Here is a 57,671-nt window from a genome sequence, read left to right on the forward strand (position 1 = left end):
CGTTCCCGCCGGGCCCGTTGCTCCGCGGTCAGACCACCACCATCGGAATACCGCATCCCACCGGCATACACCCACCGGCATACACCCACCGGCAAGAGCAACCGTCACCCCGAAACGAAAAGATCGGGTAGCGAGCCCTCGTTCGACTTTGCGGTCAGCACACCCACCCAGGCGAACAGTCGCTTGCCGGTCGCCGACCGGCCCACCGGTGCATGCGGCGTCCCCGCGGATCCTCCGCGCTGGACGGGTGGACCAGCCACCGTACGGGCTGATCGAGGACGAGGCGGCCTGATCACCGTGACGCATCGCGAAGATGTCCGCGGTGGTCCGTGGACGGGTCGGCATGTCCGTGCCCGCGGACCACCCACTCAACTGGACGAAGACAGCAGCCATCGCCGGGTCACCGCGTCCGAAGGTCGGCGCTCGGCGTGCCGACCGGCCGCGGGCAACGCTCGATTGTCGTTATCCGCTTCACCCGAGGAAGAGGGCGGCCACGAGTTCCCCGCGGCTGGCGACGCCGACCTTGGCGAAGATGTGGCGCAGGTGCTCCTGCGCCGTGTACGGCGAGATCTCGAGCCTGCGAGCTATCCGGTGGGTGGCATGCCCCCTCAGGACGAGTTCGGCGACCTGCTGCTCACGCGGAGTCAACCCGTGGATCGCCGCTGTCAACGGGGCCAGGTGCTCACGGCTGGCCGGACCGATGATGACGCTGGCGGTGCCGGTTGTCCCGAGCTCGGTCAGGGCGCCGTGCAAGGTCGCCCAGTGTCCGTTGATCAGTCGGATACGGAGCACCGCTGACGCACTCGCCTCGGCCAACGTCGCGAACGAAACAGCGTGGACGGGCAGCGGAAGCTCGCCGTCGGACCAGGGACCGCCGGGGAACAGTGCCAGCCACTCCCGTGTCGTGGCGCTCATGGCGACCGGAAGGCCCAGGCGGTCGACGACCACCAACCCCGGTGAGGCGGGGGTTGGCACGTCGGAGGTGGCGTCGGCGAGCAGTCCGCGCCTGATGCCTTCTGCCAGGCACGGGGCAACCGACCGCATGAACTGCCGGTCTGACTCGTCGAAGGCAGCCATCGCCCGTGGACGGTTGAGGCGCACGGTGGCCCAGACCTGCCCGTCGGTGCCACGCAACGCCACCAACATCTCCTGGGCAAGATCGTGGTCGTACATGTAGTCGCGGTAGATGGGACTGAGCCAGGGGTCCCCGTCCGTGACCTCGGCGAGGGTCTGGACTCCGGTCGGGTTCTGCGCGACGTCGATCGACTTGTTCACGTCGTCATCGATGTACTCCCAGCGCATTTGCGCGGCGGTGTCGAATTCGCAGTCGGGCCCGTGCACACCGATGATCAGCAGCGACCGCGGGTCGAGGGCGTACCAGGTCGGCGTTTCGGCCGCACCGGTCGACGAGGGCACCGCCCGGGTCACGAGCGGGCCGGCCGCGGCGCAGAACGCCGCGACGTCGAGACCGGCATCGACAAGTTTGCCCAGGTCGTGCCGTACCCGGTCCCCCGCTCGTGAGTCCATCACCACCGCCTCGCGGCCGTCCGGATCCGCAATAACAGAATCGTGGCATCGACGCCGCCTGGCAAGGGCTCGCAGGATGGCCGGCATGGACGAAGTCGTTGGTCGGGGTGAGCAACTCGCGCGGACGTTCGTCGCCGCTGTGGGAAGCGGTGACCCGGTTCGCTGGGCGGCGATGTTCACCGACGACGCGACCTACGCGGTGCCGGACCTTCCGGACCCGCTTCGGGGTCGGGACGCGCTCGTGGCGCTGGCGGCCACGTTCTTCAAGGCGTTCCCCGACATGGCGTTCGAGGTCCGGTCGGTGATCGAGCAAGGCGACGTCGTGGTCCTGGAAGGTGCGACCAAGGGCACCTTCACCGGCCCGATGATGACGGCCGACGGAGAGGTCCCGCCGACCGGCAAGTCGTACGAGGCACCTCTCGTCGCCGTGTGCGAGCTGTCCGGGACCGGGCTCATTTCGGCCTGCCGGGAGTACTACGACACCGCGGCCTTCGCAACTCAAATCGGCTTGACCGGCTGAGGTCCGGCGGTCCACGACGCCCGCGTTGCGGCACCAGGTCACGGTCCTGGAACGCCGGCCGGGTCGTGCTCGGCCGCACCACCGGGGACGGAAGCTTGGAACGCCCTTCCAACTGATCATCGTCGACAACGACCGCCCCGAGGTCCGCGGCGTGAAGGTGCACGCGCTGGACTACGGCGACGGGTTCATCAAGGGCCTGGACTCACCTCACGGCATCCCCGAAGGCGATGCGCCGTTGCCCTTCCATGACGGCGCTGACCAGTAACCGCACGTGGTGCGCCGAGGTACCGGCTGGGGACTCCCGGCTTGCGTGCGGCGGCGAACCCCGACGGGGGATCGTGTCGGGCATGGCGTCCGGTGGTCCTGGCGTACGAGGTGCCGTCAGGGAGGTCCGGTGCTCCTCGACGCGCCGGGCGGCAGGGTTTGTTACCTCTTCCCGCCGACTCCCGTCATACAGGCGACGACCGAGTGTGCCCAAAGGGCGTCGGACCGAATGGAGTGGAGAACAGGATGCTGACGAACATCATGTACGTGACGGTCTATGTCACCGATCAGGACCGCGCGCTGAAGTTCTACACGGAAGGGCTCGGCCTGGAGAAGCACGTCGACTATCCGGGGCCTGACGGGCGCTTCCTCACCGTGGGCGTTGCCGGCAGTCCAGTCAAGATCATCCTTTGGTCGCATGCGCCGGCCTCGGGACAACCGGTCCAGCCGGGCACCGCGCCCGGTCCGCTCATCCTCGAGTCGGACGACCTGAGGAAGGACTTCGAGGTGCTTCGCCGACGAGGCGTGACATTCGACGAGCCCGAACCGGAGGACTACCCGTTCGGCGTTCGCATCGAGGCAGTGGACCCGGACGGCAACCGGATCTCGCTGCGCCAGCAGCGCCGCGGAAACCGTGCCGACGGCTGACCGCCTGCAGACGCCACAATCCGGGTCTGTCACAGCCCATGGTCGGAGCGGATCCGAGGAAGGTGACAAGGTGACTGACACCAGCCGGACGAATCCGGTGGCCGAGGCGTTCGAGGCCCAGCGCGACCGGCTGCGCGCGGTCGCCTACCGCGTGCTCGGATCGCACGCCGACGCCGAGGACGTGGTCCAGGAGGCCTGGTTGCGGCTCGCCCGTCAGGACACGGCGACCATCGAGAACCTGGCAGGCTGGCTGACCACGGTGGTCGGCCGGATCAGCCTGGATGTCCTGCGAGCGCGCCAGACCCACCCTGAGGCGTCCTACGACAGCCGGCTGCCCGAGCTCGTGGTGACGGTCGACAACGGCCCCGCGCCAGAGGACGACGCGGCGCTCGCCGACTCGGTCGGGCTCGCGCTCCTCGTCGTCCTGGACTCGCTCAGGCCGGGCGAGCGGCTGGCGTTCGTGCTGCACGACCTGTTCGCGGTGCCGTTCGACGAGATCGGCCAGATCCTCGGCAAGTCCACCGACGCCACCAAGATGCTCGCCAGCCGCGCCCGCAGGAAGGTGCAGGCGACCGGGCGGCCGACGGTCGCCAGGCGGGAGCAGCGGGAGGTGGTCCAGGCCTTCCTGGCGGCGGCTCGCCACGGCGACTTCGAGGGGTTGCTGCGCGTACTCGACCCCGAGGTGAGGCTCACCGTCGACACCCCCGACGGTGTGGTCGTCATCCTCGGCGCCACCAAGGTCGCCACCGGCGCGCAGCTGTCCGCCGCCGCGGCCGAGCGGGGGCGAGCAGTGCTCGTCAACGGCCGTCCCGGCGTCGTGTCCTGGCGCGAGGACGGCGCCCCGCTCTCGGTCATCGCGTTCACCGTCGTCGACGGCCGGATCGCCGACATCGCGGTCGTGACCGACCCGGCCAAGCTCGCGTCGACGGACCTGCCGAATCCAGCGTGAGCCACCACCCTAGCGCCGACTTTTGACACCTCACAGGGTCCGACGCGGTCAGTCCGGGCAGTCCTCGAGCGCGGCGACGAATTGCTCGAACGTGGCGGCGACCCGACGGGGCACGCGGTCCTCGTCGACGTAGGCCACTGCGGGCTCGCCGGTCGGGCCGCACTCGGAGTAGTCGAGCATCACGGTGTCGTGGCCTGCCGACGGGGTGTCGCAGATGACCACCCCGATGTCCGGGTAGCCCCACTCCCCCACCAGGTACCGGCTGCCCAGGTCCTCCGAATCGATGCCCCAGGTGCCGCCGAGGCCCCGCAGGCCGCGGATCTCGAAGTGGTCCGGGGCCCATGACGTCGGGAACGGCGTGCGCAGGCAACGGCGGCGCGGGGTGCCGCCGTTGCGCTGCGCCAGCAACGCGAGGTAGGCCCGCGGGAGCCGGACGCCCAGGTGGGCCTCAGCCGCGCGGACCATCTCGTCGGTCAGAGGAGGACCCGTGTAGTACGGGTCCTCCTCGAAGAACCGCTCACTCATGCAGCTTCAACGCGTGCCCTCCGGTGTGGCCCGTGGCGGCGTGGACGTCACGGCGGATCAACTGCATCAGACCACTGTCCTGGTGGTGGTGCCACGTGTAGTCGGACGGCGTGTTCTTCAACCCGGCCGCCTCGTTGGCCAGCCGCTCGTCCACCTTCCGGTTGCCGGTCAGCTTGATCCGCACGTCCGGGACCTTCGGGTGGCGCCACTTGGAGAAGTCCGGGAACCCGTTCTTGTCGAACGGCACTCCGCTCTGGTGCGTCTTGCCGGCCAGGTGCTTGTTGCGGATGACCGGGCCACCGCAGTTGTGCACGAGGACGTCGACCGCACCCGCCGCTACGTGGTAGGTGTGCAGTCCGTCGACGGTCAGGTTGTGCACCCGCTGCTGCTGTGTCCACGCCCTGACCGCGACCACCTGGACGTAGGTGCCGCTGCCGGTGCGCAGCAACGTCCCGACCCGGATGTCCTTCGCGTCGACCCACGACCCGAGGTCGGCCGCCCAGAACGGGTGACCGTCGGTGGCGATGACGGTGCCCTTGCCGGAACCTGTGTCGACGGTGATCTCGACCAGGTCCTTCGAGCCGTCGCCGACGATGAGGTCGGTCACCGGCCGAGCCTCGACCACGCCCGTCTCCGGGTCGGTGGCCAGGACCAGGTCGCCGACCTGCACCTCGCTGATCGGCTTGCGCGTGCCGTCGGCCATCAGCACCGGTGTCTCCGGTGTGAAGCTGTTGGGCACCGCGCAGGGCACCGACGTGTTGCCCGCCGCCTTGGCCGCGTCACCGCCCTTGTCCGCGGCACGGGCCGTGGTCCGGGCGCCTTCGACGGCCCGTTCCGCGTCTCGTGCCCGGTCGGCGGCCCGGACCACCTCCACGCCCTTCTCGGCCGCGCGACCGGCCTTGATCAAGGCGCCCGCACCGCCCGGCACGACGGGCAGCACCAGCGCCGCGCCGTCCGCGACGATGCCGACGGCGTCCAGCGCCGCGCCCCACCCGTTGCCCTCGCGGACGTTCTGCACGAAGCTCGCCACGCCGATTCCCAGGCTGATGGCGTCCCACGCGCTCTCCACGTACCGACCGTCGGGGTCGGTGAACTTCACCGGGTTGTTGTGGGCGTAGGTGTAGGCCGCGAGGTTGACCGGCCGGTGCACGCCGCCGGCAGGCGCGCCGTCGAGGTAGGACTCGATGATCGGGTCCGGGCTCTGCCAGAGCTGCGTACGCGGGTTGTAGTAGCGGGCCCCGTAGTAGTAGAAGCCGGTCTCCTCGTCCAACTCCTTCGACCCGTACAGGAACGGGACCGGTGTCGGCTGCGCCGGGTGCTCCTGCACCCACGGCTCGCCGAACGCGAAGTACTCGGTGTGCTCGGTCAGGTTGCCGTGCTCGTCGGTGACGTACCCCGACGAGCCGAGGTGGTCGGCGTGGAAGTAGAAGTGGTGGTTCTCGTAGGTGGAGTCGGTCTTGACCGTCTTCGTGGCGATCCGGGTGTCACCGACGAACACGTGCTTGAACGACGTGCCGTTGCGTTCGCTGAACGCCCGGTTGGGGTAGATGTGCTGCGGTCCGGCGTTCTTGACGACCCGGTTGCCCTCGTCGTCGTACACGTACCGCACGGTCGCCGGCTGCTGCGGGCTGGTGCACGCGTCCGGGTGCTGGGCAACGGTCTTGTTGCGGCTGTGGTCCTGGTTGCAGGCGAGCCGGTTCTCCTCGTCCCACACGAGCTGCCGCCGCTTGCCCGGCGCGGGCGGCAGGGTGTTGACGGAGTCGACCAGGTTGCCGTTGGTGTCGTAGGACTCGTTGACCGGACCGACCGCGCTGGGCGCGTGCGGCTTCCCGCTGTTGTAGGCGTAGTCGTAGTCGTAGGTGGTCTTCTTCTGCTCCTGCGCGGTCGTCGCGGACTGCACCGAGTAGGCAACCGGCTCGTACGCGGGCTGCGTGGACGGGACGGGCTCGGTCTGCGAGACCTGCTCGTCCACGGGCTCGATCGCCCCGAGCGGCGGCAGGGCCTCACCGGTCGCCGGGTCGGTGACCGGCTCGTCCGCCGGCGTCGATGGCGCCGGCTGCGACTGGGTGGGCGTGGAGCCGGACAGCACCAGGATCTCGTGCCGCTGGCTCTTGGCCGTCAGGTTGTGGATGGAGTCGTAGCCCAGGGCCATCGAGTACCGGTCGAGCTTGTTGTCCTTGTTCTTGTACTCGCCGGTGGCCGTCGTGAGCCGGTACAGGTCGTCGTATTCGTAGGTTTGCCTGCTCGGCCCGCCGATCGGCTTGCCGTGCGGCAGCGGCACGGTGTTGGTCAGCGACAGGACGTTGCCCACGTTGTCGTACTCGTAGCTGATGTCCTGGAACTGGTGTCCGTCGGCCAGCCGCGACTTCAGGTTGCTCAGCTGCCGGTCGGCCGGGTCGTAGGCGAACGTGGTGCGCACGCCCGTCCCGGTCTCCTGCAACAGCCGCTGACCGAACTTGTCGTAGTCGAGCCGCGCCAGGTACGGGTAGTCGAACCCGGCCTTGCGTCCGGTGGCGCGGGTGACCTGGCCGCCGGAGTCGTACTCGTAGGTGAGCACCTCGCCGTCGGGGTAGGTCATGTCGAGCACCCGGTTGAACGAGTCGTACCGGTACCCGGTGGTGTAGGTCCGCGCGGGTGTGGTGAGCGCGGTGACCGTGCGGGTCTCGCTCGTCTTCTCGCCCAGGGCGCCGTACTTGCGGGTCACGGTGCCCGCCGCGTCGCGGACGGCCACCACGCGGTCCGCGCCGTTGTCCGGCGCGCCCGGCCCGCCGTAGGTGTAGGTGACGTTGTTGCCGGAGAACACCGGGTACCGGATGCCGGCGAGGCGGTTGTACTCGTAGTCGTACTCGACGGCCTTGCCCGCCGCCCGCAGCTTGGCCGTGACCTTCGCCGTCTTGTTGCCCGCCAGGTCGTACCGGGTCTCGGTACGGCCGGAATCGGGGCTGTCCACGACGGTGCGGCGGCCGAAGTTGTCGTACTCGGCCCTGGTCGTGTTGCCCTTGTCGTCCACGACGCTGGTGAGCTGACCCATCGGGTCGTAGCCGTAGCTGGTCCAGATCGCCGTGCCGGCGTTGAACTCCTGCACGGCGGTGGTCAGCACCCGCACGTCGGTGTAGGTGCGGCGCTGCTTGCCGTTGGCGTCGGTGGCGATCGTCCGGAACCGGGTTGCGCCGGAGCGGTCGACGCCGAAGCCGTAGGCCAGCTCGTTGGACGTGCCGTCCGGCAGCACGGACTTGACGCTGCGGTCCACCACGTCGTAGTTCAGCCTGGTGGGGGTCACCGCGTCGTAGGCCGCGTTGAACGCCGTGTTGCCCGCGTCCTTCGGCTCGGTCACCGGGTAGTACTGCTCGACGACCCGGCCCAGCGGGTCGAACGTGACCCGACCGGACACCACCATCACGTCCACGGGCGTCCTGCCCGCGATGTCGGCTACGGCGCCGTCCTGCTTGCTCTGCACCGGTCGGGCGAGGCCGTCGGCGAACTGGATGGTGTCGATCGTGTCGTCGCGCACGCCGGTGGCGGTGCGGTCGAGGTGCCGGGTGACCGCGTACGGGACGACCGCCTCCGGGTGGTACTCGAAGTCGATCGTGGCCCGCCCGGAGCCGATCTCGTACGGCCCGACCACCTCGTCCACGCGACCGACGCTGTCGTAGGACATGCGCAGCGACTGGTGGTTCTCGTCGATGGTGAGGTCGGGCAGGCCGAACCGCAGGTCGTGCGTCGCCGACGACTCGTAGCCGAAGCTGTCCCTGATGGACTCGACGTGCACGCCGACGACGGTGTCGTAGCCGTACTCCTGCTTGTAGCGCTGCCCGTTCTTGTTGACCGGTTCGGTGATGGTGCGCAGGTTGCCGTTGTCGTGGTAGGTCAGGTCGCTGACCGCGGCTGAGCCGTCGGGCAGGATCTCGCGCACCGACAGCACGTCACCGGTCGTGCAGTCCATTGTGGACTCACGGTGGCGCATCAGGGTGCGAGGGCTGGTGCCGTACTCCCGGACGAGGTTCGCGACGCCGACGATGTTGCGGTCGCGGCACGCCTGGATCGAGGACGTGTAGCCGAACTCGGCCTCCACGTCGTCACCCGGGCCGGTGTCGGCGGCGTCGAACGACCGCACGAGGTTGCCGTGCTCGTCGTACGACATCTCGGTGTAGGTGGACTTGCCGGGGTTCGCCTGGCCCTCGTGGTAGTGCTTGTCCACGCGGGCCAGCAGCGGGAAGACCCTCGCCGTCGTCGCCTTCGGGTTCGCGGTGCCGCCGGTGGCGACGTCGCGCAACTGGTAGGTGTTGACCGTCTCCTGGAACAGCCCGCCCGACGGGTCTGCGGTCGCGGACCGGGTCACCAGGCCGCGCAGGTAGTAGCTGTCCGTGCGGTACTCGCTGGTCAGCGCCCGCAGCAGGACGTCACCCGCGCCCGCGTCGCGCTGCTCGGCGACCACCTTGCCGTAGCCGAGGAACTCGCGCTCCAGCCGGTCGTACCTGCCCGCCTCGTAGCGGAACGTGGACAGTTGCACGTCCTGGCCGTCGCCGGGGTGCCCGTCGTGCACGGAAGACCGGGAGAGCACCCACTTCGAGTCGGGCTGGTCCTGCGTGTTGCCGGACCGGGTGTAGTCCAGGTCGATCCGCGCGCCCAGCGGCCGGGACACGGTGCGCAGCAGGTTCGTGCGCCCGGTCTTGTTGGCCGCCACCACGAGCTCGTCGTCGCGGGTGGAGCGGACGTGGTCGGCGTAGCCGTCGCCGTTGACGTCGCGCAGCGCCACCTCGGCGCGGCCGATGCCGGTGGAGACGTCGCCGCCGGGGTTGAAGACCAGGCAGCCGAAGAAGAAGCAGAACCCGAACGTGAAGTACACGCCGCCACCGAGGGTGGCGTTCTCGTCCTTGCCGATATCGCCCGCGCTGCCGCGGAACGGGGTCGGCGCGCCGAACCCGTTGCCGGTGTTGACGGCGACGCCGACGGGGTTGTCGCCGTTGGCGAACACGCGGTCGGCCAGGCCGTCGCCGTTGACGTCCAGCAGCGTGGCGCTGGTGACCGACGAGCCGACCGCCGCCGACACACCGCCCGCGAAGCCGTAGTAGTTGGTGTTGAAGCCCAGGTTCACCCCGGCGCTGGTGGTCTTGCCGTCGTTGACCGGGCCGCCCGGCCACGGCTCGCGCGCCGCGAACGAGTAGCCGAGGTTCAGCGCGGCGTCGCCGTTGTCGAACACCTTGTCCGGCAGGCCGTCGCCGTTGATGTCGATCAGGTCGTGGCCGGTGTCGGACTCGCCGCCGCCGATGTTGCCGCCCACGCCGAGCGCGGGCATCTCCGGGCCGGACTTGGCGCTGTTGGCGTTGCGGTTGCCCGAGGGCGCCGCCTCGCCACGACCGTTGCCGCTGGTGCGGGCCGGGCTGCCCGCGTTGGCGTTCACGCCGTAGGCCAGCGAGTCGGACTCGCGCACCGCGTCGCCGACGCTGCCCCTGGTGTCGCCCAGGCCGCCGGTCATGTCGGAGTACTGCACGCCCGCCGAGCCGACGACGTCGGGGAACCGGTCGCCGTTGAGGTCGAGGAAGTCGAGCTGCCCGGTGGTGCGGCCCTTCGCGACGCTCGCGCCCCCGCCGATCGGGACGCCGGGGATGCTCGCGCCGAACGTGGTCGAGATCTGTTGCGTGCGCCCGCGTCGGGACACGGCCGCGGCGCCCGCGACGTCGCCGTCGGTGACCACGTCGATGGTGTCCAGACCGAGGCGCGAACTGGCCGCGGCGTCACGCGAGACCCACGTGTTGTCGTCCGCGCCGGCCCAGCGGTCCTGCGCGGGAAGCGGCGCGAACACCACCACCCTTGGCTGCTTGACCTGCGGGTTCTCCGTGAAGCCCGGCACGTCGTCCTCGGTCGGCCCGTCGGGCAGCTCGTCGCGGTAGCTCTCGTCCAGGACGAGGTCGCCGCGGCTGATCGGCTTGGTCGCCCGGTCGCGGTTGCCCTGGTAACCCACGGCGCCCCAGCCGCGGTACGGCTGCGCGAACGCGCCCTGCTCGGCGGAGGCGTGCAGGGCGCTGGGCACGGCGGTGAAGTTCGTGCCGTCGTGGGAGAGGGACGCCGACTGGCCCGTCAACCGCGCGGGCAGGCCGGTGTCGAGCGTGGCGAAGTCGAAGAACAGCTCGTCGCCCTGGGTGACCTCCGCGGTGACGCGCAGCGAAGCCGGGTCGGGTACCTGGCCGTCCACGACGTCGATCACCCGCTTGGCCAGCAGCTCGCCGCGCTTCTTGACCGTGAAGACGACCCGGGTGTCCGGGGCCTGGCCCGCGAAGTCGAAGGTCAGCGCCGGCTCGACGGTGACGGTGCCGCTCTGCGCCGCCGTGTACGACGCCTGCGGCGCGGTCAGCGTGGACACCGGGTACATGTCCAGGTCGTACGGCGGGTGGATGACCAGCGTCGGGTTGCCGTCGCCGTCCACCACCGAGTCGACGCCCTGCGCCGCCGTGTAGTGGGCGCGCGGCACCCAGCGCAGCGTCCCGGCGTCGACCGGCGAGTCGACCTTCAGCCGCCAGGACAGGGTGTCCTCGGCGGTGACCGGGATGTCCAGGTCGATCGACGCGGTGCCGGCGCTGCCGCGCGCCAGCGTGTGGCTGTAGACGTCGGAACCGTTGCGGGTCACCACGACCGTCACGTCGTCGGTCGTGGGACCGGACTTGGTGACGTCACCGGACAGGTGCAGCGTGCCGGTCAGCGGCGCGACGACGACCGACGGCCGGCCGCCGAGCGTGAAGTCGCGGGACGCGAGGTAGGTGTCGTAGGCCAGGCCGTTGACGTCGGTGCTCGCCGGGACGCCGGTGTAGGTGACCTTCGGGTCCCACGCGACCGTGTCGTAGAGGCCGTCGAGCACGGACTGGACGCGGAAGAACAGCGCTTCGCCCTTGCGCACGGCGATGTCGTCGGTGCCCGTCGGCGCGAACTCGATGTAGTCGTCCGGGCCGATGCGCTGCGACCACAGCTCGGTGTCCTGGTGCTGGATGGCGACCCGGACACCGTCGGCCGAGCGGTACGCCTGCCGTTCGGGGCTCGTGTCCTGCACCAGCTTGACGCGGCCGTCCACGCGGACCGTGCCGTCGAACGGCGCCACCCAGCGGCGGACGCCGTCCAGCAGCGGGAACGTGTCGACCTGGCGCTCGAACTCGGCGGTCTGGTCGCCGACGATCGTGCCGGACGCGGTGCCGTCGCCGACGGGGACGCCGGTGTCGCCGCTGTCGGCGCTGTAGGCGGGCCGGCCGTCGGCGTCCAGGTGGCCGAACAGGACACCGCCGTTGTTCACCAGGTCGGTGATGCCGTCGCCGTTGACATCGGTGAAGTAGCGGTCGGACGTGGTGGTCGTGGAGACGTAGTCCAGTTGTGCCGCCACGCCGAAGTAGGACTCGATGCCGACGGTGCCGGACCGCGTCTTCTCGGTGGAGATGCCCGGCAGGTTCGTCAGGGGGATCGGGGTGTCGCCGAACTTGGCCTGCCCGTCCGGTCCCGACTCGTTGGGGCGGTAGAACACGCCGCCGCCGGAGCGGAACACCTTGTCCGGCAGGTTGTCGCCGTTGACGTCGGCGAGCGCGAGCAGGCCGTCGGAGGAGCCGGAGTTGTAGCCGACCTTGACGCCCGCGGAGTTCGACTTGCTCACCGAGGTCGGGTTGTAGCCGACGTACAGGTGCCCGCCCGCGCTCGTCGACGTGGTCGCCGAGAGCGCACTGGCCTCGCCGTCGCGGACGTTCACGCCGAGGTCGTCGTCGGCGACGGCCCAGTTGCCCGCCGCGTCGAACGCGTCGTACCCGCCGGAGGCGTCGCGGATGTCGTCGAAGTAGTCGAACGTGTGGGTGTTGAAGCGGGTGTTGTTCGCGTCGAACTGGCTGACCGAGCCGAGCAGCGTCTTCGCGAACGCGCCCTGGCGGTACTCCAGCTCGTAGGCGCGGATCAGGGTGTCGTCCACCTTCACCTCGACCCGCCGCAGCAGGTCCGCGGTGACCCGCTTGAACCCGGAGCGGGCCTCGATCTGGACGTCGCCGCGGCGCGGCTCGCCCCGGTCGCGATCGCGGGTGAAGGTGACCGAGTAGCGGCCCTCGGTGTCGCCGTGACCGGTGTAGGTGATCTTCGCGGGGTACAGGTTGGCGCCCGGCACCGATCCGCCCGCGACACCGGCGTCCTCGACGCGGACGCTGTGGTAGCGCACGAAGTTGTCGTTGGTGTCACGGGTTTCGCGCAGCGCCCAGGTGGCGATGTTGCCGGACGCGTCGGCCAGCGTGGAGGTCTGGTCGCCGCCGAAGACCGACCGCGTGCCCTCCCGGTCCACGACCTCCCACCAGTAGTTGGTGGGGTGGTCGCCGTGCCGGACGATCCTGTCGAACCGTCCCTCGACGCGGGTGTGGAACACCTTCTCGGCGGTGCGCGCCTGGAGCTCGCCGCGGTGCGCGACGGGGGTGAGCTGTTCGCCGTTGAGCAGGTAGGTCTCGGTTTCCAGACCGGCGTGGTAGCGGGGCACGCCCCAGCGGGTGTCCAGGGTGATCGCGGCCTGGGCGAGGTCCCAGCCGACACCGGTCCAGCCGTTGCCGCCGGCGGAGTTGTACTGGACGCCGAGCTGCGGCTGCATGCCCGCCCGGCCCGGCGGCACCTCCAGCGGGTACGACAGCCGGGCGTCGCCCATGTTGTTGGCGCTGGGGGCGGAGACGAGGTTGACCCCGCTGGTCGGGTCTGCGGCTTTGATGCCCTTGAGCTGGTTGGGGTTGAACGCGGCGCCCTCAGGGTGGTCCGGCGCGGTCACCGAGCCGTCGCCCGCCGAGGTCGGGTTGACCTGGCTGAACAGCTCGGGTGGCGTCAACCCGATGCCGATCAGGGCGAGGATGGCGAGGAGGGCTACTCCGGCACGTCTCTTGGGTCTCGGTCTGCGGCGTATCCCGGCGCGAGCGAACATGCGGCGTCCCCCTCATCAGGCGGCGATCTTTTCCCTAGCCTGTTCGGGCAACGGCATCCCCGTCGTTACGTGGGCACTCGTCTGTCACTCACCTGGCCTAGCGACATGTCGTGGAACTCGCGCGAATGTCACGCCACCTGAAGTCAGTGCTGGACCGATACGCGGCCCACTACAACCACCGCCGCCCACACCGAGCCCACCAGCTCCTGCCACCACGACCGGATCACCCGATCCCACACCCGGGCCACATCTCGGCACGACGCAGACCCGTCCTCGGCGGCCTGATCAACGAGTACGAACCCGCAGCGGCTCAACGCAGGTCAGAGCTACAGCGCCGACTTCTGGCGCCCCACAGCCGGCGCAGAGGTCCAGTTCTCGGAGAAGATGGCCTGCCCACACGGCCACGACCTCGACCTGGCGGAGCTGGAGCCCCGCCAGTTCTCGTTCAACGCACCGTGGGGTGCGTGTCCCGAGTGCACCGGTCTCGGCACCCGGATGGAGGTCGACCCGGACCTGGTCGTCCCGGACGAGGAGAAGCCCTTGGCTGAGGGCGCCATCGCGCCGTGGACCTCGACCAGTGGCGCCGAGTACTACACGCGGCTGCTCGAGGCGGTCGCCGAGAAAGCCGGCTTCAGCACCGACACCCCGTGGCGGCGCCTACCCCGCAGCCGCGAGGAACGCGGTGCTGCACGGGATTCCCGAGCAGGTTCACATCACGCACCGCAGCCGGTGGGGCCGCGAGCGTTCCTACTACACCGCGTTCGAAGGCGTGATCCCGCACGTCGAACGCCGCTTCGCCGAAGCGGACGGGGCCGAGAACCGGTTCGCCGGCTACCTGCGCGAGGTGCCCTGCTCGGCCTGCGGAGGAGCCCGGCTGCGGCCGAGCGTCCTCGCCGTCACCGTCGGCGGGCGGAACGTCGCCGAGCTGACCGCGCTGCCGATCGACGAAACCCTCGCGTTCCTGGAGAGCCTGGAGCCGGCGGGCTGGGAACGCCGGGTCGCCGAAGGCGTGCTCGCCGAGATCGGCGAGCGGCTGCGGTTCCTGCTCGACGTCGGCCTGGACTACCTGTCGCTGAACCGCCCGGCCGCGAGCCTGTCCGGCGGGGAGGCACAGCGGATCCGGCTGGCCACCCAGATCGGCTCAGGGCTCGTCGGCGTCCTCTACGTCCTGGACGAGCCGACCACCGGCCTGCACGTCGACGACGTCGCCAAGCTCGTGGTCGTGCTCAACCGGCTCGCCGACGCCGGCAACACCGTCGTCGTGATCGAACACAACCTCGACGTGATCAAGACCGCCGACTGGCTGATCGACCTCGGCCCGGAAGGCGGCCGACACGGCGGCACCGTCATCGCCCAAGGCACTCCGGAACACGTCGCGGCATGCCAGGACTCCCACACCGGACGGTTCCTGCGCCCGCTGCTTGCTCCGGCTCGACAAGGGGAGGAAGGGAGGACAGGTGTCGGCACGTGAGCCGTAGACCACGGGCCGCCGGCTTGCGAGTGACCCTCGGATTCGCGGGTTCCATTCCACTGATGGATGACATCTTCATGAACACAGGGATCTACCAGAATGGAGCAGGAATGAGCGCCAACGAGATCGACTACACGGAATTCAACAAGGACATCATCACGGAATTCCGGGCCAACAAAGGCGTCGTGAGTGGCGTGTTCACGGGTACAACAGCATGACCAGCCGAGAGATCCCGGTTTTCCTGATCGAACGCAAATCCGTGTGACCATCCCAGAAAGGCCACAGGAGGCGCGCGGCCGGCACGTGCGGTGCGACACCCGACGGCGGCGTGCCGAAACCGCACAGAAAAATAGAGCGTCCCGCAGAGGCCGGGAGTCTACGCCGCGTGGCGTTTCGTGAGCCCGGCGCGCAGGCGGGTGATGTCCTGGACCGGCGGCAGTCCGTAGAAGGCCCGGTATTCGCGGCTGAACTGGGTCGCGCTGGTGTATCCCACGGTGTGGGCGACCTGGGCGGCGGTGGCGTCGCCGGCCAGCAGTTGGCGCCTGGCCGATAGCAGCCGCAGATGTTTCTGATAGCGCAGCGGGCTCATACCGGTCGCAGCCTTGAGATGGCGGTGCAGGGTCGCCGGGCTCATACCGGCCTCGGCGGCGATCCGGTCGATGCTCACCGGTTCGGCAAAGCGGTCGCCGAGCCAGGTGATGACGGCGCGGATCCGGGTGCCCGCGGCTGCCGCGGCCTGGCGCAGCGCCGGACCGAGCGGGCCGGTCAGCAGCCGGTAGATGATCTCGCTTTCGACGCGCGGCGCCAGGGCCGGGATGTCGTCGGGGGCGTCCAGCAGGCGCACCAGGCGGGTCACGGCGTCGATCAATTCAGCGGGCATACCGGCCGTGGCCCGCCAGGCGGGCTCGGCAGCCGGGGGCGGCGCGGCGGGGCCGAGTTCCAGCAGCAGTTCGGTGAGGATCTGCTTGTCCAGGGCCAGGACCGCCGAGCGGTAGGGCACCTGCGAGCAACTGCTCGGGCGGGCGGTCAAGGACTTCCGCGACGAGGTGGTCCTGGCCACCAAGTCCGGCTACGACCTGACCGACATGAGCCGCTTCGGCCGCGCCTTCGACAGCCGACCTGAGCACATCCGCGCGGTCGTGGAGGCAAGCCTGCGACACCTGGGCACCGACCACATCGATGTCCTATACCAACACCGCGTCGACCCGGACGTGCCGATCGAGGGCGTCGCCGGCACCGTCGGCGAGCTCGTGGCCGAAGGCAAGGTGCGCTTCTTCGGCCTGTCCGAAGCCGGCCCGGACGCCATCCGCCGCGCCCACGCCGTCCACCCGGTCTCGGTCCTGCAGACCGAGTACTCGCTGTTCGAACGCTCCGTCGAGGCCGAGGTGCTGCCGACAGTCCGCGAACTGGGCATCGGCTTCGTCGCCTGCTCCCCGCTCGGCCGCGGCTTCCTGACCGGGACAGCCACGCCTGCCGCCGACTGCCCGCCGAACGACCTGCGCGCCCACGACGCGCGCTGGCAGCCCGGCAACTACGAGACCAACCAGGCACTCGTCCGTGACCTGGGTGCGATCGCCGAGTGGAAGGGCTGCACAGTGGCGCAGGTGGCGCTCGGCTGGCTGCTGGCCCAAGGCCGGGACATCGTGCCGATCCCCGGCACCCGCAGCGCACAGCGCGTGGCCGAGAACGTCGCCGCCGCGCACCTCACCTTCACCCCCGAAGGGCTGGATCTGATCGGCTCGCTCCTGCCGAACGGCGCGGTCGGCGACCGCTACCCCGCGCCGATGATGCCCGCCTGGTGACACCGGCCCCAACACGAGCCTCCTCTACGACCAGGTCAAGGGGTTCCTGACCTACTGCAAGGCCAACGGCTGCCTGCCGGACGTGATGACCTGGCATGAACTGTCGTCACCGGACAAGGTGCGCACCAGCGTCGCGAAGTACCGCTCCTGGGAACGCGAACTGGGCATCGGTCCGCTGCCGATCAACATCAACGAGTACGCCTTCCGCTACCACCTCTCGGTGCCCGGCCAGATGATCCAGTGGGTCTCCGCCATCGAGGAGTCCAAAGTGGATGCGGACCTGGCGTACTGGAACATCGACGGGAACCTCGACGACTCCGTCGCCGAGGCGAACAAGGGCAACGGCCAGTGGTGGCTGTTCAACGCCTACGGCCAGATGAGCGGGAACACGGTCCGCGTGACCCCGCCGTCACCCGGTCTGCAGTACACGTTGCAGGGCGTCGCGACGCTGGACCGCGACAAGCGGCAGGCGCGCACCATCTTCGGCGGCGCCGGCGGCGCGGCCGACGTGCGCTTCACCAACGTCGACCAGGCCCTGTTCGGCAGCACCGTGCACGTCACGGTCCAGGAGATCCCGTGGACCGGCCAGTTGGGCGACTCGGGTGAGCCCTTGCGCGAGCTGGAGACCGTGATGGCGGTCGGGAGCGACGGCAGCCTCGTCCTGCCGTTCACGGATCTGAACGAGATGTCCGCGTACCAGGTGATCGTCAACCCAGGCGGCAGCGGCACGAGCGCGGGCGCGTCGACGGTGTGGCGCAAGACCTACGAGGCCGAGGACGCCGCGCACACCGGGACCGGCTGGAGCCGCAACGGCCCGGAGGGGCGTCCCGAGAACGTCGGCAAGTTCGCCACCTCGAACCTCTACAACGTGGGCGGTCTGCGGACGGGTTCCGACGTGGTGCTGACCTTCACCGTGGACGTGCCGAAGACCGGCGCCTACGACCTGAGCGTGTTCTCCAACACCTACAACAAGTACGCCGGTGTCGTGCCCCAAGGACCGACCAACGTGTTCCTCCGCGTCGACGGTCAGCAGCCGCAGGAGCTGCGCCTGCCCACGTCGTACGCGTGGGTCGTGTGGGAGCACACCGACACGCGGGTGCAGCTGACGGCGGGCACGCACACGATCACGCTGGCGGCCCGTGACCCACAGCTCGGTGTGACGCGGGGCGACGCGATCATCGACAAGATCGACCTCACGCTGGTCGACGCGGGCACCGACGGCCGGTCCTCCTACGAGGCCGAGTACGCCGATCTGGCGAAGGTCGCGCCCCGCTACGACGTCTCGGGCTCGTCCGGTCCGGGCGTGACCACGATTCCGACCTCGGGCTCGGCGAGGTTCTGGGTCCACGCCGACCGTGACGGTTACGCATCGGTGTCCTTCGACCACTTCGGCGGCGGCCAGGCCGCCGTGAAGCTCAACGGACGCGCGGTGAACGGCCTCACCGTGGGTGCGACCGGCGGCACCGACACGGCCCAGCTGTTCCTCTCGGCCGGGATCAACCAGCTGACCGTGACCGGCACGTCCGGGAACCTGCTGCTCGACCGGGTCCGCACCACGCCGTCGTCCGCCACCGCACCCGTCAAGATCGAGGCCGAAAAGGGCGCGGTCACGGGCGCGGCGAAGTTCACCGCCGAGTACTCGTTCGCCTCCGGCCAGGTCGCGGCGAACGTGGGTGACGGCCCGGCGAACGCCTTGACGCTCACCGTGCCCGCCGCGCGAGCCGGCCAACACGTGCTGGTGGTCCGGTACTCCAACGCGCAGGAATCCATCCCGACCCACTACAACCCCGACCCGGTGACCCGGCACGCGGACATCTCGGTCAACGGGACCGTGCGCCGCGTCGAATTCCCGAACACGTTCCACGCCAACCAGTTCCGCGACCTCGCGGTGCCGGTCGACCTCCGGGCGGGCGCGAACACGATCGTGTTCACCTCGCAAGAGCTGCCGAACTGGGACGGGAAGACCTTCAACGAGTACGGCCAGCGCTCCAAGTACGCACCCGACATCGATTACGTGACCGTCGCACCGGCCATCGGCTGAGTGCCCCGCGGTGTGGGTCGAGCGCGGTGCTCGACCCACACCGGACGGCCATGCCGGACACCACGAGAACGGAGACCAGGACGAGCGCGCAGGCCGGGCGACGCCTGCGTGGCGGTACTGTCGATCCCCTCAAATCGTGGAGACGGACCGCCACTCGCCGGTTGGCTCATTCTTTTGTCGTCACCAGGGACACAGGCCGCTCCTTCGTGACGATGCTCGCGGTGATGCCGCTCGTCACCGCCACGATGCCCACCGAGCCGATCGCGACGACCATGATGAGTGTCCAGGGGACGGCCACCACGGTCGCGCCGATCGCCTTGTGGACGGCGCCGCCGATACCCAGCAGGCCCGCTCCGGCCACCACGCACCCGAGCACCAGGCCGATGACCGCCACGGCGGTGGCTTCGACCACGGCCGTGCGGACCACCTGGGGCCGGGTCAGCCCGGTCACCCTGGAGACGGCGAACTCGCGCCGGCGTTCGGTTCCGGCGATGACCACCGAGTTCACCACGGCCATCAGCGCGTACAGCCCGGCGAGGCCCATCAGCACGGTCAGGATCTCGACGTTGCCGTCCTGGGCGTTCTCCGCACGGGTGATCGCCCAGCCGGACACCGTCCGCACCTGGCCGAAGCCCGCCTGCTCGATCCGCTCGGCGACGTCGTCCGGGTCCTGTCCCGGCGCGACCTGGACGACGGTCTCGGTCGGCGCCCCGGCCCACACCTGCCTGGGCAGGGCCTGGCGCGGGACCAGGAAGCTGTCCCCCGTCTCCAGGGTCTCCGGCAGGCCGCCGACCACGGTGAGCTCCAGCGGCTGCCCACCGACGTCGGCCGCGAGCACCCGGCCGGGGTCGATCCGGTCGGCGTGCCGGGCCGGGCCGGTGAACACAGTGTTGCCGGTGAGCGCGTCCAGGCTGCCCGCCGACGGAGGCAGGGTGTGCGTACGCGCGTAGTCGGCCGCGTCCACCGCGATGATCCCGGTGTAGAAGTTCCTCGTGATCACCCGCTTGTTCTGCGTCTTCTCCACGGTGATCGCGATGTCCACGGTGTTCTGCCGGGAGGCGACGGCCACGCCCTCGATCCCCGGCAGCCGTTCCGCCTCCTCGCCCGTGGAGGTCACCACGAGGTGGGCGTTCACGGATCGCTTCGCCTCTTCACCACCGGCGGCGGCGAGCGAGCCGAAGGTGCCCGCCAGACCGAGCAGCAGCGAGACCAGCACGATCAGCGGGGAGGCGGTGGCGGCGCTGCGCCGCACCCCGTCCCGCAGGTTGGCCTGCGCCAGGTCCACCAGGGTGCTACCGGGCACGAGAATCCCGAACAGCCAGGCCATGAACGGCACGACCAGAGGGCTCAGCAAGCTCATGGCGACCGCGCCGAACACGGAGATGCCGAGTGCCGCCATCATCGCGCCGATCAGGTTGGCGCCCTGCGCCCACACCACCATGGCGATGGTGCAGGCCGCGAAGGACAAGCCGAACAGCCACCGCGAAGCGGTCATCGCCCTGGCGGCCTCACCCGTCTCCCGCAAGGCTTCCAGAGGCCGGATCTTCGCCGCCCGCAGTGAGGCGGTGAACACGCCGGCCAGTGCCACGCCGACGCCGGCGACTCCGGCGACGATCACGGCCCACAGCCGCCACGGAGCGGTGAAGCCGTCCGGCAGCAGGCCGATCTCGACGAGCAGCCAGGTCTGCGCGTACTTCGCGATCACCCCGAACGGCACGCCCAGCGCGGATCCCACCAGGCCGAGCAGCAGGGACTCGGACAGCAGCAGCGCCCGCAACTGGCCGCGGCTTCCGCCGGTGAGACGCAGCAGGGCGAGGTCGCGGCGGCGCTGGGCGACGGTGAAGCTGAACGTGGAACTCACGATGAAGACCGCGAGGAACACGGCGAGGAACGCGGTCATGCCCATGACGGTCGCGGCACCCACGAAACCCTCGCGGACCTTGTCCTCGGCCTGGCGGGACAGTCCAGGAGGGACCCGCGGGTCTCCCGTGGCCACCAGAACCAGCATCGAGGCCTGCACGAGGGCGACACCGACGGCCACGCTGAGGATGGCTCCGACGAACAGTTCCCACCGTTCGCGGAACGTGCTGAACGACATCTGGAACATGGCTCAGCTCTCCAACCGCGTAAGCCGCTCGGCGACGTCGCGGATGGTCGGCATGTCCACGCGGTCCACGATCCGGCCGTCGGCCAGGAAGACCACCGTGTCGGCGCCAGCCGCGACCGCGGGGTCGTGCGTCACCATGACGATGCTCTGGCCCACGGTCCGCACCATGTTGCGCAGCAGCTCAAGGACCATCTTCGCGGAGTTGGAGTCCAGCGCGCCGGTGGGTTCGTCCGCGAACAGCACGGCGGGGCGGGAGATCATCGCGCGGGCGATGGCGACTCGCTGCTGCTGGCCACCGGAGAGTTCGCGGGGCCGGTGACTCGCGCGGTCGGCGAGCCCGACGCCGGCCAGGACCTGGCGGACCTCGCTCTTGGACACCCGCACCCCGGCGAGTTTCGAGGGGAACGCGACGTTCTGCTCGGCGGTCAGCGAACTGATCAGGTTGAAGCTCTGGAACACGAAGCCGATCGTGCGGCGCCGCATCTCGGTGAGGACGCCGTCCGGCGCCGTGGTGATGTCGCGGCCGGCGAGCAGGACGCGTCCGCGGGTGACCTGGTCCAGGCCGGCGGCGCAGTGCAGCAGGGTCGACTTACCGGAACCCGAGGGGCCCATGATGGCGGTCCAGGTGCCTGCCGGGCAGCTCAGGCTGACGTTGTCGAGTGCGGCTACGCCGGTGTTCTTCGACCCGTAGAACCGTGTGACCTGCTGCAGTTCCACGGCTGGGTAGCCCGAGGGCGGCAGCCCTTGCCGGGAACCGGCGGTGAGGTGCTGATTCCATGACATGAAAACCCCCGTCGTTCGTGACAGACAACCGGTGGCACGGCTGTCGCGAGCCCCCTCCCGATCTGTCGCCTGCGTGCTGTGGCTGCCGGTAGATGTAGCCAACCGCGTGCCGTGGGCGGGTGTCACTGTCCTTGACTTCCGAATAGGAGGTAGAGATTTCTCTACCTCCTACGCCGAAACCGCCGGCTTCCTTCACACCGGTGTTGACTACGGTGTGTGTTGTGTCGGTACGCAACGCACGCACGATCTGGGAATCGGTGGCGCTTCGCCGGTTCCTCCTGACCAGCTGGCCGTGGCGCGGCTTGTCGTACGTGCTGAGCACACCGGTGGTGTCGGCGCTGGTCGGTGTCCCGGTCGCCGCGTTGTGCCTGCCCTGGCTGTACCTGGTCTTCCGGTTCCTCGGGACGGAGCCGATCGCGCTGGGCGAGGCGGTGCTGGTGGGGCCGGCCGGGCTGCTGCTGGTCGTGGCAGGGGGTCCGCTGGTGGCTCTGCCGGTGGCCCGGGTGGAGCGGCTGCGGTTGCGGCTGGTCCACGCCGACCCGGTGCCGTGGCCGCACTCCTCGACCAGGGGTGGCGGCTGGACCGGCTGGTTGCGCCGCCAGTACACCGAGCCGGCGACGTGGCGGAAGCTCGCCTATCTGGTCGTGGTGACGCTGGCGGCACTGCCGAGCGCAGCGCTCGTCCTGACCATGATGGTGGTCGTCTCGCTGGTCATCAGCCCGCTGCTGGTCACGCCGGACCGTCCCCTTGCGCTCGGTCTCGGGCGGGCGAGCACGGTGGCGGAGACGCTGCCGTACTCGCTCCTGGGGGTGGCGCTGTTCCCGGTGGCGTTGTACCTGTTCGCCGGGCTGGCCGGGCTGCACGCGACGGCGGCCAGGGCGCTGCTGTCCGGGGTGTCGGACGAACGGCTGAGGACCGAGTTGGTGGAGGTCTCGCAGTCACGGGAACGCCTGGTCAACGCGTTCGAGGTGGAACGGCGGCGGATCGAGCGGGACCTGCACGACGGGGCACAGCAGCGGGTGGTCAGCCTCATCCTGCAGCTGGGGCTGGCGAAGCTGGAGATGCCACCGGACTCCCCCGGCACCGAATCGGTGGCCAATGCCCATGAACAGGCCGAACAGTTGTTGGCGGAGCTGCGGGAGTTCATCCACGGGATCCATCCGCAGGCGTTGTCGGACCTGGGGTTGCCGGCCGCGTTGCAGGAGCTCGCGGACCGGTCGGCGACGCCGGTGACGGTGGACTGCGCCATCCCGGAGCGGCCGTCCGGCGCGGTGGAAGGCGCGGGGTACTTCGTGGTCGCCGAGGCGTTGAGCAATTCGAGCAAACACAGCGGTGCCACCGAGATCCAGGTCACGGCGAAAGTCCGGCGCAACGTGCTCACGGTGGAGATCACCGACAATGGGCGGGGTGGCGCGGACGCCGGGCGCGGTACCGGGCTGACCGGTCTCGCCGACCGGGCCGCGGCCATCGGCGGCACCTTGTCCTTGTCCAGCCCCATCGGTGGGCCCACCACGGTGCGAGCGGAGTTTCCATGCAGCCCCGGCAAGCAGTGATCCGTACCGTCCTCGCCGAGGACGGGGCGCTGCTGCGGGAGGGGCTCGCGGCCCTGCTCGACCGGTTCGGGTTCCAGGTGGTGGCAGCGGTGGGGGATGCGGAAGCGCTGATCGCGGCGGTCGCCGAACACAATCCCGACCTCGTTGTCACCGACATCCGAATGCCTCCGGGGTTCTCCGACGAGGGGCTGCGGGCGACGGTGCGGTTGCGGCAGGACCGGCCGGAGCTGCGGGTGGTGGTGCTGAGTCAGTTCGTGGAGACCAGCTACGCCTCTGATCTGCTGGACTCCGGCGGCGGAATCGGCGTCGGTTACCTGCTGAAAGACAGGGTCGGGGATGTGCGGGAGTTCATCTCCACCCTGCATCGGGTGGCGGCGGGCGAGACGGTCGTCGACCCGCAGGTGGTGCGCAAGCTGCTGAAACGCAGCAGCACTCCGCTGGCGACCCTGTCGAACCGCGAACGCGAGGTCCTCGGGCTGGTGGCCGAGGGGTACTCCAACGCCGCCATCGCCGAGAAACTCGTCGTCTCCGAGGCCGCGGTGAACAAGCACGTCGGCAACATCTTCACCAAGCTGGGGTTCACGCCTGGCGATGATCGCAACCGGCGGGTGCTCGCGACACTCACGTACCTGCGGGACGGAGCGCAGCTGAATCGTCCGTAACGGGTCGCCGACCTGCGACGATCGTGCATCACCGACCACAGGAGCATTCGTCAGCCATGACGTCACGACTGTTGTACCTGATCTCCACCCGGCTCGGCGGTTGGCTCGTTCTGCTCGGCCACAACGCCGACCCCTGACACCCTGCAGCGGCATCCCGGTCGAGCGAGCAGGGTAGTTGAGGAATCAATCAGTGTGGTGATGCGTTCCACAAGCGTGAAGAGAATCGGATTCCTGTCCTTCGGGCACTGGTCCGACGGCCCGCACTCGCGGACGAGGTCGGCGTCGGACGCGTTGTTGCAGGCCATCGATCTCGCCGTGGCCGCGGAGGAGCTCGGCGTGGACGGCGCCTACTTCCGGGTGCACCACTTCGCGAGGCAGCTGGCCTCGCCGTTCCCGTTGCTGGCCGCGATCGGCGCCAAGACAGAACGCATCGAGATCGGTACCGGCGTGATCGACATGCGCTACGAGAACCCGATGTACACGGCCGAGGACGCCGGTGCCGCGGACCTCATCGCCGGCGGCAGGCTCCAGCTCGGCCTCTCCCGGGGGTCGCCGGAGCAGGTGATCGACGGGTGGCGCTACTTCGGCTACCGGCCCAGCGAGGGCGACACGGACGCCGACATGGCCCGCAAGCACACCGAGGTGTTGCTGACCGTGTTGGAGGGCGAGGGCTTCGCCCAGCCCAACCCGCGTCCGATGTTCGCCAACCCGCCCGGCCTGCTGCGCGTCGAGCCGCACTCGCCGGGGCTGCGCGAGCGGATCTGGTGGGGGGCGGGCTCCAACGCCACCGCCGTCTGGGCGGCCGAGCAGGGCATGCACCTGATGAGCTCGACGCTGAAGAACGACGAGGGCGGGGCGCCGTTCCACGTGCAGCAGGCCGAGCAGATCCGGGCCTTCCGCAAGGCGTGGTCGGAAGCCGGGTGGCAACGCGAGCCACGCGTCTCCGTCTCGCGCAGCATCTTCGCCCTCACCTCCGACCTCGACCGCGCCTACTTCGGCCACGACGGCGACAGCACCGACAAGATCGGCTACATCGACGCCGACACCAAGGCGATCTTCGGCCGCACCTACGCCGCCGAACCCGACGTCCTGGTCGAGCAGCTGGCCGGGGACGAGGCGATCGCCGAGGCCGACACGCTGCTGCTGACCGTGCCCAACCAACTCGGCGTCGACTACAACGCGCACGTGCTCGACAACATCGTCACCCACGTCGCCCCCGCTCTCGGCTGGCGCTGACATAGCCGGGCAACTGGTGGTCAGGTAGTCCAGGTGGCGGCGCAGGTGCCTGCGGTCGTAACGGCTGTGCACCCGACCCGACCGGCCACCGCAGGACGGACAAGCCCTCGAATCCCCGCCCAGCGGACCAAAGTTCAGGTCTCGGGCACCCGTGCGGGTGTCGACCGCCGCATGCGTTGACGACGCAACGGGCTCTCCTGTGGGAGCACGAAACCGAGCGCCCCAGAGGTCCCCTTGTTCGCGGGTCAGATGGCCGGCCGCGATAGGTCAGTTGCTGATGGCCGGCGCGCCGTGGTGGTAGGTGGTGTCGGTGAGCTGATGTGTCAGGAAGGTGGCGATGTCGGTTCTGGTCATGGCGGAGCCGACCTTGTCCACTCCGAGGAATCCGGCTCGGGTGGTTCCGGTCGCGGGTTTGTTGGTGGGGTTGGTGATTCGCGCGATCGTCCAGTCGAGGCCGGAGTCGGTGACGGCCTGGGTCATGCCGCGGAGGTCGCGGAGGGCGTTGGAAAACATCAGGTTCGCGAGGACGGGCAGTACTCGTGCCTTGAGGGTGGGCTGGTCGCGGGGGTCGGGCACGCTGGGGGTGTGGCCAGTCCGACGAAACGGCGTACATCAGCGGCCTGCATGGCGACGATGATGTCGCGGGTGCCGTCGGTGACCGGGGTGCCGGTCGCGCCGCGCTTGAGTGAGGCGCCGAGGGCGCTGATGACGGCGTCGCTGATCAGGAACTGTCCGCATCACTGCCTGATCCACAGGTGGTCATTTCGTCACCGGTTCATCACAGGGTGAACGGAGGGCCTCGGATTCGACGCGGTCAGCTTCTGCGGGTCGCGGACGTAGTTGGGGCCGGGGATGTGGGCGTCCTCAACGCTCCCGCCGCGACGGTGGCGGCACGGCGCGCGCGCAGGCCGCCGGCCAGACACAGCCCTGCACCAAGCGCGAGCCAGGTGACCAGGACGATGACCGAGTGGGTGGCGCCGCGGCCGTCGAAGAACGCGGTGGACCGCAGCAACTGGCCACCCGCCCCGGGCGGCAGCAGCCGGCCAAGCGCGCCGGACCAGCCGGGCAGCATCTCGGGTGCGGTCGCGGTACCTGACAGGGGATTGCCGATGAGCATCATGGTGACGGCGCCGAGTCCGAAGCCGACGTACCCGAGCAGTGACTCCAGTCCGAGGATGCTCACGGAGGTGGCGGCGATGGTCAGGGCGATGGCGCCGCTGTTGGCCGGGTACGCGCCGCCCAGCGAGCCGAGCCAGAACTGCAGGATCGCTGCCACGGCCAGACCGCTGGTGATCGCGAAGGCGAGCGCTCCGGTGACCCGGCGGGCGGTGCCGCGCACGAGTCTGGTCAGCAGCAGTGCGGCGAGCAGGCCGCCCATGACCAGGGGCAGGGCTCCGGCGGCCAGGCCGGCGCCGCGCGGGTCGTCGGCCGGCAGGGCGGCGATGTCGCGGACGGCGACCGTCGTGCCGGCGCCCTGGGCCTGCGCCTGACTGAGCCCGGTCGCGATGCCCTGCAGGGTCTGGGCGACCGCTGCGCCGGCGGCGGAGGCGACGATGACCTGGGGGCTGCCGGAGCCGAGGTCGATTGCCCCGTACACCTGCCGGTCGCGGATCAACCGTTCGGCGGCTGCGGTGTCGGCGACCTCGGTGATCTCGAAGCCGCCCGGCAGGCGTTGGTCGAGCGCGGCGCTGATCTGCTCGACCGCGGCGGCCGGCCCGGCGACGGCGATCGGCACATCGTGCACCGACGACCGCACCGACGGCCAGGCGAAGGCGATGAGCAGCACGCTGATGGCCGCCGTGAGCAGGACGACTGCCCTGGCCACCGTCGGCCAGGGTGACGGCGATGTGTCGGCTGCCAGCGGAGCCTGCGTGATCATGTCTACTCCTCAAACAGAACGTTTGTTTGCTTACGCGGTGACCGGGGACAGGCCCGGTACGCACTTCCGTCGATGGGCGGATGCCTTCACTCGGGTGCTCTGCCCTGACGCGATCGCCTGATCGTGGCGCGGCAGCTGAAGGACTACCTTCAAAGCCCTCGACTCGGTAACACACCTGTTGACGGAGAGGCCCAGCCAGTCCGCGACCGGTGTCATCGCAGGGTGAGTGGGATTTCGGATTCGACGCGGGTCAGCTTCTCCGGGTTGCGGACGTAGTAGAGACCGGTGATGCGGGCGCCCTCGACGCGAACCGCGATGACGCCGTCGAGCTCGCCGTCGACGCGGAGAACGAGTGCCGGGCTGCCGTTGACGACGGTCGGGCCAACGGTGAGCGTGGCATCGGTCTTGGTGAGGCCGCCGACGATGAAGCGGCCCACCTTGTCTGCGCCGGTGATCGGCCGCGGTGAGGCCTGCTTGATGCCGCCGCCGTCGCTGATGGCGACGACCTCGGGGGCGAGCACGTCGAGCAGGCCCTGCAGGTCCCGGGTTTCCAGCGCCCGCTGGAACGCCGCCAGAGCGGCCCGGGTCTGGCTCTGGGTGACCACATGGCGCGGGTGGCGGGCTTCGACGTGGCGGCGGGCGCGGTGGGCGATCTGGTGGACGGCCGCAGGGGTTTTGTCGACGGCGACTGCGATCTCGTCGTAGCCGATGCCGAAGGCCTCACGCAGCACGAACACGGCGCGCTCGGTCGGCGACAGTGTCTCCAGGACGAGCATGAGCGCCATCGACACGCTCTCGGCGAGCTCGACGTCCTCGGCCACGTCCGGCGCGGTCAGCAGCGGCTCCGGCAGCCAGGAACCGACATAGGCCTCCCTGCGTCGCTTCAGCGTGCGCAGCCGGTTGAGCGACAGGCGGGTCGTGATCCGGACCAGGTACGCGCGCTGGTCGCGCACCCGCCCCGCGTCGGCCTCGACCCACCGCAGCCAGGTCTCCTGGAGGACGTCCTCGGCGTCGGCCGCCGAGCCGAGCATCTCGTAGGCGACGGTGAACAGCAGGTTGCGGTGGGCGACGAACACCTCAGTCGACCGGGCCGTGGCGTAGTCGCTCATAGCCGGACGCTCTCCTTCGCGGCCGGCCCCCGGTTGCCCACCGCCTTCACGCGTTACATCCACAACGTCCTCTTTCACTGATGGCCGTCCGATCCGATCCCGCCGGGTTTAGTGCGATCGAGAGTGAGACACCTCCCGCCGCACGGCACGCAGCCCAGATCCGCTCACAATCGACCGGACCGGGCCATCGACACGTGGCGCAGGCTGCCCGTTCAGCGGGGAGCCGGCGCCTCGCCGCACTTGGCCCGCAGCCGCTGCCGGCGCTTGGCATCCTTGAACTTCCATGTGTACGAACCGGGCTTGCGCGCCTCGTGGGCCAGATGCTCGATCAAGCCCGTGTAACTGCTCTCCTTGACCTTCCCGGCAAGGCGGCCACCGATGGAGAACCTGTTCGCGGTGTCGTCCTTGGAGGCGAGCTGCACGGTGGCGACGCGCCGCCCCAGGCTGACGCACAGGCCGAAGAACCCCACATCGACAAACGCGGGTTGCTCACCGGCGATCCGGGCCAGCACCGTGTCAGCGGCGTGCGCGCCCAGCGGGTTCGCGGCCTGGCAACTCATCCGCAGCGGCAGGTCCGACGGCGCCGCCGAATCCCCGGCCGCGACAATGCGCACGTCGTCCACGCTCGTCAAGGTCTCGTCCGTGAGCAGGCGACCGGCGGCGTCGACACTCAACCCGCTGCGCACCGCCAGGTCCGGCACACCGAACCCGGCGGTCCAGATGGTCACCGCGCTCGGCAACTCGCGGCCGCCACTGAGCTGCACGGCATCACGCGCCACAGCCGTCACTTTCGTGCCGGGACCGTCGAGCACCGTCACCCCGAGCTTGGCCAGCCGCTTGGCAACCGAGCGTCGAACCCGAGGATGCAGATACGGGCCGAGCACACCGCCACACACCAGCGTCACAGTGCGGCCCGCCTCCGCCAACTCAGCGGCGACCTCGATGCCGAGCATCCCGGCACCGACCACCGTCACCGCCGCCGCGGGCGCGGCGCCCAGGACCGGCCGCAGCCGCTGCACCTCCTCCAAAGTGGCGATCGGGTAGGCGAACTCTGCCCCTCCGGGCACTCCCGGTTCGGCGCTGCCACTGCCCACCGCATAAATCAGGTAGTCGTAGCCAACCGTGCCGCCCGACGCCAACGCCACGCCGCGCTCGGCCACCTCGATCCGCGTCGCGGTGTCGACGACCAGCCTGACGCGCTCGCCCAGGACTTCCTCGTAATCGACGACCGCGTCGCCGGACCCGCCCACCACCTGATGCAGGCGGATCCGATGGACGAAGGCCGGGCGCGGGTTGATCAGGGTCACGGTCACGTCGTCACGCTGGGTGAGGCGATTGGCCGCCATCACACCCGCGTATCCACCGCCGATCACGACCACCTCGGTGTTCTTGCTCATGGTGTCTCCCTCGTTTCCGGAAGGTCGACCACAAGACACCGCGTGAACGAACGTTCTGACAGCGTGTAAGACAGATCACTCCGCAGACGCGGGCTTGGTGACTGGCAGGGCTCTCAGCGCGTGACGGCAGCGAGCCGCTGCACGGTGTCCGCACGCGACTGGTGGCTCCGAAGCCCGGGAGCGGTTCATCGCAGCGCAGGTGCCGAGCCTGGCCGTGGTCGGCGTCGGGTCACCACTGGGTGATGAGCGGCGTGTCCGGTTCGTGCTGCCCCCAGGCTTCGGCGAGGCGGGGCGAGGCGGGTGGGGGCGGCGATGCCGCGCACGGTCGCGATCTTGCCGCCTGTGATGTCGAACATCACGGCGCCGACGACCTGGTCGCCAGCCGGTACGCCAGCGAGGCCGGCCGGTTCCGACTGGTGTCGAACCGACTGGTATCGAAGCGACCAGTAGCGGTGCTGTCCACGCGGACCCCCTAGGCGGCTACGCGACCGCCTTCTCGGCGGATGCATCCGGCGCGGTGGCCAGGCGGCGCTTGCGCTTGGGCAGGCCGAAGGTCGGGTGCGAGATGGCCCACAGCGCGATCTTGTTGATGCCCTCCTTGACCAGCGCGGCCTTCCGGCCGCCCACATACTTCGGCTTTGCTTGCGCTTCGTCGTCGACCATCTGCAGGATCCCGTCCCGCCGCCCGAGGGTGATGTGGTTGCCCGAGTAGACCAGCTTGGTGTTCGCAATCTTGCGGCCTGTCAGGCGTCCCACGACCGCGTCCACGGCCTGCCGGCCGGTGTAGCCGGCCGGTGTAGCCGGCCGAACCGCAGGACATCGGCAGCGGCCGGTCGTTGTCGCCGATGGCGTAGACGCTGTCGCCGGCGGCGTAGACGTTCGGGTGCGAGACCGACCGCATGGTGCGATCGACGACGATCTGACCGTTCTCGGTGACCTCCAGCCCGCTGGCGGCGGCGATGGGGTTGACCGCGAACCCGGCCGTCCACACGGTTGCGTCGGACGCCAGGGCGGTGCAGTCGGCGCACAGCACCCGCGTCGCTTCGACGGCTTCGACGCTGGTGTGCTCCAGGACGGTGATGCCCAGCCGGTCGTAGACCTGGCGCAGGTGGCTGCGGGCCCCGGGCGAGAGCCGGGCGCCCAGCTCGCCGCGGGCGACCAGCGCCACCGACAGGCCCGGCCGGGATTCGGCGATCTCGGTGGCGGTCTCGATGCCGGTCAACCCGTCGCCGACGACCAGCACCCTCCCGCCTTCGCCCCGCCTGCCCAGGCTGTCCAGGCGCTCGCGCAGGCGCAGCGCCGCCGGACGACTGGTGACGTGGAAGGCGTGCTCGGCCACGCCGGGGACGCCGTGGTCGGCGACGTGGCTGCCGAGCGCGTAGAGAAGCGTGTCGTAGCCGAGCTCGCCGCCGCCGTCGGCGTCGGCCACGGCGACGACCTGGCGCTCGGGGTCGACGGCGGTGACACGGGCCAGGCGCAGCCGTATCCCCGTGCCCGCGAAAACGTCGGCGAGCTTTCGAACCTCGATCTCCCGGCCGGCCGCGAGCTGGTGCAGCCGCATCCGCTCGACGAAGTCCGGCTCAGCGTTGACCACGGTGATCTCGGTGTCCGCCGAGGACAGCCTGCGGGCCATGATCCCGGCCACGTAGGCCCCGGCGTAGCCGGCGCCGAGGACGATGATGCGGTGCTTCATGTGTTGCTCCTGTCGGTTCGCTTGCTCTCGATGAGTTGAGCGAAACGGCGCCCCGATTGCTGACAGGAGCTGCTATGGCATGGGTCACAGAGCGGCAGGAGCGCCGCCCGACGATGCTCGCGACGCCGAGGCGGCGCAGATGCAGGCCGAGCTGAACGAGGTGATCTGATGCCGATCATCGTCGACATCGACGTCATGCTCGCCAAACCGGAAGATGTCCGTGGGCGAATTCGCCGAACGCGTCGGCATCACACCCGCCAACCTGGCCGTGCTGAAGGATGGCCGCGCCAAGGCCGTTCGCTTCACCATCCTCGCCGCACTCCGCGAAGCCCTCGACTGCCAGCCCGGCGACTTGCTGCGCTGGGAGACCGCGGACTCCGCGGGCGCGTGATGGCCACGGGCCACCGAGACTCGTGCCGGCGGTCGCCTTGCTCGCGGTGCTCTACCCACTGGACTCGGCCCTGACCGGTCAACGGTCAGCCCGCGACCCAACCACCACCTGAGGTCCAGCAGCACCCTGCCGCGGTACACGGCCTCGGCACCCGCAGACTGCTACGCACCCGGATGCTCGGCGGCCTCGTCAACGAGTACAGACATGCCGCTTGACCAGCAACGACGACTTTTCGAGCGGCACACGGTCGACAGGGATACCGGCCAACCGGTGATCACTCCTGCGCCAGCGACGTCCCAGGATCTCATGTCGCCCGCAGCACGACACTGTAAGTCTGACTCATCTGTGCGGCAAGCAGCCTCGAACGGGCAGTCGGCGGCTTCGGCACCACGTCGACCGGGCCATGCAGACCTGGAAATTTTCAAGTCCACCCTGCTCCTACCTTGACTTCAGCGGCACGTGACCGCTGTCATTGTGCACTGGAGGCGGTCGGGGGCATCGGCCTAATCCAGGCGCAAGTCGGACACAGGCTGCCCGATCGACCGCCGTGAAGAGTCAGACGCATTCTTGATCCAGATCCGCCCTCGGACGTCACCGGCGGGTGCACGACGCAGTGGAGCAGTCCATGACAGCCAAGACCCGAGGTCTCGCGCCCCGTCCCCGCGCCGCCACCGCCCGGCCGCCGTGCGGTGCGACCTATGTCGCGACCGGGCCTCCGCACGACAACGTCCTCAACGGCAACGTCCAGGTCAGCGGCGGCACCTGGCCGACGGCGGCACGACGGTCGGCGCGCTGCGCGCGGCGGGTGCGGGCAAGCGCCTGGAAGTCAACGGCGCGTCGACCACCGATGGCGCGAAGGTCATCCTGTGGACCTGCCACAGCGGTAGCAACCAGCAGTGGGCCTTGGTGTGGGCCGATCGTGAACACCAGGCCCGTCCCGCCGGCGATCACTCCGACCACCCTGTGAGGTGTATCCGACATGTGCCGATCGACGACCTCGTCCGCCCGGGAATCCGAAGCCCGAGGATCCACTCGCCATGACCACGTTTGAGCCGGCGGGATCGACCATGTCGCCCGTCGCGGAGGACGTGGACGCGGTGGACCTCGAACCCACGGCCGCGACACTACGACTGCTGCAGCTCATGCGCACGGGGGCGATCGACGAGACCATCGCACGGGAGTTGGGGGTCAGCCTCCGCACCGTGCACCGCCGGATCACGCGCCTCCAGAACCTGCTGGGCGTGTGTTCGCGCTTCCAGCTGGGCGTGATCGCCTGCGAACGCGGCTGGGTGTGACGTGGGACGGTTCGACGCCGGCGGCGGCCTCGTCATCCGGTGGCCGGCCGACTCCGGCACCAACCAGCAGTGGCGACTGGTCGCCTTGCGATCCCCGCCGTCGCGCGGCCGAGGGCGAAGTCGAAGCGCTTAGACACGTAACACGCCCGCACCGAGAAGAGGCTCGATGAAATCGCTGACCGCCGACCCTGCCGGTGTCGGACGGCGTGCCGCCCACGACGTGGCCGCGTTCACCACCGACCGTCCCCCTGCCGGTGGCGTGGGGCCTGTTCGTACGGCCTTCGCCGCGGGCGCCGGCCCGCTCGCACGCATCGCCGCGCGGCAGGTCGGCGCGTCGGCGGCGCGTCCCGGCGAGGTCGTCGGCAGCGGTCTCCTCAGGCGGCGACACGCGGCGGGGCGGGCGTGATGGCCGAGCCGTGGTTCGCCGAACGGGCGTCGCTGGGTCGCTCCGGTGTCACCGTGACCAGGCTGGGCCTGGGCACCTCACCGCTCGGCGGGCTGTCCTCGCCGGTCGACGCGGACGAGGCGCGAGCGGCGCTGGAGGCGGCGTGGGACGCGGGCATCCGCTTCTTCGACACCGCACCGCACTACGGGGCCGGCCAGGCGGAGCGGCGCCTCGGCGCGTTCCTCTCCGATCGGCCGCGCGCGGATTTCGCCGTGTGCACCAAGGTCGGTCGGCTGTTGGTGCCCGGCGACGCGCCGCCCGGCGACTGGGGTTTTTACGGCGATCCGGGCTTGGTCAGGGTGAACGACTACAGCGCCGAAGGCGTCTACCGCTCGCTGGCGGACAGCCTGGAGCGGTCGGGCCTCGACGCGTTCGAGGTCGTCCTGATCCACGACCCCGACCACCACTGGGAGGAAGCGGTGACCGGGGCGTACCCGGCGCTGGAACGGCTGCGCGCCGAAGGTGCGGTGCGTGCCATCGGGGCGGGCATGAACCAGGTGGAGATGCTCACCCGCTTTGTCGCCGAAACCGACATCGACTGCCTGCTCCTGGCCGGCCGGTATTCGCTGCTGGACCGGAGCGCGGCCGACGAACTGCTTCCGCTGTGCGCGTCGCGCGGTGTCGGTGTGCTGGTCGGGGGCGTGTTCAACAGCGGCATCCTCGTGAACCCGGCGGCCGGGGCCAACTACAACTACGCCCCGGCGTCCGACGACGTCCTGCGGCGTGCTCGCACCCTGGCCGCGCGGTGCGCGGCGCACGGCGTCCCCCTCTCCGCCGCGGCGATGAGGTTCCCGCTGCGCCACCCCGCCGTGGCTGGTGTCGTCATCGGCGCCCGGAGCACCCGGCAGATCACCGCGAACGTCGCGGACGCGCGGATGCCGATCCCCGAGGAACTGTGGGCCGAACTCGACCTGCCGATGGACGCGATGTGAGCCGTGCCCGATGTGGTCGAATCGTCAACGCTGCTGATGACGGTGCCCGCCGTCGTCCTGCTGGTGGCCTTCGACTACGTGCCGCTGCCGCTCCGATCGAACGCATCCCGCTGTTCCTGCGTGACGACGCACGCCTGCCGTTGCGCGAGGAGCGGGCATGACGGCTCGCGACCTGACTCACCGGCTCGGCGGGCTCGCCTTCGGCGGTGACTGCAACCCCGGGCAGTGGGACGAACCGGTGTGGGAGCAGGACGACGGGTTGATGCGCCGGGCGCGGGTCGACCAGGCCACGGTCGGCGTGTTCTCCTGAGCCCTGCCGGAACCCGAGGAAGGCCGTTACGACTTCGCCTGGCTCGACGCCGTGGCGGGCACGGCGTTCGGCGCGGACCGCGCCCGTTCGCTCGGTGTGGAGGCCGTCACCCGGGGGTTCGTGGCGGTTCGTGATCAACCACGGCGCCGAAACCGTCGCCCTCCCCCAGCCCACGCACGACCTGCTCCGCGACCGGCCGTCGCGGAACTCCCGCCCGGCGGCTGTGCCGTGCTGCGATGAAACCCGCCGGTCACGACGAATCGCCGTGGCCGGCGGGCCCTTCGCCGTCCTCGAACCGGCGAGGCAGGCGCCCGGTTCAACCGGCTGCTGCTCGACCGGCTCGACGGGAACGCATCACCCGCGTGGTGCGGTTCCGGGCCGCCGTGCGGTCGCTGCGCGAAGCGCGAGGAGGCCGTCGCGGGCTGTCGTCCGTTCCCGGTGACGCGCGCCGATGATCCCGGCCCGACCGCCTGTTGTGAACGTTCACATCCCAATTTGGCGGACTGGTCCGATGACGGCGACCTCAAGGTCACAGAGCAGTCATTCGATGCACGTTCCCAGCAGGTCAGGGTGGCAACAATATGCCAAGTGCAGCAGTTCCCCTGCCCATCATGTGAGCGATAACATCCCGATCCCCCTCAATGGAGACAGGGAGTCGCCCCATGTCGCTTCGAACGCGACCAGCGCGTCCTCGACGTTTCACCCGATGGTCCGTACTGGCGACGGCGGTGCTCGCCGTGGTCGGGGCGCAGTCGGGGATCGCGGCGCCGTCGGCCGCCGCCCAGGTAGCCCCCGCAGCGTCCACCAACCTCGACGGGTTCAGCGCCGGTACCGGCGCGCTCGCGTCCGTGGACCTGGCCGGATCGTGGAGCTTCACGCCCTCCGGGCGGGCGGCGACCTCGATCACCGTGCCCGGTGGCGGCTGGTACAAGCAGGGCTTCACCGACGTGAACGAGGCGACGTACTCGCGAACCGTGACCGTGCCGAACACGGGGCAGCCGCAGTCGGTGTGGATCGAGTTCGGCGCGGTGAACCATCAGGCGACGCTGTCGGTGGACGGGCGGGTGGTCGGCACCCAGACCACCTCCTTCACGCCGTCGAACTTCGACATCTCCGCCTTCGCCGCCCCCGGCACCACCCACACGATCAGCGTGAACGTGAAGGGCCGCTACGCCCTGATGAATGGGAACAAGACCACGGTTCCCGACGCCGCCGATTGGTCCGAGGCGGTCCCCCAGGGCATCTACCGCTCGGCATTCATGCGCGTGTACCCGGCGGTGTACGTCAGCGACGCGTTCGTGCGCACCTCCGTGGCCAACCAGACCCTCACCTACGACGTGTCCGTGACGAACACCTCCGGCAGCTCGCGGTCGGTGACGCTGACCGGCGCGCTCGCCCCGGACAACAGCGCGTCGTTCAACTACCCGGCGCTGCCCAGCCGCACGGTCACCGTGGCCGCCCGCTCGACCGCCAAGGTGACGGTCGGCCCGGTGGCGTGGAACCTCGGCTCCGCCTCGTACTGGTGGCCGAACGTGCCCTACCGCGCCGGGTACCGCGCCCAGCTGCACCGGCTGTCGGTGCACGCATCCACCGACGACGGCCGCACCAGCGACGCCACGTACCGGTTCGGGTTCCGGGACACCATCCAGAACGGCGAGTACTACTACGTCAACGGCGTGCGCGTGAACTTCCGCGGTGACAGCCTGCAGGGCGCGGACTACGACCGGATCGACAACGGCGGCAAGGGCGACGCCTATGACACGCTGCCCGGCTTCCTCCCGCCGTCCACGGGCAACGGCGGCTGGCCGAAGGCGGTCGACAACTACCAGCGGCTCAACTACAACGTGGTCCGCTTCCACCAGGAGCCGGCCAGCCCGTACATGATCGACGTGGCCGACGAGATGGGCCTGATGGTCATCGACGAGACCGCGATCCGCGGTACCTGCAGCTGCCAGGACTTCGTCGCCGGGCACGACAACATGGTCAACCACGCCCGCGCGCTGACCCTGCGCGACCGCAACCACCCCTCGATCATCCGCTGGAGCCAGTCCAACGAGACGGACATCAGCACCTTCGACTCCGAGCAGTTCCAAAAGGACCTGTACGCGGCGATGAACGGCAACGACGGCACCCGGCCGATCAGCGTCGACACCGCCTGGAACACCAACCCGTACCCCACCATGCTGAACGGCAACTTCGCCGTCTTCCGGCACTACATCGACGACATCGGCAAGTACGGCGAGGCGGTCGCCCCCCTGGCCGGCCGACCCGACGGTGAGGGCGAGTACGTCTGGAACAAGTCCAACACCAAGCAGGGCTTCGAGTGGTTCGCCACCGCGACGATCGCCAAGCGCGCCAAGGACGCCGCCGACCTGCGGCCCTACACCCTGCTGTCCGGCTGGGCGAGCTTCGTGCCCGGCGTGCGGTCGACGGACTTCGTCCCCGAGGAGGGCGGCAACCCCGTCTACGGCGAGGACAACCTGCCCGACCCGTGGGCCAACCCGCAGATCCAACGCATCCAGGCCGCGTTCAACCCGGTCGCTGCGGTCGACCTGCCCTACTGGTCGGCGTCCGGCATCTCGGACTCGAACGGCTCCTTCCCGCTCGAGCACGCGGTCGACACCTACCAGCACGGCAGCACGATCACCCGCGACATCACCGTGTTCAACGACGACCTGACCAACACCTCGGTCGGGTTCTCCTGGACCGCGCGGCTGGACCGGCCCGACGGCCCGGTGGTCGCCTCCGGCAACGAGAACCTCACCGTGCCGCTGGGCTCCCGCGTCACCCGGCCGGTCACGTTCACCGCACCGACCAGCGGCACCCGGGTGTACCTCGTGCTGACGACCACGAAGTCGGGCAGCACGGTGTTCACCGACTCCGTCGAGTACCTCAAACTGGGCATCCCCACGTCCACCGTGGACGACGCCGCGTCCACCGTGTCCTACACGGGGACATGGGGGCACGCCACCAGTGAGACCGGCCCGTACGCCGGCACCAACTCCTACAGCGATGTCACGGGCGACACCGCGACGCTGAACTTCGTCGGCACCGGCGTCACGCTGCGCGCGGTGACCGCGCCCAGCCACGGCATCGCCGCCGTCTCCATCGACGGCGGGCCCGAAACGATGGTCGACCAGTACTCGGCCGTGCGGACCGGCGACGCCCCGGTGTGGACCAGCCCCCGACTGGCCTCCGGCTCGCACACGATCCGGGTACGCGTCACCGGCACCCAGCGACCCGCCGCCGGCGACAACTGGGTCACCGTGGACCGGCTCGAGATCACCAACACGCCCGTGGCCGGCACGAACTACCGCATCGTCAACCGCAACAGCGGCAAGCCGCTGGCGGTCTCGGGCGGGTCGGCGGACGGCGCGCTGGTCGTCCAGCAGACCGGTGGCGCGCCCTGGACCGTCGCCTCCGGGCCCGGCGGGACCTACGTGCTGACCTACACCGCCAGTGGCAAGGTGCTCGACGTGCCCGGCCACAGCTCGACGACCGGCGTGCAACTGACGCAGTGGAGCACTACCGGCGGCGCCAACCAGCAGTGGTACCTGCGCCCGAACAGTGACGGGTACTTCACCATCGTCAGCCGCGAGAACGGGCTGGCGGCGGACGTGAACGCCTGGTCGACCGACGACGGCGCGAAGGTCGTGCAGTGGACCGCCACCGGGGCCGCCAACCAGCAGTGGCAACTGATCCCCGCGTGATGAACCTCCCGGCCCGGCGCACGCTCCCACCGCGCCGGGCCGGGAGGACCCACACGGGAAGGCTGCCGGAGAGCTGACGCAACCGATCACCGGTCAAGCAGGGATCACCCGACTCGACATCCACCGGCGGCAGCGGTCGGACGGCATCCTCAACGAGTACCAACACGCCACCTGACCTGCACGGACGGTATTTTCGGCAAGCACACTCCCGTTGCGACAGTGCCGGGCCACCTTCCGGGACCTACAGGTCACCGTGCGCTACGACGTGAGCTGTCACAGCCTCCATGACGTACTCGGGCGCCCCGCGCCCGATGCCCTCCACCGATTCAGGCCACCAGGGCGGCACCGACTTGTCCATGATGTGGTTATAGACGCGGCAGTGCGCGCACCACTCCAGACCGTCCGCCCCGTTGACGTACCGCCGCGCCTTCTCCTGCAGCCACTGTGGCGCCTGGGCCAGCTTCGCCGGGTCCGCTCGCCGGTGTCGCACGTAGAACTGGTGCAGCGCCCGCACGCCGCAGTTCGGGTACGGGGCCTCGACCCTGATCGAAGGCTGATTCCACGCATGGCGGAACACCTCCGACCACTGCCGGCCCAACTCGCGGGGCACCACCCACCAAGCCCCGTCCACGATGTCGTCAGGCTTTGTCATCGTCTGCCCTCGATCCAGTTCTGCAGAGCGTTACCGGCCCCGAAGGGCGTGCCGTCCGCCACCGACTCCTCACTGCCGTGCTGCTCGTCACTCTCGAACCGGTTGTGCCGCAAGTAGTGGCGGGCGTGCCGCGGTTCGTGGGCGATTGCATTGGCGACCTCGGCATCACCGCCATACAAGGCGGCCGCACCGATCCGGATCACTTCACCGCCCTCCTCACCCCTGGTCACGCCCGCCGACCCGATCCCCTCGTCGAACACCACGCGGATCTGCTTGCCCGAGCCCCGTAGGTTGATGCCGTAGTGGTGGGCGATCGCCTCGACGTAGGCTTGGGGGTCGTACCTCGGGGACGTCTGGAGGGTGCGTTCGAACGGCCGCGTCGTTTCGGACGGTACGCCGTTTCACCGAGCGATCCGCAGTCCCACAAGCCTGCGGATCGCCCCATCCCACCGAAGACATCAGCGCGCTGGATTCCTCCCGCATAACAGGAGTCCGTGAGCTGCGCTTGTGCAGGAGGCGAGGACAGCAGGCCTGAGGCGTTGCCGGCTTGATCGGGGCGGAACGGCTCGGCGGCAGAGCCTCCGCTGAGGATGACGCCCAGATCGATGACGGATGCGGTGTTGGCTGCGTCGATCAGGGCTTGGACGCCGGCAGAGATCGTGGGGCGAGGGCTTGGCGTGCCGCAGGGGTGAGTGCGTTGGCCTGTGGGGTGCCAGAACTCTGCACTGGGGCGCTGAGCGTGCAGTGAGAGGAGCGTGATGAGTTACTCCACCCCCTTCCGGCACGAAGACGGCTTTTACCGCAAGAAGCGGAAAGAAGACACCTCGCTTGTCGCCCAAGCGCGGCAAGCGGCGGAGCAACTCCCCACACCACCCAAGGACGACACCGTCGTCTCACGGCCGCAACGCCAAGAGGAGCAGACGGCTGCCGCCGCGCCGCCCGTGCTCGAACTTCTCCTGTACCACGAGGAAGAGCGAGCAGCGCGGGCCTCCGGCGACCTACGGCTCGCGTCCAGCGCACTCGTCGGGGTCGTCCGCGACCTCGACGTGTTGCCGGACAGTGCGGAAGACTACCTGCGCCAGACCGGCCGGGGCAGGTCACGGCAGCGCGTGCGGGAGGCCATGCCACATCTCGTGGCGATCTCCGCGATCGCCGCACTGCCCTTGGCGGAAGTAGGCGAGTTCCTCGACCTGCCACCCGACCGCGTCGACGCCGTGCTGGCCTCGTTAGCTCGGCACGGCGGCTTCGGGCGCGTTCGCCGTGGGTGAGTCGGCGCTCAAGGAAGTCATCAAGACAGGGGTCGTCGCACTGGTCGCCGCCGCCCTGCAAATGGGCACCGACCACCTACTGACAGAACGCACCAAGCAGAGCCGGCGCAGCGCCGCACTAGAAGCACACGCTGCGCTGCTCTCGGAGCTGTCCACGGCGAGCGCACTGTGGGAGGCACTCGCCTACGACGGAGAGCACGCTGTCATACGAACGCGGCTGGCAGTACGCATGTGTGCCGTACGGGTCGCGTCGATCCCGCTGGAGTGGCAGGACAAGTGGCACTACTGGGACTTGCTCGACGACCTTACCGCGGCGCTGGGCGAGGACACGCCGGATGGCCTTCGGGTTCAATTGCGGAGAATCACCGCGCTGAGTCCGCCCGCGTGAACACTGGCAGACCGGTAGCCGATCAACGACGCAGGCGGACTGGCCTCGGAGGGCTGCGTACGTCCCGATTTGCTGCCGACCGGGCGGACCACTCAGGCGAATAAGTGATGCGGAAAGAGCAGCCCTGAGGTGGGCAGGCAGCCTCGCGATCCCTCAACGTCCGCTCATACCGGTGTTCGCTGGTTGCTCCTGGGGGACGGTCTTGGGATGCTTCGCACATGTCCTCCCTCCCGGCGGCATCAGCCGAAGACGTCATCGATCAGCCGGCCCGGGACCAGTTCGAGGTGTTCCTCGACGAACACCGCGGTGCACTCGATCGCTGCTTGGACGGGTTGACCGAGGAGCAGGCGCGCCGATCGTTGGTCCCCTCCCGGACCACGCTGTTGGGTCTGGTGAAGCATGCGACGTTCGTCGAGAAGGTCTGGTTCGACGAAGCCGTCACGTGCCGGTCGCGCGCCGAGATCGGCATCCCCGCGACGCCCGACGAGTCGTTCATCCTCGATGACGGCGACACCATCGCCACCATTCGGCAAGCGCACCGCGAAGCATGCGAGGCGTCACGCCGCACGACGTCATCCATGGGGCTGGACGACGTGGTCCACGGCAACCGGCGCGGCCCGCTCCCGCTCCGCTGGGTGTACCTCCACGTGCTGCGCGAGCTCGCTCAACACTGTGGGCACGCAGACATCCTGCGCGAGCAACTCCTCGATGAGTAGGACTCCAGCGCCCCACACATGCCCATCAAGCCAGCGGCAGCAGGTGCCGATTCAAGCAGTCCGGAAGCCCGTGGTAGCCCCGGTGTACGAATACAGCGGAAACAGCCAGATCAGACCCGCCGGCGTGGTCACCTGCGTCGGGAACCTACAGCTGTGTATCCGTTTCCGGTTCGCCCACACCTGTGCCGATCATCGCGGCGAACGGCTGGCCGAACGGGTCGACGAGCGCGATGTATTGGGTGGACAACGGTGGTGTGAGGACGTTGAGGGCGATGATGTTGTGATCGCCGACCAGCTCGAACAGCGCGGTCACGACCTTTCGGCTTGTCGCCTCGTCCGGAACGGTGTCGAAGCCCTCGACTCGGACCTGCAAGGTCCGCTGTCGGGCGGGACGGTGGCGACCGTGCGGGTGTGAGCCGGGATGTCGCTGCGATTCCGCGCGTTGGTGATGTCGGCGGACAGGCGCACGGCGACGGCTTCCAACGTGTAACCGGGTCCGTCTCCGACTTGGGCACCTCGCACGACAGAGCTGTCCGTGATGGGCTGGAAGTTTGTCACGGCAAGCCTTTCCTCACAGCGCAGCCGGACCGCCCGCACATCGGGTGCGGGCGGTCCGGCGTGGGACGGGGTCAACGCCTGCCGGGTTCGATCGGAAGCCCGTGTCGTGCTCGTAGTTCCGCGCGTAGGTCGCCCAGGGCGCGCCCGTCGGAGGCCCTCTTCCAGGTCCGCCAGCCGCTGATGTTCTTGCCTCCGAGGGCGGTGATGGCTCCGGAGGGGTTGGCGTAGATCCGGCCGTCCGCGAGCAGTAGCGTGCCGTCGGGTTGGATGCGGGCGGTGTGTCGGGCACCGCGACCGGGGCGGTCCCAGAGGAACTCCTCGCCCGGCCGGGTCAGACCGGCGGTGAGCAGGTCGACGAGGCCGCCGTTGCCGCCCCAGCCGTGCAAGAGTGGCGTGGGCGGTCGTGCCACACCTGTCTGGTGGGTGGCGACTTCGCTCAGCTCGGTGCAGGCTCGTGATCGCCGCTGCGGTCGGGGCCGACCGCATCCTCGACCCCGTCCGGGCCCCCGGGATCAATTGCGGGACGGCCTTCAGGCGGGGGGTGGGTTGTCGAGGAGCACCACTCCGTATCGGGCCAGGAGGTCGGTGTGCTCTGTGTCGCGACGCGCGTCGGCGGATCCTATCGACTGGAAGTAGCCCTCGATGGCCCCGGGATTGTTGATGACCAGGACCTCGGCGGCCGTCGTGAGGGGTTGGAACGTATGGGGGACGAATCGAGGTCCGTAGACGTAGGCACCGGCCTCGGCGTCGTGCACGTCGCACTCGTCGAGCGAGCTCGAACCCACCCAGAAGCGGACGCGGCCGGACAGGACCACCCAGCTCTCGTCCTCACGACTGTGGCTGTGCAGGGGTGGCGCGGCCTCGCGGCGCATGGTGAGGCGCACGACGCTGACCGCTCCGCTGGTCTCGACGGTCGACACAACCTGCTCGTTGACGTTGTCGTAGTAGCGGTAGACCTTGCCGTCGCCTCGGTTCCGTACCAGGGCAATGCTCATGTGAGGTCCTTCCCGGTCGCACACGAGGGCGGCCTGCACGTCGATTCCTACTGCGTGGTCACCGAACGGCCGTCATCACGGCGCCGGTCCCTGTGATGACTCAGGCGGGCTGCTCCTGCGAGTTCTGCATCGAGGCGATTCGACGCTCGGCGTTGGCCTGTTGAGGCAGCGGGTGGCACGGTCACGGCCGGCATGTGCCCTCCTCCCGACGCGCGGCCGCCGCATCGGCGACCGTCTCATCGCCGGTTCGTTGAAAATTCAACCAGTCAGGTCCGTTGATCGCAACCGCAGACAGGCCCCCAGGGGCGGGGTTCAGTTCGCCCTTGCCGCGGACGAACCCGGTTCCTCGGGGCAGGTGTCCGACGAGACCGCATGCCATGAGAGAGCCACACCCGGACTGGTGAGCAGCCGATGCGAGCGAGCGTCCCGCCGGGCAACCTGGACCGGAGTCCGGCCAGACCACCGACGCTGCGCCAAGTCTCCATGCAGCCGACGAGCGCGCGGTTGGCTTCGACGCCGTGGGCTGAGTGCGCCCGGGGGCCGGCTGCGTCGGCAGCTTGGCGGGCGTTGGCGACGCCTGCCTGGGCGGCGTCGGCGGCTGCGCCGGGGACTCCGCCGAGCTGGGAGTCAATGGTGTCGCGGTAGCCGGCCGACAGGACCGCTCCGAGCAGAGCGACGCCGAGCGCGGTGCCGAACTCCCTGGTTACGTCGTTCAGCGCGGATGCGACGCCTTGGCGCTCGCGCGGCAGCGCGGTGGTGATGGCCTCGGTGGACGGGGTCATCGACAGGCCCATGCCGAGTCCCATGGCCAGCATGCCGGGCAGCACCGAGAGGTACCCGCCGTCGACGGAGACGAACGCGGCCATGAGAGCCAGGCCGGCGCCGCCGAGGAAGATGCCGGACGCCATCGTCGAACGGCGACCGATGCGTGCTGCTACCCGCGGCGCGAGGCCGGAGGCGGACATCATCAGCAGCGCCATCGGCATCAGCGCCAGCGTGGAGCGCAGGCTGGACCAGCCGAGCACGGCCTGGAAGTAGGGAAAGAGCACCACGAAGATCCCGGCCTGCACGCCGAACACCGCCAGGAGCGAAACGGAGCCACTGCCCAGACCGCGATCAGGATCGCGCGACGTCGGCGTGGATCCTGGATGGTCGGGTCGGCGTCGCCCGCCTGTGAAGACAGGTTCGTGCTCATTGGGTTTCCTTCGAGCGGGCAGAGGGCATCGGCGCCGGAGCGGGAGTCCGGCGCTGGTGGCGGATGGGGTGGCTAGTGGCGCCGGGTGGCGCGCACGACGACGTCGTGGAGGGGGACCTCTCCGCCCCGGTGGCCGATGAGGGTCCGGTGGCACTCCTCGGCGGTGACGACCTCCCAGGCCGTCTCGTCCAGACGCGCCGTGATGGCCGCAGCGGTGGCCGACGCCTCGGCTGGCGGATGCCCGGACCCGTGGCCATGCCCCTGGCTCTGACCGTGGCCCTGGCCGCCGCCGCTGCGGGTGTGGAGGTGACCGACGATCAGCAAGGTGCCGCCGGGTGCCACCCATCCGGCGATGCGGTCGTAGAACTCCAACTGCGGCATCGCCGGGTGGGCGTAGTGGGTCATGACCAGGTCGAACCGCGTACCCGGGTTCCAGGCACTCAAGTCCGCCTCGACCCACTGCAGGCGCTCGCTCGCGCCGCTCGCCGTCGCGCGCTCGGCGGCGCGGGCAAGTGCCTCGGACGAGATGTCGGCCGCGGTCACCTGCCACCCGCGCGAGGCGAGCCAGATCGCCTCGGCACCGGCGCCGCACCCCGCGTCCAACGCCGTGCCCGGCACCAGCTCGCCGGTCTCACGGGCGAGGTACGGGTTCGGCGGGTTCCCGCCCATGGATCCGGGACCGTCGACACTTCCCCGCCGCCAGTGCTGCTCCCAATACTCCTTGTCGAACCCGTGCGTCACCGGTCGTCCTCCCCGTTCGTCCCACCAGGCCCAGCGATGGTGACAACCGGAAAGGCGAACCGGCAAAGTCTGTTGCCGAATGGCAAAATGGGGGCATGGACGAGGCGACAGACCGCACGCTCGATGCCGTCGGGCCGCGGCTGAAGCAGCTACGACAGCGCCGCGACATCACCCTGGCAGACCTCGCCGAAGAGACGGGCATCTCCACCAGCACGCCCTCCCGGCTCGAGGCCGGCCTGCGGCGGCCAACGCTCGAGCAGCTCTTGCCACTCGCCCGCGCCTACGGCGTGACCCTCGACCAGCTCGTCGACGCACCGCCCACCGGCAACCCCCGTATCAACCTGCGTCCGATCGCCTGCAGCGACGGATCGACCATCCTGCCGCTGACCCGCAGGCCTGGAGGCATCCAGGCCTACAAGTTCGTCCTTCCGACAGGAGACGACGACACCGAGCCCGACCTGCGCACCCATGAGGGTCACGACTGGGTCTACGTCCTCAACGGCACGCTGCGCCTGGTCCTGGGCGAGCACGACCTCGTCCTCGAACCGGGGGAAGCCGCGGAGTTCGACACTCGCACCCCGCACTGGTTCGGTGCCACCAACGCCGGCCCCGTCGAGTACCTCAGCCTCATCGGGCGACAAGGCGAACGCGCGCACGTCCGCGCAGCACCCAAGGCCCAGCCGTCCGAGTAGCCGGCAGCGAGGAGAGCCGCGCACTCGACGACGTCATACGGACAGCGCGCCCCCTGTTCCATCCGTATGACGTCCCACGGCGAACGCCGGCGCGACGTCCGGATCTGCCGCTGGGAGCGCGTTCTGTAGGCGGCAGACAGCACTCGATGTCGGCCCTTGTCGGTGTACAGGTCGACGTGCACAGCCGGGGACGGATGAACGTGCACACGGGCGCCAGGTGATTCGACCCCAGTCACGGATGAATTCGCCCCTGCCCGGAGACATCCGGTACTTGCCTGCGGACTTCGGGCGGTCTCGTCGTGTCCGATGGTGGAACGAATGCGGCGGATCAGTGCTGGTCGTTCGTTGCGGTCTCGACGGTTGAACGGATCGTCCTGGTCAGGGGGTGATCGTGTGGGGTGCCAGAACTCTGCACTGGGGCGCTGATCTGCGTTGATCGTGCGCCATGGGCCACAGGGGCATGATCGTGAGATGTGGCGTTACGACTGCTGTACCTGATCTTCGTTCGACGCGTTGGCGCGCCGACTCCCCCGGCTGCTACGCGAGCACCGGCTGGTGAAGATTCCACCGCGCTGCCCGCAGGCAAACTGCTACGCCGAACGATTCATCGACACCATCAGACGCGAAGCCACCGACCGACTGCTCATCATCAACGAACGTCACCTGAGATCAGTGCTCGACCGTTACGTGGCCCACTACAACCACCACAGACCCCACCGAGCGCAACGACTCACCCCACCACGACCGGACCGTCCGATCGCAGAGCCGGGCTGCACGTCGATACGTCGCCGACCAGTCCTCGGCGACCTGATCAACGAGTACGAACCCGCAGCAGCCTAAGCGCAGGTCAGGCCGTGTGACCGGCTTTTGGCACCCACACGGCTCACTCGACAAACCCTGAAACCGACCGCCTCACCAGGTTTGACACGTTCCGCGTCTCGTGGTCGACCAGGACGAGGCCGCCACCATCCGGGTTCTCTGCGTGCGCGGGCGGGCTCGGCCTTGCACCGAGCCCGCCGCTCCAGCTCCACCCGTTCCTGATCGCTCGCTGTGACGCTCACCCGGTTCGGCGTACGTCGTTGCCCGCGGACGTCAGGAACACCCGAGCCGGACCCTCGTCACGCCACTGGCTAGCGCTGCAGTGTCAGCACGCCCGGCAGGTAAGGCAGCTTGCCGTAGTCCATGCCGTCGGAGCGGGGGTCGCGCCCCTGGTAGAGCAACTGCAGATTGCAGGGGTCAACGGTCTTGGTCTGATCGGGGTTGGTGCGAACCAGATCGCCGTGGCTGATGTCGTTGGTCCAGGTGGCACCACTGTTGGCCTTGCCGGCGAAGGGATTGCTCTGGGTGGCGGCCTGCGGGGTCCACGTGCCGCCCAGGCTGGTGGCGGTGAACGAGCGGAAGAAGCGCCCGTTCGACCCCTGCGCCTCGACGATCATGAGGTACTGGTTCTGGCCCTGGACCTTGTAGACCTCGACCGCTTCGAACAGGTTGGCCGCCGTGTCGCTCATGATCTTCGTGTAGTTAGAGCCGAAACTGCCCGGGAAGTTCCCGATGGGCATGCTGGCTCGGTAGATGCCGCCGAGGTCGTCGGCGAAGAACATGTACATGTTCGTGTCGTCGGCGATGAGGGTCTGGTCGATGGGTGCCCCGGTGGGGAGGGTGCCCGTGAACAGCGTCTGCTGCGCGGACCAGCCGTTGGGGTTGGTGGGGTCGCTCGAGGTGCGGTAGGAGAAGGTATCCGGCCAACCCCACTGGTAGGCGATCACCCAGATGTTCTTCGGGGCGAAGTAGAACAGCGTCGGCGCGACGGCACTGAAGGACAACGTGTTCTGGGTGGCGGTGGCCATGTCGGACCAGTTCGTGAAGGGACTGAAGCTCATCCCTCCCCAGCTCTCCCCGGTGTCGTGCGACGTGCCGTAGACGAGGTTCCTGCCGTTGTGGACGACGGCACTGAAGTCCTTGAGCGAGACCCACCCCGACTTCGGGTTCGCCAGCGGGCCGGTCGATGTCCAGCGGTACGACGACGGCAGCGTGCATGTGCCGCTGCCCCCACCAACCTGGACGAGTTGCCACTGCTGGTTGCTGCCGTTCCAGTCGCTGAACTGCACCACGCCGGCGCCGTCGGCGGTGGAGGCGCCCTGCACCTCGACCACCTTGCCGCTGTTGCGGTTGACCAGTCGGACGTAGCCGCTGTCGGAGTCGGCCAGCCGGAACTGCTGGTTGGCGCCGTTACCGTCGGCCCACTGCACGACCGCGGCACCGTCTGCTGTCGACCAGTTGAAGACGTCGAGCACCTTGCCGGAGTGCCGCGCGCGCAGCCTGTAGTAGCCACCGCCGGCGTCCACGAACTGGAATTGCTGGTTGTTGGCGTTGGTGCGGGTCCACTGGACGAGGTTGGCGCCGTCGGCGGTGGATGCGCCGTTGACGTCGAGGGCCTTGCCAGTGTTGCGGTTCACCAGTACGTACCAGGCGGTGGTGTCCACCGTGGCGGCCGACGCCGGCGTCGTGGCCACCGTGAGCAGCCCGCCCAGGACTGCCACGGCTGCCGCAGCGGCCAACCCCGGCCGCCACCGACGGCGCCACCTCGCGGTGCGCGCAAACCCAACCGACATAGCATCGTTCCTTTCATCGTTTGGGACCGCCGACATGAGGCGGGCCGCATCAGCGCGGACCCCGACGACACCCGCGCACGGACAACTGCCCGGAAAGCGGCGTGTTAGCGTTAACATTTCCGAGGACGATCCGTGCAGGAATATGCAGGGGTATAGGTGTTAAGTAGCCAACCGATGGTGCGACTGAACGCACCACGTGGACTGTGAACGATAACATCGACCGCGTCAAGATGTAACGGGAAGGTTTTCGGAGGAAGTCCTATATAAGACATCGGGCCCCGCCGAGGCTGCCGTCAAGCTAACCTCAAGCCTTTCGCCAACCGTTGCTCAAGGCCGCGATCCGGGTAGTCGATCTCGGGGGAGGTTCGCTGGAGTTCGCGGGCATGCCGATGGCCCGGCGTGGTGGCCGGGGTCCTCCGCCGACTGCTCGTCGGGACGTGGGCCGGTGTTCAGGTGATTGGTCGCGGTGGCGCGGTCAGCCGAGTGAACGCGTTGACCAGGTCGCCGGCCCAGGGCCGGCCTTCGGCGATGCGCAGCCGGGTGCGTCTGGCGGTGCGGGTGATGCGGGCCGCGACGTGTAGCAGCCGGTAGCGCAGCATCTTCGGCTCGGCGGTGGCCAGTTCGCCTTCGAGGAGCAGGTGCTGGGTCCTGTGGGGTGCCAGAACTCTGTCCTGGGCTGCTGAGCTGTGGTGATCGTGCACCATGAGCCGTAGGGACATGATCATGAAGCGTGGCGTTACGACTGCTGTACCTGACCTTCGTTCGGCTCGCCGGCTGGTTGGTTCTACTCGGTCGGTCATCGGCGGCGAAGGACGTCGAGCTGCTGGTGCTGCGGCACGAGATTGCCGTGCTGCGCCGGACCAATCCCCGCCCGCGGCCGGACTGGGCCGATCGCGCGGTACTCGCCGCGCTCGTCCGTCAACTTCCCCAACTGCTGCGCGAGCACCGACTGGTGTCCTGCGATGGCACCAGCGCCTGGTCACGAAGAAGTGGACCTACCCCAACCGCACCGGGCGCCCACCGATCGACGACACCGCCGTGGCGCTGATCGAGCGCATGGCACGGGAGAACACCGCCTGGGGCTACCGCCGGATCCAAGGCGAACTGCTCAAACTCGGCCACCGGACAGCCACCTCGACCATCCGCCGCGTGCTCAAGCGCCTACGGACACCGCCCGCGCCCAAACGTGACAGCGACACCTCGTGGCGGCGATTCCTGCGTGCTCAGGCCACCGTGGTTGTAGGTGTGCAGCCATCGCGGCAGCGCCTTGCGCCACTCGGTCTCGGTGCGGCAGATCCGGGCATAGGCCCATTCGCCGAGCAGCACCGAGGGAGTTACACCGCGCACGCCTTCGCGATCTGCATGTACAGATCGTTTTGAATGCCCGTTGCCGTTCGAATCGAGCTGACCTCAGGTGTGTCGCACACGGTGTGGGTGGAGCCCTCCTGGAGCGACCAGGAGAGCCCCACTGTTTTCACCCGCGCAGATCGGCGTGGACGAGGTGGTGGTCGGACGCGCCCCCGGCGACCACTGGGACGACGAGGGCCTGATCCTGACCCCGATCGAGGACGACTGGTACGCCTACCACCACAAGGGCCGGTCGGACGACTCCTCCAGGAGTGGACCGTGGGGATTGCACCTCGACCGATTCGGCCGGCGCGTCGAAACCTGAGCCTTGTCGGCACGAGACAGCGTTGCCGAACACCTCCCCATGCCTCACCGAGCCCGCTCGGGGCGCCCTTCCTCGCGTGGCACGCCCGCGGGCCGCCAGGCCCGCTTGGGCGTGCCGCACCACAGGGGCGTCGGTCCTTCGGCGTTGCCCTGGCATCAAGTGACCAGAGTCCGCGCCAGCAGCAACACGGCCGTCCACGACAGGTGCGTTGTCGACACGCTGTGATCAACAGGCGCGAAGCTGGGGCAGCCCAACACGCAGGTCAGCGCCGCAGTGCTGACTTCTGGCACCCACACGCCGTGTGACCTGCACGGACGGCATTTCCGGCAAGCACAGGGCCACGACCATCGAACCGCGCGGTGAAGCGGCGGGACCTGCCGGCTAACCACGCGCCTCGTCGTGCGCACGGCTTCCCGGGACAGCCGGGCTCCCGAACCGCAACGCCAACTCGGCGTTGACCTCCACGTGACGGAGCAGGAACGCCCGCTCATCCAGCCGCTTCCGCCGCAGCCAGCCGGTGACTTCGGCGTTGCACTTGCTCGCGTTGCACGATCCGCACGCGGGCACGATGTTGTCGAGCGTGTACCGCCCTCCCCGCGACAACGCCTGCACGCAGTCCTTCTGGAGAGGTGTGCCGGTGGACCCGCAGTAGGCGCAGCCACCCCAGGCCACCTTGAGCGCGGCCCACTCCGCCACGGAGAGGTCGTTCTCGACGCGCTCCATCCGGCGCTTCCGCTTGCGCGCGGCACGCGCCCTCCTGCTGCCACCGACAGCCATGCCCGGACCCTACGCCCGTCACACCTTCAAAGCGGACAGACTCGCCGTTCTGTCTGATCACAACCGCCGACGTCCCGGCACCGGCCAAGAGCACGTGACCGCGACCCATTGGCACGTCACAACGTCGGCGGCGCGTCAGATCGACATGGGTGCGGATCCTCTGGAGTGACGGTCGAGATCAAGCGGTGAGTCGGTAACTCTGCTGGTCAGGGCTGGGGTAGATCGGGTGATCGCGGCCGCGGCCTGGTCGTAGGAACCACTGGCGGCTTCCAGGGCCGCGAGGCGGGCCAGTCCCCTGGAGTGCCGACCCGCGGGCAGCGACAGAGCAGCGTCCGCCGGGTGGACATTGCACACGCCCGGATCCCGATGGGCCAGGCGGGTCACCCGCACCGGGCCGGGACACGCAGGTCAGCCACCCGCGATGCCCGTCTCCCGCCGGGGGCGCGGCGCACCTTCCGGGCCGGTCACCCGCGCGAGTTGCCCGCACGAGGCGCCGGCCAGCGTCCGGACCAGGGACTTGAAGGCACTGCGGGAGACGGAGTACGGATCAGGCTCGGGCAAGGCGTCGTAGGGTTCCATCGGGCTCTTCGGATGGATGCGATGTGGTCGCGGCACCCTCGAAGCTACGGAGAAGAGCCCCTTGGTCACCGGGCCACGGGCCGTTTCTCGCCCGGCCGCGGGCGGCCAGGACCAACCGGCCCGGAGCCTGCTCCTCCAGCCGGCCCCGCTCGACCAGGCGCTTCAGTTTGCCCCAGGTCCCCTCGATCTTCGCCGTGGTCGCCGGCAGACCGATCCGCGGCACGATCTGCTTGGCCTGCAACGGTCCCGCCACGGCCTGACGGCCGCTCCGGCCGACCGGCGCTTGACCTCGACCATGGTTGAGGTAGGAGAGTCGTGTCATCGAACGGCGAGACGAGGAGATTCCGATGGCACGGTCCAGGATCCTGGTGACCGGCGCGACTGGAAAGGTCGGCGGCGCGGTGGTGACCCGACTGCACGCGGCGGGCGTGCCCGTGCGGGCGCTGGTGAGACGGGAGGCGGACTTCCCGGAGGGTGTGCAGGCGGTACGCGGCGATCTCGGTGATCCCGCGTCGCTGGACACGGCTCTGGAGGGCGTCGATTCGGTCTTCCTGGTGTGGCCGTTCCTGAGCGCCGAGGGCGCGTCGGACGTGATCGACGCGATCGGCAAACGCGCCCGACGGGTGGTGTACCTGTCCTCCGCCGGGGTCGGCAGCGAGAAGGAGGAGCCGGGCGAGGCGATCACCATGTTCCACACGGAACTGGAGCGGCTGATCGAGGCATCGGGCCTGGAGTGGACGGCGCTGCGACCCACCGGGTTCGCGAGCAACACGCTGGCCTGGGCGGAGGAGGTCCGCACCACCGGTGCGGTACGGGCGCCGCTGGCAAGGCTGGCCCGCCCGCTGATCCACGAGGCGGACATGGCCGCGGTCGCCGTTCAGGCGCTGACGACCGACACCCTGCTCGGCGCCCGCCCCTTGATCACCGGCCTCGAACTGGTCACCCAGGAACGGCAGGTGGCGCTGATCAGCGAGGCGATCGGGCGGCCGGTGCGGTTCGAGGAGGTCGCACTGGACGAGGCCATCGAGCAGATGAAGGCCGCAGGCTACCCGGCAGAGCTGGCGGAGGCCGTGTTGCCGGCTCAGGCGGAGATGCTCGACAACCCGGAGCCGGTCAACGATGAGGTGGAGCGCATCACGGGCACCCCGGCCCGATCCTTCCGGGAGTGGGCGGTGGACCACGCGGCAGACTTCCGCTGAGAGGGACGTCAATGCACGTTGACCCTGCCGATAACCCTATCCACGCAGGTTGACGGCGTACGGAGGACAAGGGCTCGAAGTGCTCGTGGGTGCGGTCGCGGTCCGCGGCGGCGTCGGCTGCACCGGCTGCCGACGGAGGCGCTTCGCCGGATCCGACTTCTGGTGCTGCGCCTGGCACGCGAGGACCCACCTGGGGCTATTGCCACATCCACGGCGTAAGTCCAGACCTGCCGCCACGAACTCCTCGACCGCACACCCATCTGGAACCGGCGACACCTACTCCACGCCCTGCGCGAGTACGAGCAGTTCTACAACACCCACCGACACAACCCGCCACCGATCAAACAGGACTCGCCCAGCTCGACATCCGCCGACAGCAGCGGTTGGGCGGCACCTCAACGAGTACCACCATGCTGCCTGACCTGCACGGATGACATTTTCGGCAAGCACAGTGCTCCACCTGGCGATCGGCCCGGACCAGCCCGCGGTCTTCGACGTGCTCCGATGACGTGCTCCGACAAGGAAGAAGCGGTCGTCCCGACAGATGTCGGGACGACCGCTTCGCAGGCACTAGCGCTTGTTGACCTTCAGGACAACCGTCGTCGTTGACGGGCCGTGGTTGGCGTCGCCGTCGTAGACCACGGTCAGCTGCCACTTGCCGACGCCGAGGGTGGCGGTGTCGATGGCGACGGTGGCGCGTCCGTCCACCAGGGTCGCGCGGCCCACTTCGAGGTCACCGCCGGAGATGATCCGGACGGTGCCCGTCGGGGTGAACGGGCCACCCTTCACCTCGACCAGGGCGGAGGCGTAGCCGCCCAGCTTGACCGCGTCCCGGTTGAGGGTGGCGGTCGTCGTGCTCGGGTCGAGGGTCTCGCGCGGCACGGAGATCGTGTTGATCTCCTCGACGTGGCCCGCGTGGTCGACGGCCCGGTACCGCACCGTCGTGGCGACATCGCCGAAGGGCAGCGGCGAGGTGTACGTCGTCCAGGCCGAGTCGCCCACCTGGTACTCGACCCGCGCGACGCCGGAGGTGTCGTCCGCGGCCGCGATGGACACGGACCGGGCCGTGTCGTTCCACGAAGCCCGGCTGACCGGCGCCTGCGTGTCGACGTTGACCTCGCGGGTCACCGGGCTCGACACGTTCCCGGTGATGTCCGTCGCCCGGGCCTGCACGGTGTGCCTGCCGTCGGTCAGCGTCACCACGTCAGTGGTCCGCCAGCCGCCGTCCACGGCGATCTCGATGGACTGCACGCCGGTCTCGTCGGTGGCCGTGGCCTTCGCCTCGACCGGAACCGTGAACCAGTCGCCGGTCGGCGAAGCAGGCGTCGTGCTCAACGACACCGTCGGGTCCAGGCTGTCGGTCACGATCACCGTCACCGTCGCGCGGACGGCCTGGCCCACGAACGTGCCTTCGACCTGGAACGAACCCCACGACTCGTACTGCGACGGGTCCACGTCGGCCCAGTCGACCGCGGTCGCACGGGTCGAGCCGTCCGCGTAGGTGACGTCCACAGTGGACGGCAGCGACGGAGCCACACCCTCACGGGTCCGCACCGACACCGACGCGACCGACTTGGCCAGCAGGTTCGGCTGCATCGCCGCGCGGAGCGCGTCCAGCTCGGCCTGGCTGATCGGGATGACCGTGCCGTGCCGCGGGCTGCGCGGCAGCGCCGAGTCCGGAACCGCCGTCCAGACACCCGAGGCGATGTCATCGGTCCGGAACGCCATGTACCCCTGACCGCCGTGGTAGCTCGGCTGGTCGATCAACATGTGCCAGCGCCCGGGCACCACGTTGTCGCGGAACACCGTCGGGCCCTCGCCGCCGGTGAACGTCCCGCCCCACGGGTTGGGCTGGCCGACGCCGATGCGCTCGCGGACCAGGGACCACGGCGAGGACGTCGTGGTCGGCAGCGTCCCGGTGACCGGGGCCATCAGGTCGGTCGACTTCTCCTGCCGGACCGTCATGGACGCCTCGTCCTTGATGAACCGGTAGAAGGTGTCGCCGTCGCGCACCACGGTCGCGTCGATCATGCCGAGACCGGTGCCCCGCTTGACGTCCACCCACGGCTTCGCCTCGCTGAACGTGCGGAAGTCGCGCGTGGTCGCGTACATCATCCGGTTGTAGGAGGTCCGGAAGTCGCGGGAGGCCACGTCGGTCGTCGGGTAGAGGTTCGACGCCCAGTAGACGACGTAGTTGCCCGACGCCTCGTCGTAGAACGCCTCGGGTGCCCAGGTGTTGCCCGCGAAGTCCGACGACACCTTGATCATCCGCTGCTCCGACCAGTGCACCAGGTCGGTGGACTCCCACACCATCAGGTGCTTGCTGCCGGACTCCTGCGCCTCGCTGAAGTTGTTGCCACCGAAGATCTTGAGGTCGGTCGCCAGCAGGTAGAACTTGTCGCCCTCGTGCGACCGGATGAGGAACGGGTCGCGCAGGCCCCGCTCGCCCATGGTAGAGGTGAGCACGGGGCTGCCGTTGTTCAACTCGTCCCAGGACAGCGGGTCGTTCCCCTTCGACGCGGCGAAGTAGATCTTCTCGCCGTCCTCGGTGCTCTCACCGACGAAGTACGGGAAGAAGTACGCCTCGTGGGTCGCCGGAGCGGGCATCGGGAGCACGGTGACCGGGATCGTGCGGGTCGCCGTGCCGCCGCCCAGCGTGGCGGTGACGGTCAGGTTCACCGTCACCGGCTCGCTGCCATGCGCGGGCCGGGTGATCTCGCCGGTGCCGGTCACGACGCTCTCGTTGCTCGACTGCCACGCCAGCGTCGCACCGTAGGCGCCGGTCCGGGGAAGGGTGAGGTTTCCCCGGACGCCGTCGGCGTCGGTCAGCGTGACGGCGTCCACCGCGCCCTGCGCGGTGCCGTCGTCGGCCGACGAGTCGGCGGCCGCGGTGCCCAGCTTGTACCAGGCCACGACCGGCTCGGTGGCGTGGGCGGGCGCGGCGGTGAGCCCGCCCGCCACGAGTGCGGCACCCAGCAGCGCGAGGGTGGTCCGCTTCCGCATGGCGATCTTCATCCCGATCACCTTCTCGTCGGCTTGGTGACCCGCAGGACCAGGCTGGTTTGCGAGGGGCTGTGCCCGCCGTCGCCGAGGTAGCGCACGACGAGGGTGTGGTCACCGACGCTCAGGCCGCTGGTGTCGAGCGACACCGTGGCGGTTCCGTTGGTCAAGGTCGCTGTTGCCAGGGGCACGGACGACTCCAGGATTCGAATCTCGCCGGTCGGCGTCGTGCCGCCGGATGTGCTGCCGACCTTCACGGTCAGCGGGAGGACGGTGCCCTGCTCGACCCTCGGCTTCGACGGCGACACCGTCGTCGTGGTCGACTTCAGCTGCGCCTGCTTCGCGGGCACCACGACGGTTCCGGGCTCCTCGACGTTGCCCAGCCGGTCGACCGCGCGGAACTGCACTGCGGTCTCGGCGTCGCCGACCACGACCGGAGCCGTGTACTGCTGCCAGTCGGCAGTGCCGATCCGGGTCTCGATCCGGTCGACCCCGACTCCGGCGTCCGCGGAACGGACCGCGACGGTGCGCGCCGCGGTGTCCACAGTGGCGTTGGAGACCGGCGCGACGCTGTCGATGCCGAACGTGACGGGACGGATCACACCGACGTTGCCCGCCGCGTCCACGGCGCGGACCTCCACGGTGTGCTGGCCGTCGCCGCTGACCTGGACCTTGGCGTCGGCGTTCGACACCCACGCGCCGCCGTCGACGCGGAACTCGATCCGGTCGAGTCGACGGTTGTCGGTGGCGGTCGCCGACACGGTGACCGGGTCGCCGTACCAGCCGTTGACCGTCGCGCCCTGCAGCGTCACGTCATCGACGACCGGAGCGACGCCGTCTGTCGTGTGCATCCGCAGGAACGTGATCGACTGCGCGGGGAAGTCGTAGCTGAAGTCGTTCGACAGCCCGCTGATCTGCCGGGTCGCGGGCACCACCTTGGTCGGGTCGGCCTTGGTGTTGGTGTCGCCGGGCGCGCCGGTCATCTGGGTGACCTCGCCGTCGGGCAGCACTCCCGCGTCCGAGACCGTGACCCGCGTGCGGACGGTCTCGGCCGAGGTGTTGACCACCTTGGCCACGACGTCGCCGCTCGCCTTGTCCCGCGTGACGACCTGGAACAGCTTCTCGTCCGCGCCGGACTCGTAGGTCATCTGCAGCTGGTCGTTGAGGTACAGCGAGATGGTGTTGCCCGCGACGACGACCTTCACGCGGTAGGTCGCGCCGGTGTCCACGCTGTGGCCCTCGACGGACTTGACCTCGACCGCGCTGCCGCCGGAGGCCTTCTGCAGCACCGACCGGGTGTTGTTCCAGCCGCCGAGGTTCCACCAGTAGAAGTCGTTGGTGCCCTTGGCGCCGAACCCGATGAGGAAGCCCTCGGCGCCGGAGATCTTCTTGGCGTCGAGTTCCAGCGTGTAGTTCGTCCAGTTCTTCGTGTACGCCTCGTCGATGATGCTGCGGGCGTCGGTGGTCGTGGCGGACGACTGGACGTACTCGCCGTTGGAGACGCCCCAGCTGCCGGCAACCGGGTTCCACTGGTCGCCGTTGGCGAAGTCGTCGGAGAACAGCGTCTCACCGTCGGCGTTGGAGGTGACCCGAACGTTGTCGTAGGCGGCGGCGGTGTTCCAGGTGGACAGGAAGATGCCGCCGTCGACGACCGACTGGTTGACCGAGCCGTTGAAGGTGCTCGGCACGACCTCGTCGCCGACGTTGTTGCCGAACATCTTCTGCACCTCCCAGTTGGGGGTGTTCCAGGACTCGTCGTTGTCGAACCAGATCGCGTCCGGGTTCCACTGCACGTGCGACTCGTTGGACAGCAGCGGCGCGTAGGAAGCCAACCGGACCACGTCGGCGTTCCGCTGCAGACCCGTCATGTACGACGCTTCGACCAAGGCGTTGTAGAACGTGTTGCCGCGCGAGGCGTACTCGCCCAGGAACACCTTGGGACCGTTGCGGTCGTAGCTGTCGTAGCGGTGGTTGTTCAGCAGGAACCAGTCGGGGTCGTTGTAGTAGTGCTCGTCGACCATGTCGACGTTCTGGCGGCGGTTGTAGTCCCACAGGGTCTCGAACCGCGCGCCCGCGTCGTCCGGGCCGGAGTTCGAGATGATGGTGATCTCCGGGTACCGGGCCTCGATGGCGTCCCGGAAGGCCGGGAAGTTCGCCTCGAAGGTCGTGGTGTTCTCCTCGTTGCCCAGGCCGATCATCTCCAGCCCGAACGGCTCCGGGTGGCCGAGCGCGGCCCGCTTGGCGCCCCACTCGGTGGTGACGTCGCCGTTGGCGAACTCGATGAGGTCGAGGGTGTCGTCGACCCAGCGGGCGATCATCTCCGGGTCGCGCATCTCGGGGATGGTGCTGCCGCAGCCGTTGGCGCCGACCGACACCACGGGCAGCGGCTCGGCACCGAGGTCCTCGGCGAACTTGAAGTACTCGAGGTAGCCGATGCCGTAGGACTGGTTGTAGCCCCAGAAGT

47 protein-coding genes and 4 pseudogenes (1 of these 51 running past the window's edge) are annotated in these 57,671 nt (G+C 69.3%); 27 read left to right on the plus strand and 24 right to left on the minus strand.

Annotated elements, in window-relative coordinates:
* Positions 1 to 471 precede the first annotated feature (471 nt).
* Complete coding sequence (locus FM051_RS43225; protein ID WP_158852910.1) at positions 472 to 1,614, minus strand: helix-turn-helix domain-containing protein; 1,143 nt, start codon at positions 1,612 to 1,614, stop codon at positions 472 to 474.
* Between FM051_RS43225 and FM051_RS43230 the strand changes: the two genes are divergently transcribed.
* From FM051_RS43230 to FM051_RS43240, 3 genes are all read left to right on the plus strand, one after another.
* Positions 1,613 to 2,047: a nuclear transport factor 2 family protein gene (locus tag FM051_RS43230; RefSeq protein ID WP_158852911.1), complete on the plus strand. Its 435-nt coding sequence runs from the start codon at positions 1,613 to 1,615 to the stop codon at positions 2,045 to 2,047. The genes FM051_RS43225 and FM051_RS43230 overlap by 2 nt on opposite strands.
* Before the next feature lie 510 nt (positions 2,048 to 2,557).
* A complete protein-coding gene (locus tag FM051_RS43235) occupies positions 2,558 to 2,959 on the plus strand; it encodes a VOC family protein (protein WP_158852912.1) in 402 nt (133 codons plus the stop codon).
* Between the two features lie 70 nt (positions 2,960 to 3,029).
* Positions 3,030 to 3,908, plus strand: coding sequence for a sigma-70 family RNA polymerase sigma factor (locus FM051_RS43240; protein WP_158852913.1), 879 nt, complete (start codon positions 3,030 to 3,032; stop codon positions 3,906 to 3,908).
* Between the two features lie 48 nt (positions 3,909 to 3,956).
* Here FM051_RS43240 and FM051_RS43245 read toward each other — a convergent pair whose 3' ends face one another.
* Together FM051_RS43245 and FM051_RS43250 are read right to left on the minus strand one after the other, a co-directional pair.
* Complete coding sequence (locus tag FM051_RS43245; RefSeq protein ID WP_158852914.1) at positions 3,957 to 4,433, minus strand: SMI1/KNR4 family protein; 477 nt, start codon at positions 4,431 to 4,433, stop codon at positions 3,957 to 3,959.
* Entirely contained in the window at positions 4,426 to 13,347 is an 8,922-nt protein-coding gene (locus tag FM051_RS43250; protein WP_158852915.1) for a SpvB/TcaC N-terminal domain-containing protein, read from the minus strand. The genes FM051_RS43245 and FM051_RS43250 overlap by 8 nt, the downstream gene beginning before the upstream one ends.
* Positions 13,348 to 13,842: 495 nt before the next feature.
* Here FM051_RS43250 and FM051_RS53455 point away from each other — a divergent pair.
* The 3 genes and pseudogenes from FM051_RS53455 to FM051_RS43260 form a co-directional block, all read left to right on the plus strand.
* Positions 13,843 to 13,944, plus strand: a pseudogene (locus FM051_RS53455) (hypothetical protein); the annotation flags it as partial.
* A gap of 85 nt (positions 13,945 to 14,029) precedes the next feature.
* Complete coding sequence (locus tag FM051_RS43255) at positions 14,030 to 14,818, plus strand: excinuclease ABC subunit UvrA (RefSeq protein ID WP_274383880.1); 789 nt, start codon at positions 14,030 to 14,032, stop codon at positions 14,816 to 14,818.
* A 62-nt stretch (positions 14,819 to 14,880) separates the two neighbouring features.
* Entirely contained in the window at positions 14,881 to 15,036 is a 156-nt protein-coding gene (locus FM051_RS43260) for a hypothetical protein (RefSeq protein ID WP_158852916.1), read from the plus strand.
* A gap of 158 nt (positions 15,037 to 15,194) precedes the next feature.
* Here FM051_RS43260 and FM051_RS43265 read toward each other — a convergent pair whose 3' ends face one another.
* The gene (locus tag FM051_RS43265) at positions 15,195 to 15,818 is read right to left on the minus strand and encodes an AraC family transcriptional regulator (RefSeq protein WP_202919349.1); all 624 of its coding nucleotides are present in this window, start codon (positions 15,816 to 15,818) and stop codon (positions 15,195 to 15,197) included.
* A 46-nt stretch (positions 15,819 to 15,864) separates the two neighbouring features.
* Between FM051_RS43265 and FM051_RS43270 the strand changes: the two genes are divergently transcribed.
* A complete protein-coding gene (locus tag FM051_RS43270; protein ID WP_238413075.1) occupies positions 15,865 to 16,620 on the plus strand; it encodes an aldo/keto reductase in 756 nt (251 codons plus the stop codon).
* Between the two features lie 85 nt (positions 16,621 to 16,705).
* Positions 16,706 to 18,661 (plus strand): carbohydrate-binding protein, encoded by a 1,956-nt coding sequence (locus FM051_RS43275; RefSeq protein ID WP_158852918.1) that lies wholly within the window; start codon positions 16,706 to 16,708, stop codon positions 18,659 to 18,661.
* Positions 18,662 to 18,827: 166 nt separating this feature from the next.
* Here FM051_RS43275 and FM051_RS43280 read toward each other — a convergent pair whose 3' ends face one another.
* Positions 18,828 to 20,768, minus strand: a complete 1,941-nt coding sequence (locus FM051_RS43280) for an FtsX-like permease family protein (RefSeq protein WP_158852919.1) — start codon at positions 20,766 to 20,768, stop codon at positions 18,828 to 18,830.
* Positions 20,769 to 20,771: 3 nt separating this feature from the next.
* Entirely contained in the window at positions 20,772 to 21,551 is a 780-nt protein-coding gene (locus tag FM051_RS43285; protein WP_158852920.1) for an ABC transporter ATP-binding protein, read from the minus strand.
* Between the two features lie 221 nt (positions 21,552 to 21,772).
* On the opposite strand from FM051_RS43285, the gene FM051_RS43290 reads away from it, so the two are divergent.
* The 3 genes from FM051_RS43290 (at position 21,773) to FM051_RS43300 (ending at position 25,002) form a co-directional block, all read left to right on the plus strand.
* The gene (locus FM051_RS43290; protein ID WP_158852921.1) at positions 21,773 to 23,104 is read left to right on the plus strand and encodes a sensor histidine kinase; all 1,332 of its coding nucleotides are present in this window, start codon (positions 21,773 to 21,775) and stop codon (positions 23,102 to 23,104) included.
* Positions 23,104 to 23,766 (plus strand): response regulator, encoded by a 663-nt coding sequence (locus tag FM051_RS43295; protein ID WP_202919350.1) that lies wholly within the window; start codon positions 23,104 to 23,106, stop codon positions 23,764 to 23,766. The genes FM051_RS43290 and FM051_RS43295 overlap by 1 nt, the downstream gene beginning before the upstream one ends.
* 213 nt (positions 23,767 to 23,979) lie before the next feature.
* Positions 23,980 to 25,002, plus strand: coding sequence for an LLM class flavin-dependent oxidoreductase (locus FM051_RS43300; protein ID WP_158852923.1), 1,023 nt, complete (start codon positions 23,980 to 23,982; stop codon positions 25,000 to 25,002).
* Between the two features lie 267 nt (positions 25,003 to 25,269).
* On the opposite strand, the gene FM051_RS43305 is transcribed toward FM051_RS43300, so the two are convergent.
* The 5 genes from FM051_RS43305 to FM051_RS43325 form a co-directional block, all read right to left on the minus strand.
* Positions 25,270 to 25,578: an NAD(P)H-binding protein gene (locus FM051_RS43305; protein ID WP_238413076.1), complete on the minus strand. Its 309-nt coding sequence runs from the start codon at positions 25,576 to 25,578 to the stop codon at positions 25,270 to 25,272.
* A 238-nt stretch (positions 25,579 to 25,816) separates the two neighbouring features.
* Entirely contained in the window at positions 25,817 to 26,881 is a 1,065-nt protein-coding gene (locus tag FM051_RS43310; protein WP_158852924.1) for a hypothetical protein, read from the minus strand.
* A gap of 212 nt (positions 26,882 to 27,093) precedes the next feature.
* Positions 27,094 to 27,990 carry an RNA polymerase sigma-70 factor gene (locus FM051_RS43315; protein WP_158852925.1) on the minus strand — a complete coding sequence of 299 codons (897 nt, stop codon included), beginning with the start codon at positions 27,988 to 27,990 and terminating at the stop codon, positions 27,094 to 27,096.
* Between the two features lie 212 nt (positions 27,991 to 28,202).
* Positions 28,203 to 29,387, minus strand: a complete 1,185-nt coding sequence (locus FM051_RS43320) for an NAD(P)/FAD-dependent oxidoreductase (protein WP_158852926.1) — start codon at positions 29,385 to 29,387, stop codon at positions 28,203 to 28,205.
* 472 nt (positions 29,388 to 29,859) lie between these two features.
* The gene (locus FM051_RS43325) at positions 29,860 to 31,080 is read right to left on the minus strand and encodes an NAD(P)/FAD-dependent oxidoreductase (protein ID WP_238413077.1); all 1,221 of its coding nucleotides are present in this window, start codon (positions 31,078 to 31,080) and stop codon (positions 29,860 to 29,862) included.
* Positions 31,081 to 31,248: 168 nt separating this feature from the next.
* On the opposite strand from FM051_RS43325, the pseudogene FM051_RS43330 reads away from it, so the two are divergent.
* The 7 genes and pseudogenes from FM051_RS43330 to FM051_RS43360 all read left to right on the plus strand — a co-directional run bounded on the left by FM051_RS43330 (position 31,249) and on the right by FM051_RS43360 (position 38,163).
* A pseudogene (locus tag FM051_RS43330) lies at positions 31,249 to 31,471 on the plus strand (helix-turn-helix domain-containing protein).
* A 684-nt stretch (positions 31,472 to 32,155) separates the two neighbouring features.
* On the plus strand, positions 32,156 to 32,512 hold the full coding sequence (locus FM051_RS43335; RefSeq protein ID WP_238413078.1) for an RICIN domain-containing protein: 357 nt from the start codon (positions 32,156 to 32,158) through the stop codon (positions 32,510 to 32,512).
* Positions 32,509 to 32,766 carry a LuxR C-terminal-related transcriptional regulator gene (locus tag FM051_RS43340; protein WP_158852927.1) on the plus strand — a complete coding sequence of 86 codons (258 nt, stop codon included), beginning with the start codon at positions 32,509 to 32,511 and terminating at the stop codon, positions 32,764 to 32,766. Before FM051_RS43335 ends, FM051_RS43340 begins: the two co-directional genes overlap by 4 nt.
* Before the next feature lie 166 nt (positions 32,767 to 32,932).
* Positions 32,933 to 33,172: a hypothetical protein gene (locus FM051_RS43345; protein WP_158852928.1), complete on the plus strand. Its 240-nt coding sequence runs from the start codon at positions 32,933 to 32,935 to the stop codon at positions 33,170 to 33,172.
* Positions 33,172 to 34,143, plus strand: a complete 972-nt coding sequence (locus tag FM051_RS43350) for an aldo/keto reductase (protein ID WP_158852929.1) — start codon at positions 33,172 to 33,174, stop codon at positions 34,141 to 34,143. Before FM051_RS43345 ends, FM051_RS43350 begins: the two co-directional genes overlap by 1 nt.
* A gap of 157 nt (positions 34,144 to 34,300) precedes the next feature.
* On the plus strand, positions 34,301 to 34,453 hold the full coding sequence (locus FM051_RS43355) for a hypothetical protein (RefSeq protein ID WP_158852930.1): 153 nt from the start codon (positions 34,301 to 34,303) through the stop codon (positions 34,451 to 34,453).
* A 662-nt stretch (positions 34,454 to 35,115) separates the two neighbouring features.
* The gene (locus FM051_RS43360; protein WP_158852931.1) at positions 35,116 to 38,163 is read left to right on the plus strand and encodes an RICIN domain-containing protein; all 3,048 of its coding nucleotides are present in this window, start codon (positions 35,116 to 35,118) and stop codon (positions 38,161 to 38,163) included.
* 241 nt (positions 38,164 to 38,404) lie between these two features.
* On the opposite strand, the gene FM051_RS43365 is transcribed toward FM051_RS43360, so the two are convergent.
* Both FM051_RS43365 and FM051_RS43370 read right to left on the minus strand, forming a co-directional pair.
* A complete protein-coding gene (locus FM051_RS43365) occupies positions 38,405 to 38,815 on the minus strand; it encodes a hypothetical protein (protein WP_158852932.1) in 411 nt (136 codons plus the stop codon).
* Entirely contained in the window at positions 38,812 to 39,078 is a 267-nt protein-coding gene (locus FM051_RS43370; protein WP_158852933.1) for a hypothetical protein, read from the minus strand. Before FM051_RS43370 ends, FM051_RS43365 begins: the two co-directional genes overlap by 4 nt.
* A 495-nt stretch (positions 39,079 to 39,573) precedes the next feature.
* Between FM051_RS43370 and FM051_RS43375 the strand changes: the two genes are divergently transcribed.
* From FM051_RS43375 to FM051_RS43385, 3 genes are all read left to right on the plus strand, one after another.
* Positions 39,574 to 40,083, plus strand: coding sequence for a hypothetical protein (locus FM051_RS43375; protein WP_158852934.1), 510 nt, complete (start codon positions 39,574 to 39,576; stop codon positions 40,081 to 40,083).
* Complete coding sequence (locus FM051_RS43380; RefSeq protein ID WP_158852935.1) at positions 40,076 to 40,471, plus strand: hypothetical protein; 396 nt, start codon at positions 40,076 to 40,078, stop codon at positions 40,469 to 40,471. The genes FM051_RS43375 and FM051_RS43380 overlap by 8 nt, the downstream gene beginning before the upstream one ends.
* A 218-nt stretch (positions 40,472 to 40,689) precedes the next feature.
* Positions 40,690 to 41,187: a DinB family protein gene (locus tag FM051_RS43385; protein ID WP_158852936.1), complete on the plus strand. Its 498-nt coding sequence runs from the start codon at positions 40,690 to 40,692 to the stop codon at positions 41,185 to 41,187.
* Between the two features lie 145 nt (positions 41,188 to 41,332).
* Here the strand turns inward: FM051_RS43385 and FM051_RS52550 are convergent, their stop codons facing one another.
* The 5 genes from FM051_RS52550 to FM051_RS43410 form a co-directional block, all read right to left on the minus strand.
* A complete protein-coding gene (locus FM051_RS52550; protein WP_238413079.1) occupies positions 41,333 to 41,500 on the minus strand; it encodes a hypothetical protein in 168 nt (55 codons plus the stop codon).
* 316 nt (positions 41,501 to 41,816) lie between these two features.
* A complete protein-coding gene (locus tag FM051_RS43395; RefSeq protein WP_158852937.1) occupies positions 41,817 to 42,155 on the minus strand; it encodes a restriction system modified-DNA reader domain-containing protein in 339 nt (112 codons plus the stop codon).
* A 120-nt stretch (positions 42,156 to 42,275) separates the two neighbouring features.
* Positions 42,276 to 42,740 (minus strand): cupin domain-containing protein, encoded by a 465-nt coding sequence (locus FM051_RS43400; RefSeq protein ID WP_158852938.1) that lies wholly within the window; start codon positions 42,738 to 42,740, stop codon positions 42,276 to 42,278.
* A 266-nt stretch (positions 42,741 to 43,006) separates the two neighbouring features.
* Positions 43,007 to 44,089 (minus strand): MFS transporter, encoded by a 1,083-nt coding sequence (locus FM051_RS51035; protein ID WP_274383881.1) that lies wholly within the window; start codon positions 44,087 to 44,089, stop codon positions 43,007 to 43,009.
* Positions 44,008 to 44,676: a class I SAM-dependent methyltransferase gene (locus FM051_RS43410; RefSeq protein WP_158852939.1), complete on the minus strand. Its 669-nt coding sequence runs from the start codon at positions 44,674 to 44,676 to the stop codon at positions 44,008 to 44,010. Before FM051_RS43410 ends, FM051_RS51035 begins: the two co-directional genes overlap by 82 nt.
* 95 nt (positions 44,677 to 44,771) lie before the next feature.
* Between FM051_RS43410 and FM051_RS43415 the strand changes: the two genes are divergently transcribed.
* Together FM051_RS43415 and FM051_RS43420 are read left to right on the plus strand one after the other, a co-directional pair.
* The gene (locus tag FM051_RS43415) at positions 44,772 to 45,368 is read left to right on the plus strand and encodes a helix-turn-helix domain-containing protein (protein ID WP_158852940.1); all 597 of its coding nucleotides are present in this window, start codon (positions 44,772 to 44,774) and stop codon (positions 45,366 to 45,368) included.
* Positions 45,369 to 45,923: 555 nt separating this feature from the next.
* The gene (locus tag FM051_RS43420) at positions 45,924 to 46,208 is read left to right on the plus strand and encodes a transposase (protein WP_238413086.1); all 285 of its coding nucleotides are present in this window, start codon (positions 45,924 to 45,926) and stop codon (positions 46,206 to 46,208) included.
* 290 nt (positions 46,209 to 46,498) lie between these two features.
* On the opposite strand, the gene FM051_RS43425 is transcribed toward FM051_RS43420, so the two are convergent.
* Both FM051_RS43425 and FM051_RS43430 read right to left on the minus strand, forming a co-directional pair.
* Positions 46,499 to 47,980, minus strand: a complete 1,482-nt coding sequence (locus tag FM051_RS43425) for a non-reducing end alpha-L-arabinofuranosidase family hydrolase (RefSeq protein ID WP_158852952.1) — start codon at positions 47,978 to 47,980, stop codon at positions 46,499 to 46,501.
* 449 nt (positions 47,981 to 48,429) lie between these two features.
* Positions 48,430 to 48,627: pseudogene (locus FM051_RS43430) on the minus strand (transposase); the annotation flags it as partial.
* A gap of 83 nt (positions 48,628 to 48,710) precedes the next feature.
* Between FM051_RS43430 and FM051_RS43435 the strand changes: the two are divergent.
* The 3 genes from FM051_RS43435 to FM051_RS43440 all read left to right on the plus strand — a co-directional run bounded on the left by FM051_RS43435 (position 48,711) and on the right by FM051_RS43440 (position 49,652).
* Complete coding sequence (locus FM051_RS43435; RefSeq protein WP_238413081.1) at positions 48,711 to 49,028, plus strand: hypothetical protein; 318 nt, start codon at positions 48,711 to 48,713, stop codon at positions 49,026 to 49,028.
* Complete coding sequence (locus FM051_RS52555) at positions 49,019 to 49,360, plus strand: hypothetical protein (RefSeq protein ID WP_238413082.1); 342 nt, start codon at positions 49,019 to 49,021, stop codon at positions 49,358 to 49,360. Before FM051_RS43435 ends, FM051_RS52555 begins: the two co-directional genes overlap by 10 nt.
* A 112-nt stretch (positions 49,361 to 49,472) precedes the next feature.
* Positions 49,473 to 49,652: a hypothetical protein gene (locus tag FM051_RS43440; RefSeq protein ID WP_158852941.1), complete on the plus strand. Its 180-nt coding sequence runs from the start codon at positions 49,473 to 49,475 to the stop codon at positions 49,650 to 49,652.
* Positions 49,653 to 50,033: 381 nt separating this feature from the next.
* On the opposite strand, the gene FM051_RS43445 is transcribed toward FM051_RS43440, so the two are convergent.
* Positions 50,034 to 50,429, minus strand: coding sequence for an HNH endonuclease (locus FM051_RS43445; protein WP_158852942.1), 396 nt, complete (start codon positions 50,427 to 50,429; stop codon positions 50,034 to 50,036).
* Between the two features lie 222 nt (positions 50,430 to 50,651).
* Positions 50,652 to 51,008: pseudogene (locus FM051_RS52560) on the minus strand (ISKra4 family transposase); the annotation flags it as partial.
* Positions 51,009 to 51,355: 347 nt separating this feature from the next.
* Between FM051_RS52560 and FM051_RS43455 the strand changes: the two are divergent.
* On the plus strand, positions 51,356 to 52,207 hold the full coding sequence (locus FM051_RS43455; protein ID WP_158852944.1) for an NAD(P)H-binding protein: 852 nt from the start codon (positions 51,356 to 51,358) through the stop codon (positions 52,205 to 52,207).
* Between the two features lie 570 nt (positions 52,208 to 52,777).
* Here the strand turns inward: FM051_RS43455 and FM051_RS43460 are convergent.
* Together FM051_RS43460 and FM051_RS43465 are read right to left on the minus strand one after the other, a co-directional pair.
* Positions 52,778 to 55,222 carry an OmpL47-type beta-barrel domain-containing protein gene (locus FM051_RS43460; RefSeq protein ID WP_158852945.1) on the minus strand — a complete coding sequence of 815 codons (2,445 nt, stop codon included), beginning with the start codon at positions 55,220 to 55,222 and terminating at the stop codon, positions 52,778 to 52,780.
* Between the two features lie 5 nt (positions 55,223 to 55,227).
* A protein-coding gene (locus tag FM051_RS43465; protein WP_158852946.1) for an alpha-L-arabinofuranosidase C-terminal domain-containing protein crosses the window boundary here: on the minus strand, positions 55,228 to 57,671 show its 3' portion. 1,804 nt of this gene lie beyond the right edge of the window; 2,444 of the gene's 4,248 nt are visible here — the last part of the coding sequence; its start codon lies off the right edge, out of view; it ends in the stop codon at positions 55,228 to 55,230.

It is taken from the genome of Saccharothrix deserti (genome assembly GCF_009769385.1).
Lineage (GTDB): Bacteria > Actinomycetota > Actinomycetes > Mycobacteriales > Pseudonocardiaceae > Actinosynnema > Actinosynnema deserti.

Coding starts and splice junctions, on each gene's coding strand:
- FM051_RS43230 (WP_158852911.1), top strand. CDS start 1,613: ATGGACGAAGTCGTTGGTCGGGGTGAGCAACTCGCGCGGACGTTCGTC.
- FM051_RS43225 (WP_158852910.1), bottom strand. CDS start 1,614: ATGCCGGCCATCCTGCGAGCCCTTGCCAGGCGGCGTCGATGCCACGAT.
- FM051_RS43235 (WP_158852912.1), top strand. CDS start 2,558: ATGCTGACGAACATCATGTACGTGACGGTCTATGTCACCGATCAGGAC.
- FM051_RS43245 (WP_158852914.1), bottom strand. CDS start 4,433: ATGAGTGAGCGGTTCTTCGAGGAGGACCCGTACTACACGGGTCCTCCT.
- FM051_RS43250 (WP_158852915.1), bottom strand. CDS start 13,347: ATGTTCGCTCGCGCCGGGATACGCCGCAGACCGAGACCCAAGAGACGT.
- FM051_RS43260 (WP_158852916.1), top strand. CDS start 14,881: ATGGATGACATCTTCATGAACACAGGGATCTACCAGAATGGAGCAGGA.
- FM051_RS43275 (WP_158852918.1), top strand. CDS start 16,706: ATGACCTGGCATGAACTGTCGTCACCGGACAAGGTGCGCACCAGCGTC.
- FM051_RS43280 (WP_158852919.1), bottom strand. CDS start 20,768: ATGTTCCAGATGTCGTTCAGCACGTTCCGCGAACGGTGGGAACTGTTC.
- FM051_RS43285 (WP_158852920.1), bottom strand. CDS start 21,551: ATGTCATGGAATCAGCACCTCACCGCCGGTTCCCGGCAAGGGCTGCCG.
- FM051_RS43310 (WP_158852924.1), bottom strand. CDS start 26,881: ATGATCACGCAGGCTCCGCTGGCAGCCGACACATCGCCGTCACCCTGG.
- FM051_RS43315 (WP_158852925.1), bottom strand. CDS start 27,990: ATGAGCGACTACGCCACGGCCCGGTCGACTGAGGTGTTCGTCGCCCAC.
- FM051_RS43320 (WP_158852926.1), bottom strand. CDS start 29,387: ATGAGCAAGAACACCGAGGTGGTCGTGATCGGCGGTGGATACGCGGGT.
- FM051_RS43325 (WP_238413077.1), bottom strand. CDS start 31,080: ATGAAGCACCGCATCATCGTCCTCGGCGCCGGCTACGCCGGGGCCTAC.
- FM051_RS43340 (WP_158852927.1), top strand. CDS start 32,509: ATGACCACGTTTGAGCCGGCGGGATCGACCATGTCGCCCGTCGCGGAG.
- FM051_RS43345 (WP_158852928.1), top strand. CDS start 32,933: ATGAAATCGCTGACCGCCGACCCTGCCGGTGTCGGACGGCGTGCCGCC.
- FM051_RS43350 (WP_158852929.1), top strand. CDS start 33,172: ATGGCCGAGCCGTGGTTCGCCGAACGGGCGTCGCTGGGTCGCTCCGGT.
- FM051_RS43355 (WP_158852930.1), top strand. CDS start 34,301: ATGACGGCTCGCGACCTGACTCACCGGCTCGGCGGGCTCGCCTTCGGC.
- FM051_RS43360 (WP_158852931.1), top strand. CDS start 35,116: ATGTCGCTTCGAACGCGACCAGCGCGTCCTCGACGTTTCACCCGATGG.
- FM051_RS43365 (WP_158852932.1), bottom strand. CDS start 38,815: ATGACAAAGCCTGACGACATCGTGGACGGGGCTTGGTGGGTGGTGCCC.
- FM051_RS43375 (WP_158852934.1), top strand. CDS start 39,574: ATGAGTTACTCCACCCCCTTCCGGCACGAAGACGGCTTTTACCGCAAG.
- FM051_RS43385 (WP_158852936.1), top strand. CDS start 40,690: ATGTCCTCCCTCCCGGCGGCATCAGCCGAAGACGTCATCGATCAGCCG.
- FM051_RS43400 (WP_158852938.1), bottom strand. CDS start 42,740: ATGAGCATTGCCCTGGTACGGAACCGAGGCGACGGCAAGGTCTACCGC.
- FM051_RS43415 (WP_158852940.1), top strand. CDS start 44,772: ATGGACGAGGCGACAGACCGCACGCTCGATGCCGTCGGGCCGCGGCTG.
- FM051_RS43425 (WP_158852952.1), bottom strand. CDS start 47,980: ATGTCGGTTGGGTTTGCGCGCACCGCGAGGTGGCGCCGTCGGTGGCGG.
- FM051_RS43445 (WP_158852942.1), bottom strand. CDS start 50,429: ATGGCTGTCGGTGGCAGCAGGAGGGCGCGTGCCGCGCGCAAGCGGAAG.
- FM051_RS43455 (WP_158852944.1), top strand. CDS start 51,356: ATGGCACGGTCCAGGATCCTGGTGACCGGCGCGACTGGAAAGGTCGGC.
- FM051_RS43460 (WP_158852945.1), bottom strand. CDS start 55,222: ATGAAGATCGCCATGCGGAAGCGGACCACCCTCGCGCTGCTGGGTGCC.